55 protein-coding genes are annotated in these 44,113 nt (G+C 60.3%); 38 read left to right on the top strand and 17 right to left on the bottom strand.

Features of this window, described 5'->3' with window-relative positions:
• The coding region (locus tag Q7S58_RS10860; RefSeq protein ID WP_304824916.1) for an MBL fold metallo-hydrolase at positions 1 to 366 on the bottom strand (366 nt) is incomplete at its 3' end.
• 136 nt (positions 367 to 502) lie between these two features.
• On the bottom strand, positions 503 to 715 hold the full coding sequence (locus tag Q7S58_RS10855) for a dodecin family protein (protein ID WP_304824913.1): 213 nt from the start codon (positions 713 to 715) through the stop codon (positions 503 to 505).
• A 182-nt stretch (positions 716 to 897) separates the two neighbouring features.
• Between Q7S58_RS10855 and Q7S58_RS10850 the strand changes: the two genes are divergently transcribed.
• The 3 genes from Q7S58_RS10850 to Q7S58_RS10840 all read left to right on the top strand — a co-directional run bounded on the left by Q7S58_RS10850 (position 898) and on the right by Q7S58_RS10840 (position 2,808).
• On the top strand, positions 898 to 1,974 hold the full coding sequence (locus Q7S58_RS10850; RefSeq protein ID WP_304824910.1) for a hypothetical protein: 1,077 nt from the start codon (positions 898 to 900) through the stop codon (positions 1,972 to 1,974).
• Between the two features lie 293 nt (positions 1,975 to 2,267).
• Positions 2,268 to 2,552, top strand: a complete 285-nt coding sequence (locus tag Q7S58_RS10845) for a type II toxin-antitoxin system Phd/YefM family antitoxin (protein ID WP_304824906.1) — start codon at positions 2,268 to 2,270, stop codon at positions 2,550 to 2,552.
• Positions 2,539 to 2,808, top strand: a complete 270-nt coding sequence (locus tag Q7S58_RS10840) for a Txe/YoeB family addiction module toxin (protein ID WP_304824902.1) — start codon at positions 2,539 to 2,541, stop codon at positions 2,806 to 2,808. Before Q7S58_RS10845 ends, Q7S58_RS10840 begins: the two co-directional genes overlap by 14 nt.
• An 11-nt stretch (positions 2,809 to 2,819) precedes the next feature.
• Here Q7S58_RS10840 and Q7S58_RS10835 read toward each other — a convergent pair whose 3' ends face one another.
• The 3 genes from Q7S58_RS10835 to Q7S58_RS10825 form a co-directional block, all read right to left on the bottom strand.
• Positions 2,820 to 3,623: an alpha/beta fold hydrolase gene (locus tag Q7S58_RS10835; RefSeq protein WP_304824899.1), complete on the bottom strand. Its 804-nt coding sequence runs from the start codon at positions 3,621 to 3,623 to the stop codon at positions 2,820 to 2,822.
• A 106-nt stretch (positions 3,624 to 3,729) separates the two neighbouring features.
• Positions 3,730 to 4,341: a ubiquinol-cytochrome c reductase iron-sulfur subunit gene (locus Q7S58_RS10830; protein ID WP_304824896.1), complete on the bottom strand. Its 612-nt coding sequence runs from the start codon at positions 4,339 to 4,341 to the stop codon at positions 3,730 to 3,732.
• Between the two features lie 162 nt (positions 4,342 to 4,503).
• Complete coding sequence (locus Q7S58_RS10825) at positions 4,504 to 4,962, bottom strand: hypothetical protein (RefSeq protein WP_304824894.1); 459 nt, start codon at positions 4,960 to 4,962, stop codon at positions 4,504 to 4,506.
• A 123-nt stretch (positions 4,963 to 5,085) separates the two neighbouring features.
• Here Q7S58_RS10825 and Q7S58_RS10820 point away from each other — a divergent pair, with 123 nt between their 5' ends.
• From Q7S58_RS10820 to Q7S58_RS10785, 8 genes are all read left to right on the top strand, one after another.
• On the top strand, positions 5,086 to 6,456 hold the full coding sequence (locus Q7S58_RS10820; RefSeq protein ID WP_304824891.1) for a hypothetical protein: 1,371 nt from the start codon (positions 5,086 to 5,088) through the stop codon (positions 6,454 to 6,456).
• Between the two features lie 16 nt (positions 6,457 to 6,472).
• Positions 6,473 to 7,321 carry a radical SAM protein gene (locus Q7S58_RS10815; RefSeq protein WP_304824888.1) on the top strand — a complete coding sequence of 283 codons (849 nt, stop codon included), beginning with the start codon at positions 6,473 to 6,475 and terminating at the stop codon, positions 7,319 to 7,321.
• A gap of 61 nt (positions 7,322 to 7,382) precedes the next feature.
• Positions 7,383 to 8,414 (top strand): tRNA preQ1(34) S-adenosylmethionine ribosyltransferase-isomerase QueA, encoded by a 1,032-nt coding sequence (gene queA / locus Q7S58_RS10810; protein ID WP_304824885.1) that lies wholly within the window; start codon positions 7,383 to 7,385, stop codon positions 8,412 to 8,414.
• Complete coding sequence (tgt, locus tag Q7S58_RS10805; protein ID WP_304824882.1) at positions 8,414 to 9,544, top strand: tRNA guanosine(34) transglycosylase Tgt; 1,131 nt, start codon at positions 8,414 to 8,416, stop codon at positions 9,542 to 9,544. The genes queA and tgt overlap by 1 nt, the downstream gene beginning before the upstream one ends.
• An 86-nt stretch (positions 9,545 to 9,630) precedes the next feature.
• The gene (gene yajC / locus Q7S58_RS10800) at positions 9,631 to 9,975 is read left to right on the top strand and encodes a preprotein translocase subunit YajC (protein WP_304824879.1); all 345 of its coding nucleotides are present in this window, start codon (positions 9,631 to 9,633) and stop codon (positions 9,973 to 9,975) included.
• Positions 9,976 to 10,015: 40 nt separating this feature from the next.
• Positions 10,016 to 11,677 carry a protein translocase subunit SecD gene (gene secD, locus Q7S58_RS10795; RefSeq protein WP_304824876.1) on the top strand — a complete coding sequence of 554 codons (1,662 nt, stop codon included), beginning with the start codon at positions 10,016 to 10,018 and terminating at the stop codon, positions 11,675 to 11,677.
• A gap of 205 nt (positions 11,678 to 11,882) precedes the next feature.
• A complete protein-coding gene (locus tag Q7S58_RS10790) occupies positions 11,883 to 12,077 on the top strand; it encodes a helix-turn-helix domain-containing protein (protein WP_304824872.1) in 195 nt (64 codons plus the stop codon).
• Positions 12,078 to 12,168: 91 nt separating this feature from the next.
• On the top strand, positions 12,169 to 12,786 hold the full coding sequence (locus Q7S58_RS10785; protein ID WP_304824869.1) for a class I SAM-dependent methyltransferase: 618 nt from the start codon (positions 12,169 to 12,171) through the stop codon (positions 12,784 to 12,786).
• 26 nt (positions 12,787 to 12,812) lie between these two features.
• Here Q7S58_RS10785 and Q7S58_RS10780 read toward each other — a convergent pair whose 3' ends face one another.
• Positions 12,813 to 13,454 (bottom strand): hypothetical protein, encoded by a 642-nt coding sequence (locus Q7S58_RS10780; protein ID WP_304824867.1) that lies wholly within the window; start codon positions 13,452 to 13,454, stop codon positions 12,813 to 12,815.
• On the opposite strand from Q7S58_RS10780, the gene Q7S58_RS10775 reads away from it, so the two are divergent.
• The 9 genes from Q7S58_RS10775 (at position 13,453) to Q7S58_RS10735 (ending at position 22,412) form a co-directional block, all read left to right on the top strand.
• Positions 13,453 to 13,857 carry a hypothetical protein gene (locus Q7S58_RS10775; RefSeq protein WP_304824864.1) on the top strand — a complete coding sequence of 135 codons (405 nt, stop codon included), beginning with the start codon at positions 13,453 to 13,455 and terminating at the stop codon, positions 13,855 to 13,857. The two genes, Q7S58_RS10780 and Q7S58_RS10775, sit on opposite strands and share 2 nt — an antisense overlap.
• 211 nt (positions 13,858 to 14,068) lie before the next feature.
• On the top strand, positions 14,069 to 14,842 hold the full coding sequence (locus tag Q7S58_RS10770) for a cytochrome b N-terminal domain-containing protein (protein ID WP_304824862.1): 774 nt from the start codon (positions 14,069 to 14,071) through the stop codon (positions 14,840 to 14,842).
• 18 nt (positions 14,843 to 14,860) lie between these two features.
• Complete coding sequence (locus Q7S58_RS10765; protein ID WP_304824859.1) at positions 14,861 to 15,007, top strand: hypothetical protein; 147 nt, start codon at positions 14,861 to 14,863, stop codon at positions 15,005 to 15,007.
• A gap of 83 nt (positions 15,008 to 15,090) precedes the next feature.
• Entirely contained in the window at positions 15,091 to 15,999 is a 909-nt protein-coding gene (locus Q7S58_RS10760; protein ID WP_304824856.1) for a hypothetical protein, read from the top strand.
• Positions 16,000 to 16,014: 15 nt separating this feature from the next.
• Positions 16,015 to 16,191: a hypothetical protein gene (locus Q7S58_RS10755; RefSeq protein ID WP_304824853.1), complete on the top strand. Its 177-nt coding sequence runs from the start codon at positions 16,015 to 16,017 to the stop codon at positions 16,189 to 16,191.
• A 69-nt stretch (positions 16,192 to 16,260) separates the two neighbouring features.
• Complete coding sequence (locus Q7S58_RS10750) at positions 16,261 to 19,029, top strand: c-type cytochrome (RefSeq protein ID WP_304824850.1); 2,769 nt, start codon at positions 16,261 to 16,263, stop codon at positions 19,027 to 19,029.
• A gap of 78 nt (positions 19,030 to 19,107) precedes the next feature.
• Positions 19,108 to 19,812 (top strand): carboxypeptidase regulatory-like domain-containing protein, encoded by a 705-nt coding sequence (locus Q7S58_RS10745; protein WP_304824846.1) that lies wholly within the window; start codon positions 19,108 to 19,110, stop codon positions 19,810 to 19,812.
• Positions 19,813 to 20,182: 370 nt separating this feature from the next.
• Positions 20,183 to 22,027: a tail fiber domain-containing protein gene (locus Q7S58_RS10740; protein ID WP_304824843.1), complete on the top strand. Its 1,845-nt coding sequence runs from the start codon at positions 20,183 to 20,185 to the stop codon at positions 22,025 to 22,027.
• A 10-nt stretch (positions 22,028 to 22,037) separates the two neighbouring features.
• A complete protein-coding gene (locus Q7S58_RS10735; RefSeq protein ID WP_304824840.1) occupies positions 22,038 to 22,412 on the top strand; it encodes a VOC family protein in 375 nt (124 codons plus the stop codon).
• Between the two features lie 316 nt (positions 22,413 to 22,728).
• On the opposite strand, the gene Q7S58_RS10730 is transcribed toward Q7S58_RS10735, so the two are convergent.
• Positions 22,729 to 23,487, bottom strand: coding sequence for a 1-acyl-sn-glycerol-3-phosphate acyltransferase (locus Q7S58_RS10730; protein WP_304824837.1), 759 nt, complete (start codon positions 23,485 to 23,487; stop codon positions 22,729 to 22,731).
• 197 nt (positions 23,488 to 23,684) lie between these two features.
• On the opposite strand from Q7S58_RS10730, the gene Q7S58_RS10725 reads away from it, so the two are divergent.
• The 3 genes from Q7S58_RS10725 to Q7S58_RS10715 all read left to right on the top strand — a co-directional run bounded on the left by Q7S58_RS10725 (position 23,685) and on the right by Q7S58_RS10715 (position 24,946).
• Positions 23,685 to 23,870 (top strand): hypothetical protein, encoded by a 186-nt coding sequence (locus Q7S58_RS10725; protein WP_304824834.1) that lies wholly within the window; start codon positions 23,685 to 23,687, stop codon positions 23,868 to 23,870.
• Between the two features lie 27 nt (positions 23,871 to 23,897).
• Positions 23,898 to 24,365 carry a 4Fe-4S binding protein gene (locus tag Q7S58_RS10720; RefSeq protein ID WP_304824831.1) on the top strand — a complete coding sequence of 156 codons (468 nt, stop codon included), beginning with the start codon at positions 23,898 to 23,900 and terminating at the stop codon, positions 24,363 to 24,365.
• An 86-nt stretch (positions 24,366 to 24,451) separates the two neighbouring features.
• Positions 24,452 to 24,946, top strand: a complete 495-nt coding sequence (locus tag Q7S58_RS10715) for a hypothetical protein (protein WP_304824828.1) — start codon at positions 24,452 to 24,454, stop codon at positions 24,944 to 24,946.
• On the opposite strand, the gene Q7S58_RS10710 is transcribed toward Q7S58_RS10715, so the two are convergent.
• Positions 24,906 to 25,742, bottom strand: coding sequence for an FTR1 family protein (locus Q7S58_RS10710; protein WP_304824825.1), 837 nt, complete (start codon positions 25,740 to 25,742; stop codon positions 24,906 to 24,908). The genes Q7S58_RS10715 and Q7S58_RS10710 overlap by 41 nt on opposite strands.
• 318 nt (positions 25,743 to 26,060) lie before the next feature.
• Here Q7S58_RS10710 and Q7S58_RS10705 point away from each other — a divergent pair, with 318 nt between their 5' ends.
• The 5 genes from Q7S58_RS10705 (at position 26,061) to Q7S58_RS10685 (ending at position 28,529) form a co-directional block, all read left to right on the top strand.
• Positions 26,061 to 26,387, top strand: coding sequence for a hypothetical protein (locus Q7S58_RS10705; protein WP_304824822.1), 327 nt, complete (start codon positions 26,061 to 26,063; stop codon positions 26,385 to 26,387).
• Between the two features lie 24 nt (positions 26,388 to 26,411).
• Positions 26,412 to 26,687, top strand: coding sequence for a hypothetical protein (locus Q7S58_RS10700; protein ID WP_304824820.1), 276 nt, complete (start codon positions 26,412 to 26,414; stop codon positions 26,685 to 26,687).
• A gap of 54 nt (positions 26,688 to 26,741) precedes the next feature.
• Positions 26,742 to 27,623, top strand: coding sequence for a 3-hydroxybutyryl-CoA dehydrogenase (locus Q7S58_RS10695; protein ID WP_304824817.1), 882 nt, complete (start codon positions 26,742 to 26,744; stop codon positions 27,621 to 27,623).
• Positions 27,624 to 27,675: 52 nt separating this feature from the next.
• Positions 27,676 to 27,909 carry an Lrp/AsnC family transcriptional regulator gene (locus Q7S58_RS10690; RefSeq protein WP_304824815.1) on the top strand — a complete coding sequence of 78 codons (234 nt, stop codon included), beginning with the start codon at positions 27,676 to 27,678 and terminating at the stop codon, positions 27,907 to 27,909.
• A 119-nt stretch (positions 27,910 to 28,028) separates the two neighbouring features.
• Positions 28,029 to 28,529 carry a GreA/GreB family elongation factor gene (locus Q7S58_RS10685; RefSeq protein WP_304824812.1) on the top strand — a complete coding sequence of 167 codons (501 nt, stop codon included), beginning with the start codon at positions 28,029 to 28,031 and terminating at the stop codon, positions 28,527 to 28,529.
• 8 nt (positions 28,530 to 28,537) lie between these two features.
• Here the strand turns inward: Q7S58_RS10685 and Q7S58_RS10680 are convergent, their stop codons facing one another.
• A complete protein-coding gene (locus tag Q7S58_RS10680) occupies positions 28,538 to 30,337 on the bottom strand; it encodes a long-chain fatty acid--CoA ligase (RefSeq protein WP_304824809.1) in 1,800 nt (599 codons plus the stop codon).
• 343 nt (positions 30,338 to 30,680) lie between these two features.
• Here Q7S58_RS10680 and coxB point away from each other — a divergent pair, with 343 nt between their 5' ends.
• The 10 genes from coxB (at position 30,681) to Q7S58_RS10630 (ending at position 37,853) form a co-directional block, all read left to right on the top strand.
• Entirely contained in the window at positions 30,681 to 31,349 is a 669-nt protein-coding gene (gene coxB / locus Q7S58_RS10675) for a cytochrome c oxidase subunit II (RefSeq protein ID WP_304824806.1), read from the top strand.
• A gap of 46 nt (positions 31,350 to 31,395) precedes the next feature.
• Positions 31,396 to 33,150, top strand: coding sequence for a cbb3-type cytochrome c oxidase subunit I (locus tag Q7S58_RS10670; RefSeq protein ID WP_304824803.1), 1,755 nt, complete (start codon positions 31,396 to 31,398; stop codon positions 33,148 to 33,150).
• Between the two features lie 55 nt (positions 33,151 to 33,205).
• Entirely contained in the window at positions 33,206 to 34,189 is a 984-nt protein-coding gene (locus Q7S58_RS10665; RefSeq protein ID WP_304824800.1) for a heme A synthase, read from the top strand.
• On the top strand, positions 34,186 to 35,091 hold the full coding sequence (gene cyoE / locus Q7S58_RS10660) for a heme o synthase (protein ID WP_304824795.1): 906 nt from the start codon (positions 34,186 to 34,188) through the stop codon (positions 35,089 to 35,091). Before Q7S58_RS10665 ends, cyoE begins: the two co-directional genes overlap by 4 nt.
• A 2-nt stretch (positions 35,092 to 35,093) precedes the next feature.
• Positions 35,094 to 35,216: a hypothetical protein gene (locus Q7S58_RS10655; protein ID WP_304824792.1), complete on the top strand. Its 123-nt coding sequence runs from the start codon at positions 35,094 to 35,096 to the stop codon at positions 35,214 to 35,216.
• A gap of 7 nt (positions 35,217 to 35,223) precedes the next feature.
• Positions 35,224 to 35,880: a cytochrome c oxidase subunit 3 gene (locus Q7S58_RS10650; RefSeq protein ID WP_304824789.1), complete on the top strand. Its 657-nt coding sequence runs from the start codon at positions 35,224 to 35,226 to the stop codon at positions 35,878 to 35,880.
• Positions 35,881 to 35,905: 25 nt separating this feature from the next.
• Positions 35,906 to 36,166 (top strand): hypothetical protein, encoded by a 261-nt coding sequence (locus Q7S58_RS10645; RefSeq protein WP_304824786.1) that lies wholly within the window; start codon positions 35,906 to 35,908, stop codon positions 36,164 to 36,166.
• Positions 36,167 to 36,239: 73 nt separating this feature from the next.
• Positions 36,240 to 36,863 (top strand): heme-copper oxidase subunit III, encoded by a 624-nt coding sequence (locus Q7S58_RS10640; RefSeq protein ID WP_304824783.1) that lies wholly within the window; start codon positions 36,240 to 36,242, stop codon positions 36,861 to 36,863.
• A 43-nt stretch (positions 36,864 to 36,906) separates the two neighbouring features.
• Positions 36,907 to 37,311 (top strand): cytochrome C oxidase subunit IV family protein, encoded by a 405-nt coding sequence (locus Q7S58_RS10635; RefSeq protein WP_304824780.1) that lies wholly within the window; start codon positions 36,907 to 36,909, stop codon positions 37,309 to 37,311.
• A gap of 65 nt (positions 37,312 to 37,376) precedes the next feature.
• Positions 37,377 to 37,853 (top strand): DUF420 domain-containing protein, encoded by a 477-nt coding sequence (locus Q7S58_RS10630; protein WP_304824777.1) that lies wholly within the window; start codon positions 37,377 to 37,379, stop codon positions 37,851 to 37,853.
• Positions 37,854 to 37,906: 53 nt separating this feature from the next.
• Here Q7S58_RS10630 and Q7S58_RS10625 read toward each other — a convergent pair whose 3' ends face one another.
• The 8 genes from Q7S58_RS10625 to Q7S58_RS10590 all read right to left on the bottom strand — a co-directional run.
• Positions 37,907 to 38,515: a glutathione S-transferase family protein gene (locus Q7S58_RS10625; RefSeq protein WP_304824774.1), complete on the bottom strand. Its 609-nt coding sequence runs from the start codon at positions 38,513 to 38,515 to the stop codon at positions 37,907 to 37,909.
• 120 nt (positions 38,516 to 38,635) lie between these two features.
• Entirely contained in the window at positions 38,636 to 39,148 is a 513-nt protein-coding gene (locus tag Q7S58_RS10620) for a glutathione binding-like protein (protein WP_370655499.1), read from the bottom strand.
• Between the two features lie 148 nt (positions 39,149 to 39,296).
• Positions 39,297 to 40,763 carry a phenylacetate--CoA ligase family protein gene (locus tag Q7S58_RS10615; protein WP_304824771.1) on the bottom strand — a complete coding sequence of 489 codons (1,467 nt, stop codon included), beginning with the start codon at positions 40,761 to 40,763 and terminating at the stop codon, positions 39,297 to 39,299.
• A gap of 8 nt (positions 40,764 to 40,771) precedes the next feature.
• Complete coding sequence (locus Q7S58_RS10610) at positions 40,772 to 41,200, bottom strand: hypothetical protein (RefSeq protein ID WP_304824768.1); 429 nt, start codon at positions 41,198 to 41,200, stop codon at positions 40,772 to 40,774.
• 46 nt (positions 41,201 to 41,246) lie between these two features.
• Positions 41,247 to 41,717 (bottom strand): nucleoside 2-deoxyribosyltransferase, encoded by a 471-nt coding sequence (locus tag Q7S58_RS10605; protein WP_304824765.1) that lies wholly within the window; start codon positions 41,715 to 41,717, stop codon positions 41,247 to 41,249.
• A gap of 83 nt (positions 41,718 to 41,800) precedes the next feature.
• Positions 41,801 to 42,583 (bottom strand): alpha/beta fold hydrolase, encoded by a 783-nt coding sequence (locus Q7S58_RS10600; protein WP_304824762.1) that lies wholly within the window; start codon positions 42,581 to 42,583, stop codon positions 41,801 to 41,803.
• Positions 42,580 to 43,878: an LLM class flavin-dependent oxidoreductase gene (locus tag Q7S58_RS10595; RefSeq protein ID WP_304824759.1), complete on the bottom strand. Its 1,299-nt coding sequence runs from the start codon at positions 43,876 to 43,878 to the stop codon at positions 42,580 to 42,582. Before Q7S58_RS10595 ends, Q7S58_RS10600 begins: the two co-directional genes overlap by 4 nt.
• A gap of 38 nt (positions 43,879 to 43,916) precedes the next feature.
• On the bottom strand, positions 43,917 to 44,113 hold a 197-nt coding region (locus Q7S58_RS10590), incomplete at its 5' end, for a hypothetical protein (RefSeq protein WP_304824756.1).

The following is a 44,113-nucleotide window of genomic DNA, read 5'->3' as shown; positions in this document are numbered from 1 at the left end:
CGCGCGCGATTCGGGCCGTTCGCCCGGGCTCATCTTGCCGAACTCGATCATGCGGCCGGCGCGTTCTGCTTCGAGGCGATGAATGTGCGTGATGGCGTGGCTGCGGCGGCGAAGTTCGCCTGACGCGCCGAAATGATCGATGTGATGATGGGTCGCGATGATCGCGTCGAGGTCCTCGACCTTGATTCCAACCTCGGCGAGCGATTCTTCGAGCGCCGCGATGCTCTCCGGTGAGTTCATCCCGGTATCGACCAAGGCCCACGCGCCATGGCAATCGATCAGGTAAACGTTGATGATCGTGGGCCGCATCGGAAGCGGCAGAAATAGTTCGTAGATGCCCGGGTTAACCTCGACTACTTTGGCCATTACCTACTCTCAGTGGCTGGTTTCGCATGACTTGACGTCCTTGCGCTCCGCCGCTTGGTCGCGAATTGCGCTCGATACGCGTCGCGAGATGTTGCATCGTGCGCGGAAGCCTCGTTCGATTCCGCGCGGTGAAGACTCACTCGTGTAGCTCATCCTTGACCTGGAAGGTCACTTTTAGTTTAACCTTCCAGCGTACCACCTTGTTCGCCTCGATTGTAGCGGTTACGTCTTCCAGATGCGCCGAGTGGATGCCCTTGATGGTGACGCCGGCGCGCGAGACTGCAAGTTGCACGGCCTCTTCGACCGAGTTGGCCGAGATTCCCGTTAGCTCGATCGTTTTTTCAACCATGGATGGGCGCTCCTTGGAAGCCATCGCCGACGCGCTGATTTGACGTTTCGTCAATCGTGGCGCTAGTTTTGGCCCTGCGTGGTGATTAGCGCACGCTGCGAGCGGAAACAAGTTAGGATCAGTTTTGCGTTGATTCCCGCGCACCGCAACCCATCCTGGGCGCATCGCGAGGAACATACCGATTGGCAGTTAAAATCGAGAGTCCGAGGGGGGAGGCCGCGCTGACTGAGTTCGTGCGGTTTCACGATCGCGTCTATGAGTACCGGAGCGCGCGATGGCCCTCGCAGATAGCCGTGCAGTTGCCGCTGCTGATGGGTGAAGGCCCGTTTGCCGTCGATCGCAAGCTGTGTCCGTTTGCGGTGATCGACAACGGGCGGATGGTCGCGCGCGCGGTCGCTCTTATCGACGGATCCTACCAGCGTCATTGGAAGGAAGCGCTCGGGCATATCGTGATGTTCGAGGCGATGCCCGACGCGCGCGACGGCGTCAGACTGATGATCGACGAGGCCGCGTCGTGGCTGAAATCGCGCGGCGCGGCGGTCGCGAGAACTGGCTACGGCCTGCTCGAATTTCCCTACGTGATCGACGACTACGAGACCCTGCCGCCGGACATCGCGCGGCAGAATCCGCCTTACTATCACGCGCTGCTGAAGGACGCAGGCTTCGAGTCGGAGCGCGGCTGGGTCGATTACAAGATCAAGGTCACGCCTGAATTGATCGCGCGCTACGAGAGCGCGCTGGAAGCATGCCGGCGCGCGGGATTCGAGATCCTCGCGCTGAAGGATGTGCCGGAGTCGCGGCGCCTGAACGACTTCGAGCCGACCTGGAACCAGGCGTTCTCGCGCCACTGGGGGATGACCCCTTTCAGCCGCGGCGAGATGTCATTCCTGTTCGACTACTTCAGTATCAGCGGCGGGCTCGAGACGTCGGTGCTCGCGTACAAGGACGGCGCGCCGGTCGGCGCGCTGATGGTTACACCGCCCAACGTCGAAGGAGTGATCCTCAAACCGGGACGGACGCTCGCCGATCATGAGAAGCTCAATTTTCTGGGTATCGGCGTGCTCGAAGCAGGGCGGGGGCGCGGCGTGAATCTCGCGATGGCAGCGTACTCGTATCTGCGCCTGATCAGGAATGGATCGAAGTACCTTAGCTATACTTTGGTGCTCGACGACAACTGGCCGTCGCGCCGCACCGCGGAAAAGCTCGGCGCGAAAATCTGCGCGAACTACATCACCTATCGCAGGGATTTGAGGGTGTAGCGCGCACCTCCTTTCTGTCATTCAGAGCGGAGGCTGCCGAAGCGAAGAATCCCGGATCCTTTCTTCGCGCCGACTGCACCCTCACCCGCCTCGTCGCTTACGCGCTTCGGCGCGCCTCTCCCGCAACGAAGCGGGCGAGGCAAAGGAAATGATCTGAACTCAGCCATGCGACCATAGCCAGCGCGCAGATCTCTCGACTCCGGCAGCCTGCGCTCGGGATGACGGACGGTCGGACTGGTCGGCTGATGCCGAACGCGGTCGCATGATGTACAGGAATACGGTACAAGTAAGCGATGGCGAAAGAAACATCCTATACCGAGGCGCGCGCGAATTTCGCCTCGCTCTGCGATGACGTCGCGGAGAGCCGCGAGGTCCTGATAATTCATCGCCGCGGCGCTCGCGACGTCGCATTGGTCGCGGCCGATGAGCTCGAATCCCTGCTCGAGACGGCACATCTGCTACGTTCGCCGGTGAACGCCAAACGACTGATAACAGCTTTGAGCCGGGCTCGCGGCAGGCGACTGAAGCCGCAATCGATTGAAAAGCTCCGGCGCGAGTTCGGGCTTGGCAAAGTCTGAGCGGCTCGCGATCTTTCATCCTGAATTTCGCCAGGATTTGCGGTACTGGGTCGAGACGAATCGGAAGGTGGCGCTGAGGATCCTGGATTTGGTGGAAGCGGTGATGCGGGATCCGTTTCAGGGCGTCGGGAAACCCGAGCCGCTGAAATACGTCCTCGCGGGGGCGTGGTCGCGCCGCGTCACCGAGGAGCATCGCCTGGTGTACGCAGTCAGCGCCGGGCGCGTTGATTTCCTACAGGCGCGCTATCACTACTGAAGCGCGCGCGATCAGTTCTTCAGCCAGGTCACGATTCGCTGATGGATTCCGACCGGATCGACTGACTGAAACGCATGCCCCGCGCCGGGAATCAGGTACATCTCGGCGTGCGCGATCTTTCCCTTGATCAATTCCGCATTCTCCGGCGGCACCAGCACGTCCTGATCACCGTGCACGATCATCACCGGGCATTTGATTTGCTCGAGCCGATCGTAAGCGTTGAAGCTCGCGATTCCCGCCATCGCGCGATCGGCGGTCTCCGGCGGTGTCGGCGGCATCATCTTCGCCCCCGCGACCAGCATCGGTTTGATTTCCGGCTGAGCCGCGTTGAACTCGGGCGGCATCAGCGCCGGCAGCATGATGTCGAAGCCCTTCTCCGGATCGGTCGTCATCAGTTTCGACCCGGTCATCAGCATCTCGATCACATCGGGGCCGGCCATCCTGGTGTTGGGACCGCCGGGCATCGTGCAGCCAAGCACGGTTTTGATGACCTGCTCCGGATGCCGCAGCATCAGTTCCTGCGCGATCATGCCGCCCATCGAAACACCGAAGACCTTGGCGCTCGGAATGTCGAGCGCTTCCAGCAGATTGCTCGCATCGTCCGCCATGTCCTCGACCGTGTACGGACCTTCGGGCTTGTCGCTCAAGCCCGTGCCGCGATTGTCGAAGTAGATCGATTTGAAGCCCGCGAAGAATGGCAGCGACGGAAGCCACGCCGCGCCGGGCATCCCGAATCCCATGATCAACAGCAGCGGTTCGCCCTCGCCGTAGGTCGCGTAACTCAGATTGATGTTCCCGGCTTTGATTATCGGCATCGTGATCTCCTGCGATGAGGTTCGATACTCGTCAGATGATAGCAAAAGAAAGCGAGCGCGGCTCTGGTCCGCGCCCGCTTTGACCTCGACCTTTATCGATTATCGATCAGGCAAGCTTCAGGATGCTTTCCGGGTGCTGTTCGTTGGGGTCGGCGCCCGGTTCCATCGTATAAACCACCGCCTTATCGACTACCAGTTGTCCGTCGTCGCCGACGTAAATCTTGAATCGATCCATCGGCCGCGGCGCGGGTCCTTCAAAGTTGAGGCCGCTGATATCATAGCCGGAGCCGTGGCACGGACATTTGAATTTTTCTTCCGCCTTGAGCCATCGCGGCGTGCATCCGAGGTGCGTGCACTTCGCGAAGATGGCATAGAAGCCCGCCTTGGTGCGGATAATCCAGGTGCGGAAATCCTGCTTGAATTTTTCGCTGACTTCGCCGACGACATAGTCATCAGGCAGACCCGCCTTGAACTTCGAGGGCGGCAGAAACAGCACGCGGGGAAACGCGGAGCGCACGGCGGCCAGCAATCCCAGCAGCGAGAAGGCGCCGAAGCCGGCCCATCCGAGCACGCCCAGGAAATCGCGCCGGCTCCACAAGGTGCCGATTTCAGCTTTTTCCTTGCCACGTTTGGCGCGTTCTTTCGCCTGTTCTTCTTCGCGCCACTTCTTTAATTCAATCGGATCGGTCGGAGCTTTCTCTTTCAGTGCAGCAGCCATCTAAGTGCAGGATCCTCCCAGCGGATGCGGAAACATTAGCTGACTCACGATAATTGGACGTAGCTGATTAGGAAAAATTCTATGCCGCAAAGATGCCAGAGTTTCAAGGCGGTTGATAGCGCCAGAAACGTGCGCGGCCGTGGATGCGATCACGGCCCGGGATCAGTGCATCTGCGATTGGCCGGGCGGCGCCGTCGAATAGGCGGAAACCGACGGAACCGACGGCTTGGCGATCGTCGCGGGCTGCGCGGCTTGCGCGGGAATCGGCTTGGTTTTGGTCGGCGTCCAGTCCTGCGGCGACGAACTCGAGACCGTCGAGCCGAGCGAATTGTCGGGGATTATCGGTACTGGCGGAGGCGGCGAGAAATCCGCGCCGCCCACTGGCCGGTAGGCGCCGGAAATGGGACTGTCGGTGGCGACATAATGCATCGGACGCGCGAGCAGCCATTCGGCGGCAAATCCCACCGGGTAAAGGATGTCGGCCATCAACGCGAGCGGCTGAGAGTCTTCGTCGGTATATTCCTTTGGGTTCTGCCGATCGTTGTCGTTATATTGCGCGTGCGAAAAGCTCGGCAAGCCGAGCACGAGCGCGGCGCTGAAACAAATTGCTGCTCGCCACATACGTACAATTTGAGTGATTGGATGCGCTGAAGTCAACCCGCTGGAATCGCATCGCGCGTTCGCGCCACGTTCTTGCCTTGATCGCGCCCCACGCGCAATTCTAAGCGCGTGACATCCAGAGCGATGCGTCTCCTGCGCGCGTGCATGATGATTCCCGCGGCCACGGCGATCCTGTTGTGGTTCGGCGCGTCGATCGCCGCGGCTGCGGCGACGCCCTCGGCGGGCAACATCACCTACGTCGGCACCGACGCGAACATCTACTACTGCGACGCCAAGTGCGCCCAGCCGCGATGCATCACGTGCAAGGGCGCGGGCGCGCATGTCCGACGCGACGACGCAGTCGCGCTGGCCGCGTGGCCGGCTCAGTTGCCGGGCATCCCAGGCGAACCCGGACGTCCCGAGGAGAGCGCGCCGCGCAGCGGCTCGGAGTACGGTTGGCCTACCTTCTCACCCGACGGCAAGATGCTCGCGTACGCGTCGGAGACGCACAAGAAGGACGGCGCCTCGTACGCCGTGTGGGTGTACGACATCGCGAGCCAGGTATCGATGCAAATCTTCGAGAGCCGCAGCGAGCGCTTGATCTACCTGGTCTGGCTTGGCGACGGACAGCATCTTTCGTTTCTGCTTGGAGAACCGCGCGGGATGAGCCTGATGCTCGCGGAGAAAAAGGAATCGGCGCCGGTCAGAATCGTCACGACCGGGCTGCCGCTTTACTTCGCGTGGGGGATGAAACCCGACACGCTCGCGCTGCATCTGCTGGCGCTCAATTCGGAGCGCACCGAGCAGGTCGCGCTGATGAGCCTCACGCCGACCAGCCAGAATATCGACAAGGTGCTATCGAGCGGGCGCACGCCGTTCAAGAATCCATGCTGGTCGCCGGACGGCAAACATATCGCGTACGTCGCGAGCTATCATGCCGAATCGAATATCGTGGTGGCGGATGCGCAGGGAAAGAATCCGCGCTCGATCGTGAGTCTGCCGGTCGGCGAGAACAGCATGATCTGGGCGCCCGATTCGGCGCATCTCGCGTACTCGACCGCGATCACCGCGCAGAATCCCGTCTATCACGGGATCAAGCTGGTCGATATCGCGGACGCGACTTCGAAGTGGATCACCAAGGCCGATGTCGCGGCGTTTTTCTTCTCGCCGGACTCGCAGCACGTGCTGTATATCGGCGTGCCGCCCGAGAAACCGTACTACGCGTGGAATGTAATCGACCTTAAGTCCGGCAAGGAAAAAGCGCTCGGCAATTTCCTCACCACCGTGGACGAATCGACGATGTACCGCTATTTCGATCAACTCGCGGTATCGCATCAGATCTGGTCGCCCGATTCCACGGCGTTCATTTTCGCCGGCGTGCGCTTGCTGGGCGATCCCAACCGCGCGCTCGGCGTGGCGCCGCCGCCGATGGCGTACGTGGTGCCGATCGACGGCAGCGAGCCGCATCAGGTGGCGAGCGCGGTGCTCGGGTTTTTCTCGCCCGCCGCCAACTAGCTACACCTCGATGTAAGTGTCGTCGAAGCGCTATCAGCTCAAGGAAACCACGCGCGCGCTGACTCGGACCGGCGGATTTCTCCGCGGGTTCGCATTCTCGCTCAATCCATACGCCGGATGCGCATTCGGCGACGCCGGCGGATGCCCGTTCTGCTACGTGAGGATGCTCCCGGTCGCACACGGTGAAAAATCGCCGTGGGGCAGTTGGGTAATCGCAAAGTCGAACCTTGCCGAGCGCCTCGAGCGCGAACTCGCCGCGCTCGAGCATTCGGGCCGCCTCGCCGGGACGACCATCTTCATGTCGAGCGCGACCGACCCGTACCAGGGAATCGAGCGGAGCCTCAAGCTCACGCGCGCCGCGCTGGAGGCTTTTGTCCGCCATCCGATGCGCCGGCTGTTGATTCAGACGCGGAGTCCAATAATCGAGCGCGACCTCGATCTGATCACAGCGCTCGGCAATCGCGCGATCGTTTCGATCACGATCGAAACCGACGACGACAATGTGCGCCGCGCGATCTCGCCCACGTCGCCATCGGTCGAGCGGCGGCTTAAGACGGCGCGGATGTTCCGCAAGCACGGCGTGTTCACGCAAATCGCAATCGCGCCGATGATGCCGAATCATCCGGAGCGTTTCGCCTGCCTGATCGACGACGCGGCCGATCGCGTGATCGTCGATACGTACTTCGACGGCGACGGCGCTCGCGGGGCGCGATCGACGGCGCTCGGAATCGGCGAACTGTACGCGCGGCGCGGCTACGAAGGATGGTTCCGGCGCGGCGCCGAGCGCGAACTGCTCGCGGCGATGCGATCGCGACTCGGGGAGCATCGCGTGCTGTTCAGCGGCGCGGGATTCAACGCGGTGTGATGCGCGCGGCCCGCTGCGATGATAGGTTCGATCCCGCACCCAGCAACCGCGCCTGCCAGACATGCGACTGTCCGAACTAGACTACGATTTGCCCGCCGAATTGATCGCCCAAGAACCGCTGGAACGCCGCGACCAGGCGCGGATGCTGGTGCTCGATCGCAAGACCAAATCGATCGAGCATTCGCGCTTTTACAAACTCGCGCGTCATCTGCGCACCGGCGACTTGATCGTCCTCAATGACACGCGGGTGCTGCCCGCGCGCCTCTTTGCGAAGAAGGAATCGGGCGGACGCGTCGAGATGCTGCTGGTCCGGCCGATCGACGCGCCGCGCGAAGGGCCCGCGGGCGCATGGATTGCTCTTGTCCGGACTCATCGCGTGCTCAGGGAAAACACGCGCCTGATTCTCGCCGATGGACACGCGCTCCGGATCGTCGGCTACGCGCGGCCCGGGCGTCCGATCGTCGTCAGCGACGACGGTATCGCGATCGAGCAACTCCTTGAACTCGATGGCGTCCTCGCGCTGCCGCATTACATTCATCGCACGGTCGGCGCGTCGGATCTCGTGGACTATCAGACCGTTTACGCGATGAAGCCTGGCTCGATTGCGGCGCCCACGGCGGGCCTGCACTTCACCGACGACGTATTCAAAGCGCTCGCCGAGGCGGGTATTCGCACGGCGACGGTGACGCTGCATATCGGGCCCGGCACTTTCGCGCCGGTGCGCGCGCCCGAAATCGAAAGTCATACGATGGAAGCGGAGTGGTTCACGATTCCGCCGGCGACGCAGACTGCGATCGAGCACACGCGCCGCGTTGGCGGCCGGATCATCGCGGTCGGCACCAGTGCGACCCGCGCGCTCGAATCGTGGGCGATCACCGGCGAGGCGGATGGCTTCACCGGTCTCTTTATTCATCCGGGCTTTCGCTTCAAGCTGGTGGACGCGATGATCACCAACTTTCACATGCCGCGCACGACCGTGCTGGCGCTGGTGATGGCGCTCGCGGGCCGCGACGCGATCCTCAACGCGTATCGCGAAGCGATTCGTCATCGTTATCGCTTTCTCAGTTACGGCGACGCGATGCTGATCCTGTGATGCAGTCGCCAATCGAATTCAGCGTGATTGCCCGGGATGATGGTGCGCGCGCGGGACGCCTCGTCACCGGTCACGGCGAGGTAGCGACGCCGGCGTTCATGCCGGTCGGCACTCGCGCCGCGGTCAAGGCGATGGCGCCGGATGAACTCTGGGATATGGGTTACCGAATGGTGCTCGCCAACGCGTATCATCTCGCGATCCGGCCGGGTGCGGAGTTGGTGCGCGAGATGGGCGGCGTCGCGAGCTTCATGGGATATCGCGGCGCGGTGCTGACGGACTCGGGCGGCTTCCAGGCGATGAGCCTCGCGCAAATCAATTCGATCACCGACGATGGGATTCGATTCAGGTCTCATCTCGACGGATCGCTGCTGATGCTCACGCCGGAGAGCGCGGTCGAGATTCAGCAGCATCTCGGCGCGGACATCATGATGGCGCTCGACGAATGCACGCCGTATCCCTGTGAGCACGGCCGCGCGCTCAAGTCGCTCGATTTGACGGCGCGATGGGCCGAGCGTAGTCACGCCGCGCGGATCAGCACGACGCAGGCGCTGTTCGGAATCGTGCAAGGGAGCGTGTATCCAGATTTACGCAAGATGAGTGCGGCGCAGATCACGTCGATCGCGTTCGACGGCTATGCGGTGGGCGGGCTCTCGGTCGGTGAGCCGAAGCCGGCGATGCTCGAGATGGCGGCGCTATCGGTCTCGATGCTGCCCGCCGACAAGCCGCGCTACCTGATGGGCGTCGGTACGCCGGCGGATTTGCTCGCGGCGATCGCGATGGGCTTCGACATGTTCGATTGCGTGTTGCCGACGCGCAACGCGCGCAACGGCTCGGCGTTCACCAGCGAGGGCCGCATCTCGATCAAGCAAGCTGTGCATGCGCGCGACGGCCGACCGCTGGATCCGGCCTGCGATTGCCGTCCATGCCGGACTCATTCGCGCGCGTATCTGCGCCATCTATTTATGTCGGGCGAGATACTCGCGGCGCGCGCGCTGACGGAGCATAATCTGCACTTCTATGCGAACTTGATGCGCGGGGCGCAAGCTGCTATCGCGTCGCGGACGTTTGCGGCATACGCGAAGGATGTCGCGGCGGGCTGGCCGGTGAAGGAAGCGGCCGAAGGCGCATAGCGATCGAGTTCGATGTTGAAAAAGATCGTTCATCGCCGCACGATTGCGATGTCGCGATTAGGATGGTGCGATTAGGATGTTGATCGATGCTTTTTGAAGGAACTGCGTATGCGCAAGCTGCAGCGGGCGCGGGGGCGGGCGGCGAGCAGGTAATTTACACCACCGTGGTGCCGCTGGCGCTGCTGTTCGGCATCTTCTATTTCCTGCTGATTCGCCCGCAGACCAAGAAGGCGCAGGAACACTCGAAGATGCTGAAGGATCTCAAGCGCAACGACGAAGTCGTCACCACCGGCGGCGTGATCGGGCGAATCGTCGAACTGGGCGACACGGTGGTGACGCTGGAAGTCGCGCCCAACGTGCGGATTCGAGTCGAGCGAGCGCAAATCGCGAATGTATCCACCTATGGCAAGGGCGGCGGCAAGAAAGAATAAATGATCGGGACGCGCTGCGTTCCATTAATCGGAGTCCCAGTTGGATAGTCAATCGGAAAATATCGGCCCGGTGCTGATCATGGCCGCCTTGATCGCCGTGTTTCTCTATCTCCATTTCACCGGCGGCAGCGGGCTTACGCGGATTTATGTCGCGGCGGCATTGGTCGTGTCAGCGTTGGTGATCCTGTTGCCGAGTCTCAACGTCGATTTGCCGGATTGGTACAAGGCCACGCTTGGGACGGCGAAGATTCAGCTCGGTCTCGACTTGCAAGGCGGGACGCATCTGCTGATGAGCGTCAAGCTCGACGAGGCGGTGAAAACTCAACTGCGGCGGCGCGGCGACGATCTCAAGCGCGAGCTCAAAGCCAACAAGCTCGACGTCGATTCGGTCGGCGTCGATGACAGCGGCCGCATGATCGTTAAGCTCAAGACCAGCGACGAGCGCACGCCGTTTCTCGATCTGGCGCAGAAGTCGTTCTCGGACCTGGTCGTATCGAGCGTGACGGACGCGTCGGGGCCGACCTATTCGCTCGATTTCAAGCCAAGCGAGGCCGCTCTGATCCGCACCAACGCGATGGATCAGGCGCTCGAGACGATCCGCAATCGAATCGATCAGCTTGGCGTGCGTGAAACGACGGTGGCGCGCGAGGGTGACAATGAAATCCTGGTCCAGCTTCCGGGTATCCAGGATCCGGAACGCGCGAAGGAACTGATCGGCAAGACCGCGGTGCTCGAGTTCAAGCTGGTGGACGATTCACACAACGTCGAGGATGCGGTCAAAGATGGTCCGCCGCCCGGCGACGACCTGCTTTACGGCTCAGCCGAGCGCGGCGGCAGAACTCCGTACCTGGTCGAAGCGCCGTTGCTGATGCAGGGCGACGTCGTCACCGATGCGCGCGTGCGCCCGGGCGGACGGCTCGAAGGACCCTACGTCGGCGTCGAACTCGACGCGCGCGGGGCACAGATTTTCGACGCGATGACGGCCGAGAACGTCGGCCGCAAGCTCGCGATCATCCTCGACAAGACCGTGTACTCCGCGCCCGTGATCAAGGAGCGGATTCCCGGCGGCCACGTGCAGATTAACGGCCGCTTCTCGATCAACGAGGCGCACGACCTCGCGATCGTGCTCAAGTCGGGCGCGTTGCCGGCGCCGGTGGAAATCGAGGAGGAGCGCACCGTTGGGCCGTCGCTGGGGCGCGATTCGATTCGCGCAGGTATCATGTCGTTCGTGATCGGCGCGGGCGCCGTGCTGATCTTCATGGCGGTTTACTACGACGGCGCGGGCTTGCTCGCCGACTTCGGACTCTCACTTAACATCCTGCTCCTGATCTGTGTGATGGCGGCGATGGGCGCGACGTTGACGCTGCCTGGAATCGCGGGAATCGTGCTGACGCTCGGGATGTCGGTGGACGCTAACGTGCTGGTGAACGAACGGATGCGCGAGGAGCTGCGCTCCGGTAAGTCGCCGCGCGAGGCGGTCAAGCTCGGCTATCAACGCGCGTGGTCGGCGATTCGCGATTCGAATATCTCGACCTTCGCCGCGGGGCTGATCCTGTTCAATTTCGGCACTGGTCCGGTGAAGGGCTTTGCCGTCACTTTGTGCGTGGGAGTGCTGACCGGGCTTTTTTCATGTATCGTCGTGACGCGGGCGTGGTACGATTACCTGATTTCAATACGAAGATTGAATGCGATCAGCGTTTAGTAAGGAAAATTCCGCCGAACGGTGCGTTTTCTAAGGCCAAACATCCTTGATTTCGGGAAATTCGGCCACCCGCTTGCCCTGCAGAGCCTTGCCGGAGCAAAATTGCGTGTTGGCGAAGACCGTCTCCTTGACATTCACAGTGGGCGCATATTAGAAACTCGCGTCCCGACAATCTCCCGAAGTGAGGCGTCTTGTTGGACTTACGATGGCCGATAAAGACGACATACTGCTCAACTCGCGCGAGGTCGCGTTCCTGCTCGACCTCAGCCCGGACACCGTGAACGAATTTGCCCGCCGCAATATTATTCCGGCCTTCAAGAAAGGGCGGCAGTGGCGATTCCGCAAACGCGACATCACCTTGGTCAAGCGGCAACTGCGCGGTATCAACGCGGCGGCCTGAGCGCGCATCGATTTTGGTCGGATGGCGCAGCCCACTAACCTCGACATCGATAACCCAAGCCCTCCTGCGTCGCTTACCGAAGGAGTGAACTATGGCTGAACCGCATCAGAGCCGCGTCTATTCCGATCTGGCCCGCTTCTACGATTTTTTCTTCGGGCGCGTGTTCGTCGATCGCGAGCATGAAGTTATCGAAAGCCTGAATCTCAGGCCGGGCAACCGCGTGCTCGAGGTTGGAGTCGGCACTGGAATCGCGCTCGACGCCTACCCGCCGTATGCGCATATCGTCGCGATCGATCCGTCGGCCTCGATGCTGAAGCACGCCGCCGAGAAGGTGAAGGAAAATAATATGGGCCACGTCGAGCTTAAGATCGGCGATGCGCTCAATCTGGATTTTCCCGACAACAGCTTCGATTTCGTCACGTCGTTCCATGTGCTCACGGTGGTGCCGGATCCGTACAGGATGATCTCCGAGATGGTGCGCGTGTGTAAGCCCGGCGGGCGGATCGCGATGACGACGCATTTCCAGAGCGCGAATCCGATCGTGGCGCTGGCCAACACGCTGGTTAACCCGATCACCAAGCTGCTCGGATGGTCAACGCGGCTGCGCAAGCAGGACGTGCTGAAGGGTCATCCGATCACGCTCGAGCGCAACGGTAAGGTGAGCCCGTTCTCGGTGCACACCGTGATCATCGCGCGCAAGAATTCGTAGCCGTGTTCCCCCGCCTGATTCCTTCACTACTTGGTGGAATTCTCGACGCTGTCTTTGGGCTTCGGACGATCGAAGTACGTCACCCAGCAAGCATCGAAGTCCGCGAATTCGGGCCCACGAGGCGTACCCATCACGACTTCGTACGAACCTGATTTCGTGAAGATGAGCTGCGGCGGCTTCAAGGCATGGGGGCCGTTCCATCCCCATGAATCGGACAAGGAGCCGCGCGCAGAACTGGTAGGAAGCTTGATCTGCTTCATTCCGGCAAATTCGGGGTCCGGGATTACGGGGGCAATCGTGTCGGGATATTTGCCTCCCGCATTAGGTTCAAATGAAATCATGAACGTGTCTGTTTGATAGTTCATGATGGCGAAATCTAAGCCGCCGTGCGGCTCTGGAAGGTCCACCGTCAAAGTGTCGCCACGATACAAAACTTTGGGCGAGCAGTGCAGGGTGTCGTAGTCCATCGCGGTCGCAGGTTGTATCGCGCAAAAAATGGCTGACGCCACCGAGATCGCAAACGCCAACCTCACCCTGAAGTACGCTGCCATCGCACCGACTGTATCACGCTGCTTTGGGGGGTGCGTTGCACTCGTTTCGGATGTTCGATAGGTCTTAGCGCGCATCGAAAACGGATCCAATCGATCATGGCTGATTCCATCCATCATGGCTGATTCCATCAAAACCGACGCCGAACGCGCGGCCGAGTCCGACGCGAACGACGAACGCGTCGAGCAACTCGCCAAGGAACTGGCCGACCGGCTGCGCGAGATGCCGAATCGGCAGGAACTCACCGATTACGCGGTGAGCCTGCTGAAGGAGAGCAACGAGGACGCCGATCAGGCCGACCTGGTGCGGACCAGCGCCGAGCGCACCGCGAAGAACGATCCGTTCAATCCGATCGCGTTTGCGATACCGCTGTTCGTAATCGGGCTGGTTTTGTGCGCGACCGGAATACTTATCGGGCCGGGTCTCGGCGTGATGGGAATGGCGGCGATAATGGTCGTTTATGGCCTGGCGGTTTCGTTTTTCAGCCGCGCCGGGAGTGGCAAAGCCAAGGCTGGGCAGTAGTTATTCTGGATATGATACTGCTCCTTTCTAATGAGAATTTTTTCGCGCGCGATCAATCAGACTTTTTTGTTGCAGAGGTCGGGCACAATTAGGTAGCCTTACGCCGAAATTTGATCCGGACGCGTGCGTCATCGTATTGAACCGCTCAGGATTTTGCAGATAATCAGATGAGTACGCGCCGGATCGAGGTGGCGCGGGAGCTTGGTAGCGGATGGCTAAGTTGGACTGGAACGAAATCAAACGTCAGATAACCGACTCGGACGCCTGGCAATCGATTTTCAGGCACGGTTACGAGGATACGCCCCGCAACCGCATCCTGATGGTGTCGGGCAACGTATGGCTACATCTGCATCCGTCGAAAGTGCAGAAGCATACGGTGCGATTGCGGTTTACGTGGTGCATGGGCGGCATCACGTTCCTGCTGTTCCTGGTCACCGTGATCACCGGCATCTACCTGATGTTCTACTATCGGCCAACGGCGGAATACGCTTACGCCGACATGAAGTATCTCGAGTTCGACATGCCGTTCGGGATGCTGATGCGCAATATGCATCGCTGGGCCGCGCACGGGATGGTGATCGCGGTCTGGCTGCATATGTTCCGCGTCTTCATGACCGGTTCGTATAAACCGCCGCGCGAATTCAACTGGGTGATCGGCGTGATCCTGCTGGTGCTGACGCTCTTGCTGTCGTTCACGGGATACCTGCTGCCGTGGGACCAACTCTCGATTTGGGCGGTGACGGTCGGCTCGAACATGGCCCGCGCGACGCCGCTGCTCGGGCACGGCGGTCCATTCCATGAGGTGCTGGGTGTGAACCCGGTTTACGATGCGCGCGCGTTTATTTTCGGCGGCGCGGAAATCGGACCGCATACGCTGCTCCGATTCTACATCCTGCACTGCATCTTCTTTCCGTTGCTGGCAAGCCTTTTCATGGCGGTGCATTTCTGGCGTATCCGCCGCGACGGCATGTCGGGACCGCTCTAGGATTGGGTGACGATTTAGATGGGTGATGTGTTTTCATGGTTCCTGCATCAGGGAATTGTGCGCGTTTTATCGGTGCCGATCGGAATGATTGTGCTGCTCTATCTGATGTACGTCCTCGCGGCGCCGCCGCCGTGGACCGACGATGAAGATGCCGCGCCCCGCTAGAGTTAAGCTATGATTGAGCATCTGACTTCGGTGGAAATTCTCGCGGACTCGAATGCCTTGATGGTGACTGCAAGAGATTAATCATGGCGAGCCAGGACGGTAACGGAAGCGGTATCGTGATGCGCGCGGCGGGCGCCCCTGCGGGCGGCGCGGCGCGAGCTCCAACACCAGCGGTCGGTCCATCGAAGCGCAGCGAGGTGCCGATCAAGAAGGCGGGCGGCGGCATCGAAGAAAAGCTGCACACCTGGCCGTTCCTCGTGCGCAGCGAATTCATGATGTCGATCCTGATCGTCATCGTGCTCACGATCTGGTCATTGATGCTCAATGCGCCGCTCGAGCAGCCCTCCAATCCGACGCGCACGCCCAATCCGTCGAAGGCGCCGTGGTACTTCCTCGGACTGCAGGAGATGCTGGTGTTCTTCGACCCGTGGTACGCGGGCGTGGTGTTGCCGAGCTTCATTATCGTCGGCCTGATGCTGATTCCGTATCTCGACATCAATCCGAAAGGGAACGGCTACTACACGCTGCGCGAGCGATGGTTCGAGATCATGACGTTCTTCATGGGATTCCACATCCTGTGGGTGTCGTTCATCATCATCGGCACGTTTTTCCGCGGCCCGGGATGGAACTGGTTCTGGCCGGGGCAGGTCTGGGATCCGCATCTGGTCGAGGCGCTGACCAACGTCGATTTGCCGTACATGGTCGGAATCCGCGATTACATGGCGGCGGCGATCTTCGGGCTCGCGATGATCGGCGGCTACTTCGTGCTGTCGTACATCGCGCTCTACTACTGGATACGAGCTAGGCCGGCCGGCGATCCGCGGTCGGCGTTTCCGGGCGGCGGTCCCGAGATATTGCAGAAGTGGGGACCGGTGCGCTTCGGTATCACCGGCTTTCTGCTGATCGCGATGGTCGGCGTGTTCATCAAGATGGCGCTGCGCCACGCGCTCAACATCAAGTACATCCTGGTTACGCCCTGGATTAACATCTGACGTGGCCGCATCCTGGTGTTTATCTTTGCAAAAATCCTGCAGGCGCTGGGGCTCGCCGACGTTGGCTTCGCGCTCTACATCGGAGTCACGCAGCCGCAGGGGATGGCCAACGAGTACAAGTTCACCGGCATCGGCATCCTGGTTTTTCTGGTCGGCTACATTATCGAAGGCTATTGGGGATCGCGCGGCTAGCCGCATCCAAAGGAATCATATCGGCGGGGCTACAGGCTCCGCGGGCGGAGTTGAGGACAGGTAGAGCAGATGGCGGGCAGACCGGGGCTTGATCCCACCGAGGAAGGAAAATCATACAGCGCGCTGTTCGTGCTGATGGTCGCGCTGTTGCTGGTGACCGCGGTCTGGTCGATCTGGGACGACAACATCTCGCGTCGTCCGTGGAAGGAATACCAGGTCAAGTGGGACCGCCTCGCGTACGACAAGTACATGAAGGATGCGGACGACGAGCAGAAGCGCCTCAACGCGGATCCCGAATATCAGAAAGCGTCCAAGGAGTTGGCCGAGGCGCAAAAGGAATTGCACTCGGGCGCCACCGCCGCCAAGCTCGACGATCTGCACGCGAAGCTCCGCGATCTTAATGTTGTCGCCGACGACAAGGATCAGGCGGTTCGCTTCACCAAGTCGTTCCTCACCGAGCGATGGTACGATTACAACCACGCGCTGCAGGCGAAAGAGGATGCGACTCCATACAAGCAGGAGATCGATCGGCTGAACGCGGACCTCGCCAAGGAGAATCTCGTCTCCGACAAGGCCAAGGCCGACGTGCAAGCGGTCAAGGATGAGATCGAGGCAATCAACTCGAAGACCGAAACGCTGACCGAACAGATGAAAAAGCTGACGGCCAAGCGCGACGACTTTATCGAGAAGGCCGACACCTACATGATCCCGATCGCCGTGCGCGGGGTTGTGCTGTTCCGCTATCCGAAAATTCCGAAAATTCAGCAGACGTCGATCGACGATTTCGATCGCAACGCGTTCGACCAGGCAATCGCGCGAGTAGATCGATGCCAAAGCTGTCACATGGGCATCGACAAGAAAGGCTTCGAGACTGCGCCGCAGCCATTTCGCACGCATACTAACTTCGATCAGATCATGCTGAAGCATCCGCCCGACAAGCTCGGATGCACACCTTGTCACGATGGCCAGGGCCCGGCGGTGAGTTCGGTGCGCCTCGCGCACGGCGAAGATCACGATTGGGATTCGCCGATGCTGAAGGGCGACAAGATGGAGTCGCGGTGTATCAAGTGCCACCTCGATGTCGGCTCGCTGCACGACGCGGACGGCAAGCCAATCGCGATCAACTGGGTCGAAGGCGAGCGGATGTTCCAGCAGATGGGATGCGCGGGATGCCATCTGGTCGCGGGCTACGAGGACATGCCGAAGATCGGGCCTTACCTGAAGCTCGCGTCGGCCAAGCTCGATCCGTCGTGGACTGTCCGCTGGATCACCGATCCGCACGTGTTCCGGCCGCACACGCGGATGCCGAATTTCATGTTCTCGCGCGAAGAGGCGACCGCGGTCGCCGCCTACCTGATGGATAGCTCGTCGAAGCAGTCGAAGGGTTGGACGGCGGCGCACGTCGCGCCGCCGACGCTCGCTGCCGACGTGAAAAATCCGGGATTGATCGAAGAAGGCAAAGGTCTCTTCGAGTCAGTTGGATGCAAGGGCTGTCACTCGATCGAGCCGGACCAGTACGGCACCCCGGTCGGCGATGCGGCGAACTTCAAGCCGGATCAAACGCGCACGACCAAGGACTTCGCCCCTGATCTCAGCAAGATCGCCGAGAAAACTTCGGCCTCGTGGGTCTATTTCTGGCTGCGTAATCCGCGCGACTTCGCACCGCATACTGCGATGCCCTCGCTACGCTTGACCGATCATGAAGCTGCGGCGCTGACTGCGTTCGTGATGACGCATGGCGAGAAGAAAGAAGATCCCGGCGTCGAGACTGCGCTCAAGGCGCCCGATCAGGTCAAGAAGGGCGAAGCGCTGGTGCGCAAGTATGGATGCTTTGGCTGCCACGAAATCGAAGGGATGGACAAGGAATCGCGCATCGGCGTCGAACTGACGACGTTCGGATCGAAGCATCTCGACGAATTGTTCTTCGGCAACGAGACCGAGATTCCCGAGACTTGGGATGCGTGGACGTTCCACAAGCTGCAGTCACCGCGCATCTATGCGACCAAGGACGTCGAGCAGTTGATGCCGAATTTCGACTTCGACGATGTTGACATCAAGAACCTGCGCGTCTTCCTGGCGGGACTTACCTCAGGCACGGTGCAGGAGCGCTACCGGATGCCCGGCTCGCAGCATCAGACCCAAATCGTCGCGGGCCGCCGGTCGGTCAATTACTACAATTGCGTCGGATGCCATATCGTCGAGAATCGCGGCGGCTACGTGCGGCGTTTCTACACCGAGGATCAGATCAATTTCGCGCCGCCGATTCTGAACGGCGAAGGCGCCAAGGTGCAGCCGCAATGGCTGTTCACGTTCCTGCAAGGTCCGACCTCTATTAGGCCGTGGCTGAAGATTCGGATGCCGACCTTTCATCTGTCGAATCCGGAAGACGATACGATCGTGAATTATTTCACCGGGCTGTCGGACGTGGACGTGCCGTACATGTTTATCAATACGAACCTGATCGCGCCGGTCGAACTGCAGGCGGGCGCCAAGCTGATGTCGAAGGATTACTTCAACTGCTTTAGCTGCCATCAGCAGGGCGACAAGAAGCCCGAAGGTCCCGAGTCAGGATGGGCGCCCGACCTCGCGCTGGCTCATCAGCGGCTTAATCCTGAGTGGATTCTGGCATGGATAGCGAATCCGCCGTCGATCCAGCCGGGCACCAAGATGCCGTCGTTCTATCCGGGCGGTCCCGACGACATCCTGGGCGGCAAGCAGGACGAACAAATCAAAGCAATTCGGGACTATATTTTCTGGTTCGGGAGCCATCCGGGGCAGCCGATACCGGGGCAGGTGGCGACCAATCCGGTCAAAGTGAGTAAAGTGAGTAAGAAGTAGGTCTTTATCGTCTAATTATTGGTGTGGTAACCAATTGCCTGACAAACTGATCCATCTGAGGTGAATCGAGGAATGAACATGAAAAAGGTTGGGATTTTACTGGCGGCATGCGGGAGCCTTGCGCTTTCCGCAAGCGTTGGCGCTATCCCTGTGTACGCGGCTGGCGGCACGGTAAGCGGCACCGTCAAATACGACGGTACGGCGCCGGCGCCCAAGAAGGTCGAAGTGACCAAGGACAAGGAAGTCTGCGCGCTTCATCCGCACGTCGAGGAAGATCTGGTCGTCGATAGCTCCGGCGGGATCGCGAACGCAGTGGTGATCGTCAAGGGCGCCAAGGGCGACGCCAAGCCGACCGAGGTGACCTTCGATCAGAAAGGATGCGACTACGTGCCGCACGTGCTGGCGTTTCCGGCCGGCAGCACCATCAAGATCATGAACTCAGACGGCATCCTGCACAACATCCACACCTATTCGACCGCGAATCCTTCCTTCAACATGGCGCAGCCCAAGTTCAAGAAGGTGATCAGCCAGAAGATCGATAAGCCCGAAGCGATCAAGGTAACTTGCGACGCTCATGGCTGGATGCATGGATGGTGGATCGCGACCGATACGCCGTACTACGCGGTGACCGATGACAAGGGCAACTTCACGATCAAGGATGTGCCCGCGGGCAACTACACGGTCGAAGTATGGCAGGAGAAGCTTGGCACGGCCGATCAGAAGGTCGATGTAAAGGATGGCGCCGCGGCCAACGCGAACTTTTCGCTGAAGCCCAAAAGCTGATAGCGATCTGATCGCGCCGAGCTTTAGATCGAATTAGCCGCGAGGGCTGAATCGGCGCCGTGGACCCCGGCTGATAGTACGATTCCGCTTTAGGTGAAGCGAAAGCTTCGTCGAGGGCGTGGAAGGGGTGTTTGTCGCGGGCGGGGTGCGCGGGGCCGGAGCTTCTTTCTCCGGCCCCGTCTTCTTTTCCGAATCGCCGATAAGGTTGGTTCTCAAAAGAACGCTGCGGGCTTCCTCTTTTGCGGTTGCGCCGCGATGAACCCCTGCGTCATCATCCGGCAGGAGAGTTCCCGCATAACGTCTGTACGGTCGCAGTGTGGGCTGCAACTCTCGATTGCACGGTTGCAACAACCTTCGCGACGGTGGGTCCATGAAAAAGACGGCAACAAATCTTCTCCTTTCGATCACGGCGATTCTAATCTTCGCACTGTCGAGCGTGACTACCGCGTCGGCCCAAACCAACACCAGCCTCGGGACTGGAGCGCTGACAGGCAACACCGGCTCTTACAATACCGGGCTTGGGTACCTGACTCTAACCAGCAGCAACTTGGGTTGGGAGAATACGGCGATTGGCGCGCAGGCTCTTCTGAACAACACGAGTGGCAGCTACAACACTGCGACAGGAGTTAACGCTCTCTATAGCAACACCACTGGCAGCAATAATACCGCCGATGGCGACAGGGCGCTCTTTTCCAACAACGGCAACTACAATACCGCAACCGGATATTACTCCTTGGAGCTCAACACCTCGGGTTATCAAAATACCGCGACGGGTGCGCAAGCTCTGTCGAGCAACACCACCGGCTGGTACAACACCGCTAGCGGGGTGAATGCTCTCTTCAGCAACTCGACCGGTTTCTTTAATACCGCCGACGGGCATAAAGCGCTCTTCTCCAACACTAGCGGCTTGTACAATACCGCGGCTGGAGCGAATGCCTTATCGAGCAACACAACGGGCTACGCCAACAGCGCTATCGGCGCGTATTCTCTCTCACATAATGGAACAGGTTACGACAATACCGCTACGGGCGCGGACGCGCTCCTCGCCAATACCACGGGTCACCACAATACCGCGAGTGGGTTCTCGGCCCTCGAGAGCAATACAACCGGCTACGGCAATACCGCCAATGGCGTGGACTCCCTCTCCAGCAACCTCACGGGCTTTCATGACGTTGCGGTCGGCGATTCTGCCCTGCGCAGTAACACTAGTGGGTACTTGAACACCGCGGTCGGTGTAAGCGCCCTGTCTAAGAACACAACAGGCCTCTACAATACCGCCACCGGCGCGCAGGCACTGCGCTTCAACACGACCGGCTCCAGCAACACTGCGACCGGGGAGAATGCGCTCTACTTCGACAGCACGGGCTCTGAAAATACTGCCGCCGGGTGGTCCGCGCTCGTAAACAACACCACCGGGCGCAACAATACGGCAGGCGGTTCGAAGGCTCTAATCAGCAATACCACCGGCATCCAGAACACCGCGAGTGGAGCGCAAGCTCTGTACAGCAACAGCACTGGCAACTACAACACGGCGGACGGCCTTCAAGCCCTGTACAAGAACACGACCGGCCAATACAACGCCGCTCTCGGCTACCAGGCTGGATTCAATCTCACTACCGGCAACAACAACATCGATATCGGCAATCTCGGTGTCGCGGCCGACGCGGGCACTATCCGCATCGGCACGCCGGGCAAACAAACCGCGACTTACATAGCAGGCATCACCGGCAGCGGCGTGACGGGGAGCGACGTCGTAGTCAATGGCAGCGGGCGGCTAGGAGTTGTAGTCTCATCGGCCCGATACAAGAACGATATCTCTGACATGGGAACCTCGACCAACCGCCTGATGAAGTTGCGGCCAGTGACATTCATCTATAAGAACGACGAGCAGAAGACGAAGCAGTATGGCTTGGTCGCGGAGGAGGTCGAGCGAGTTTATCCAGAGTTGATAGTTCGCAACGACGACGGCAAAGTCGAGTCGGTGCGCTACTCGATGCTCACGTCGATGCTGCTGAACGAACTACAGAAGCAAACCAAAGAGAACGAACGACAGACTGAACAGTTGCAGCAGCAGACGCGAGACCTGCGCGATGAGATCGTCAAAAATGAACTGCAAGCCGCCGAACTCGAACGGCTCGAGCAAAGATTGTCGAAGTTGGAGCTAGCGGGAGCAAGCAGCCGGGAGCCGCTTCAAGTGGGCTCAGCTTCGCGATAGAGTAGGGTACATGCTGAAGCGCCTCGACACGCTGGAGATTGCCACGACCGATCTTGCCGACGCGGCATCGACGTACGCGAAGAACTTCTCGTTCGCGGTGACGAAGTCCGGCGACGGAAGTACCGCGATCGTCAAGGTCGGCGACGCTGAAATCAAGCTGACGGCGGGCGATTCAGTCAAAGCTGCAATCGATGCTGCGGGCGAGGGGATGATCGGATTGTGGCTCGAGGCGGAAGACGTCGAGCAGGTCGCATCCAGGCTAAGGAGTGCGGGAATGGAGCCCGGCGACATCCGAAAGGAGCCGGGCCGTCGCGTCCTCGCGATCGATCCAAAGCTTGCGAGCCAGGTCCCGCTCTTTATCTTCGATCGCAAGAGCGCCGATTGAGTCAGGTGAGCTCAAAGATTCACCAAGGGCACAGCAATTGCTCCCTTTGAGTCAGGTACTGAACGATGGAGCAGTTCAATGTCCAAATCGAAGCAGATTCTTCCGGTATTGCTGATGTGCGGCGCTCTTTCTATGGCGGCAGGATGTGCGTCCCAGCAAGCCGAGCGCACCACTGACAATGTAACTACTACCACCGCCCGACCCGTTGGCTCAGTGTTGGGGGCAGTTGGCGACGTGATAATGTTCCCGTTCCACCTAGTCGGCGCGCTCTTCTCTTAGTCGGCAAGCAGCGGAGCAACTGATGGCTCAGCCGATGCTAGACATCGGTGGTGAAGGTTGCGCGCACCTGTTGTTCGAGGCGCTGGGTCAATTCGGTGCGATCGGCGCTGCGCATCCCTTCGGTCGGAATGGGCTTGCCGATCGCGATACGCATCGCGCCTCCCGGGACGACTATCTTCGCTCCGCGCGGGAAGAACCCGCCCGATCCGCTGATCGAGATCGGCACCACCGGCAGCTTGGTCAGGATCGCGAGCCACGCGGCGCCGTCGTTGAACTCGTGCACGCGATTGTCGCTGAAGCGATGCCCCTCCGCGAACACGCACACGGTGAATCCGCGCTTGATGATCGCGACTGCCTTGCGAATCTGCTTGCCGCCCGATTCGCGATCGATAATCACGTGTCCGCCGTGTTCCATCGCATAGCCGACGGCTGGAATCCGGCGCAACTCTTTCTTGGCGACGAAGCGCGGTTCTCCGGGCAGGTACGCGGCGAGCGCGAAGATATCGAAGAAGCTCTGGTGGTTCGCGACGCCGATGAAGGATTTGAGTCCCGCGATATTCTCGAGACCCTCCATCTGAACATCTATCCCGCAGGTATTGATGATGGCGCGGCCCCAGATGCGGCTCACGACTGTGACTGCGTGATACTTCTCGAGCATCGCGAGGGTCGCGGCAATCGGCCCGCACACTGCGGTATAGATCACCGAGAGCAGGGTGGCGGCGACGCCCCACGCGATGCTTAACATGCCGCGCGGCGCGGCTGCCGGTATCGGCGAGGTCTCGGCGTGATTCGGCATGGTTAGCTACTTTGAACAAAGGCGCCCGCGCGCTGCAAGCGACGATCGGCATACGGCCCGCGCTGGATAAGCGAAACGCCTCGTGCGCGCGGCGCAAAGTTGACCCCATCTAATGGCTCTGTTAAATCGATCACTAGTCCGAGCCGGCGCCCGCGCCGCGATCGGAGCGCGAAAAATTCGCGACCTCGAGGTTTCAAATGGAGCATATCACCGGCTTACAGCAATTTCTCGAAATTCTGACGGTGCCCGACAACGTCCCAATCATCGGGATGATGTTGCTGGTCATGTTTTTCACCTACATCGCTTTGAAGCAGGGCCGCCGCAACGATCAACTGATCGAGCACGGGCATCGCGAGCGCATCATCGAAGAAATGAGGAAGTAGGCGAAGCCGCCTGCGCGCAAGGAATCAATGCCATTCACCATCGTCGCCGAGAACTGCACCGGATGCAGCGCGTGTGAAAAGCGATGCCCGACCGGCGCAATTTCCGGCATCTCGAAGAAGGTCTATTACATCGAAGCCGCCTCGTGCATCGATTGCGGCGCATGCGGCGTGATCTGTCCCGACGACGCGATCATGAACAACCTGGGCGAGATGACTCACGTGCTGAAGCGCGCCGAGCGTCCCGTCGCGGTGGTGCATCCCGATAATTGCAATGGATGCGGCGTATGCGTGGACGTATGTCCGTTCGATTGCATCTCGCCGTCGCCTGACAATACCACCGTTTACCTGGGCAAGGTGCAGGTCAACGAAAAGACTTGCGTCGGATGCCTGCTGTGCGAAGAGGTTTGCGGATGGGACGGAATTTACATCATGCCGTCCGGCCAGAAAGAGCTGTTCCTGAACTCGATCGGCTACGGCGAGGAAACTGCGGCCTGAGCGCGGCGGACTCGGCGGACGCTGACACGGATTGCGCGCCGGGCGCGGATAGAGAGCCACGATCGTCGTCTCCGGCGGACGCGGGATTGCCGAGAGGCCCCGGTGAATTCCTCCCACTACTACTGATTATTTCGATCGTCATTACGATCGCGGTCGTTCCGCTGGCGGCCCGGGCGGGCGATCCCGCGACGTTTTCGGAATACGATTCCGAAGACGCCTGCCACGAAATAAAAGCCGCGCTGAACGCATTGGCGGCGGCCGAGCATCGGCAGGCCCTGGCGCTCGATCTCGCCTCTGAGGGCGCATCGAGTGCGATCGTCGCTGCGCGCCTGTCGGATTTGCTCGATCGCAGCCAGGATTTGCGCGTGGTGCTGAAGCGCGCGCGCCATAGCAAGGTCGCGCGCGAAACGATGGTCGATCAGTGCACCCGGATGGGATTTCGCGCGCTGGTGATTTCAGAGAAGCTCACCTCGGACGTGGAAGCCGTGCTGTTCGGCGGTGACGACGACGACGATTCCGCGCTCGCCGCGCTTCCGCAGCTCAAGTCAGGCGGCCACTCACCGCCGCCGGCGGTTCGCTGAGTTCCGGTGACGCAGCGCCGCGCGGAAGCAGGACTGCCGCGCCCGCCAGTATGATCAGGAGCGCCTGTGCCGCGAGCGTCTGGACCGTCGGAAACAGGCCCAGCATCGCTACCGTCGGTGCGTAATCGACGAAGGTGGCCGGCACGACCGAGGCTTCCTGCAGGCTCGCGACGCCCTGGCCTACGAAAATCACCGCCATCGCGTAGAGCAGGATCGACGTGGCCTTGAAGATGATGCCGAGCGGGATGCGATCGGCGGCCCGCCTGACGATCACGAAGGCTCCGGCGAGAGCGATTGCGGCGGCGATCATGCCGGCGGTGATCGCGTGTTGCTCGGCCAGTTCAGTCGCGCCGTTGCGCAATGCCTGAAAGAAAACGATCGTCTCCGCGCCCTCGCGCATCACGGCGAGAAATCCGGTCAGCGCCAGCGCGACGCCCGGAATGGCGCTGCGATCTGCGCTCGCAAGTTTGTGGCTGATAAATTTGCGCCAGCGGTTGAATTGGCTCTTCGAGGTGAGCCACGAGCTTACGTAAAAGAGGGTCGCCGCGGCGAGAATCTGGAAGACGCCTTCGAGCGTATCGGTCGCGTCGTCGCTGATGAGGTGATTGACCGCCCACGCGAGCATGATGCTCGCGATGACAGCGAGGGCGGCGCCGAAATAAATGCTGTTCGCACGATCGCGTCGGGTGCCGCGCGTGCCCGCGGCGAGCGCGACGATCACGAGGATCGCTTCCATGCCTTCGCGAAAGAGGATGCCGATCGAATAAAGGAAATAGGCGGCGACAGTCTGAGTCACTGTAGGTACTCGATTGGTCTCGATTCTGAGAATGATTCTCAATTACGAATTTAGTGCCGCAATCGCCAAATGTCAATCGGGATATTCTCGCGGGATATTCTTGCGCGATCATTTCGCCCTCGGCGCGAGCAGCCCGCTCGATCCGTTGCCGCGCTTGCGGGCTCCAATAACGGGTAGTAACGTCAAACCCGGAAGCGAGCCCGTCGATCAGTCGGCGCATGGCCGCTTCAATGCTTTTATGGGTCGCCACACCGCCAGAATCCCCGGCTTCGGACGTTCGCGATGAAGTGCCAGTATTGCCGGAAAAGCGCGAGATTTTTGAAACGTGTGTGCGTGCCGTGCGCCAAAGCCGCGGCGATCATCGAGCGCGCGGGCGGTGAGGTCGGGCTCGCGGGGCTGGTCGATATTTTTATCGCGGAAGGACTCTCGCGCGGGCAGGTCGATGTGGTCCTCGACGCGCAAATCGGCGAGGAGCCGACGTGGCGCGATCGGCTGACGTCGAATATGACCAACACCCTGATGCGCAATCTCGGGATGCCGGGGCGGCAATCGCCCGAAGATGTGATGCGCGTGCGGACCGCGATGCGCGCGGGCGGCGGCGCGGGCACGTGGCAGGCGGGCGAAGAGCCGCCCGAGGGTCATTGACGCCAGCGCCGCGGGGATTTGCCGATGGAAAAAGACCGCAGCGACTTCGCCGTGATGAATCGCATGATCGACCATATCCGCCTGCTGATCGCGGTCGATGACGATACGATTCCGGTCAAGAAGAAACTCGAAACGCAGGCGATACTCAAGGATTTTCAATCGCTTTTGGCGGAGCCGCCGGAAAGCCAGGAGCGCGGGCGAATCAGGGGGTACCACGAAATCCTGGTGCGCGATCTCGGCGAGGAAGCCGACGTGGCGGCGCTGTTGAGTTCGCTCAGGAATTATATTCCGTATATTTGACGCTAACAGATCGTCCAGGGGTTGGGCGCGCGGCGAAGGGAATCGGAGCTTCAGATGAATGTCAGGCAAATCGGCGTGATTGGGGCGGGTCAGATGGGCGCGGGAATCGCGCAGGTGGCGGCGCAGGCGGAAATCGCGGTCGTGATGCACGATCTGACGCCGGAAATGTGCGCGCGCGGCGTCGATTCGATCACGCGCAACCTGGATCGCATGATCGAGCGCGGACGCTTCAAGCCCGAGGAGCGCGATCGCGTGCTGCGGCGGATCGAGACGACCACCAATCTCGAAGATTTGGCCAAGGTCGATTTCGTGATCGAAGCCGTGCTCGAGAACGAGGACGCCAAGATCGATCTGTTCAAGCGGCTCGACAAGCTATGTCCGCCAGAGACGATCTTCGCGTCGAATACGTCGTCGATTTCGATCACGCGGATGGGTGCGCGCACCAGCCGCGCCGATCGCGTGATCGGGATGCATTTCATGAATCCGGTGCCGGCGATGAAGCTGGTCGAAATCATCCGCGGGCTCGCGACGTCGGAAGCGACCTTCCAGGAAACGCGGCGGCTCGCGGAACAACTCGGCAAGACCACGATGACGGCGCAGGACTTTCCGGGCTTCATCGTCAATCGCGTGCTGCTGCCGATGATCAACGAAGCGATTTACACGCTGTACGAAGGCGTCGGCGGTGTGACGGATATCGACACCGCGATGAAGCTCGGCACCAATCAGCCGATGGGACCGCTCGAGCTGGCGGATCTGATCGGGCTCGATACGTGCCTCGCGATCATGGAAGTGATGCATCGGGTGCTGGGCGACGACAAGTACCGGCCGTGTCCACTGCTCAAAAAATACGTCGATGGCGGCTATCTCGGACGCAAGTCGGGCCGCGGCTTTTACGTGTACGATGACAAGGGCACCCTGATTCCACCACCTCATTGAGAACGGGCGCATCTCAGGAGGCGTCGCCAACGCGCGCCGGGAGGGAGAGCTTATGTCCGTCAAGGCATTCATCCTCGTGGATACGTCGCCGGGAAAAGCAAAGGAAGTCGCGACCAAGATTCGCCAGGTGGCGGGCGTATCGGTAGCGCATGCGGTGACTGGGCCGCACGACATAATCGCGATCGCGGAAGCGGCGGACGTCACTTCGCTCGGCGAACTAGTGGTGCAGAAAATCCAGAGCGTCGCGGGAGTGAACCGCACTCTGACGTCGATCGTCGCGGATTGAGGCGGCACTCAAGACCGACAGAGTCGTCGCGCCGCGCCGGCGCCGCGCAAGACCTACGTGCGAGATGTACACCCGGATATTGCATACTGGATGTTAGAGCTTAGCGGGAAGATGTTTAGATGGCTGAACTACCGGTAATCAAGCGCCTTAAGAAGGACCTCGAGACGCTCAGGCGCGAGCTCACGGTCGATTTGCCGAAGGAACTCGAACGCGCGCGCGCGCACGGCGATCTGTCGGAGAACGCGGAGTGGGCGATGGCCAAGCAGCGCCAGGAGTTTCTCCGCGCACGGGTCGGCAACCTCGAGGTGCGAATCGCCGAGCTCACGATGATCGATCTGGATTCGATTCCGCGCGACACGGTTGGACTCGGCAGCAAGGTTCAACTCGAGGACCTCGACGAGGGCGGCACCGCCGAATTCGAGATCGTGGTGCCGGAGGAAGTGGACGGCGCGCAGAATCGCATATCGCTATCGTCGCCGCTGGGGCGCGCGCTGATCGGCAAGGCGGAGGGCGACGATATCGAGGTGCAGACGCCCAAGGGCAAGCGCGCCTACAGCGTGATGAAGCTCGCGACGATTCACACGCTGATGGGATCCGAAAACGGCGGCCCGAAAGAGTAGGGCGCTATTCAGTCGCGGAACATCGAGTCGATCTGATCCTGGTAGTGCGCCTGCACCATCTTGCGGCGCACTTTCAGCGACGGCGTGAGCTCGCCGTTCTCCTGCGAGAACGCATTCGGCACGATCGCGAATGCCGACACCGCCTCGACGTCGGAAAGCTGCTTGTTCAGCTCACGAATGCGCGTCTGCAGGAGAGTTCGGAGCGCCGCTGATTTCGCGATCTCGCCGGCCTCCTTTGGATCGAGATTGTTCTCCTTCAGAAAATCCGCGAGGTTCTCGTAGTCCGGCACGATCAGCGCCGCGAGATGCTTTTTGCGATCGCCGAACACGCACGATTGCGCGATGAATTTATCGCCGGCGAGCTTGCTCTCGACGTACGCGGGCGAGATGTTCTTGCCGCCCGACAGCACGATAATTTCTTTCTTGCGGTCGGTGATCGAGATGTAGCCCTCGGCGTCGATCTTCGCGATGTCGCCAGTATGGAGCCATCCGTCGGCGTCGATTGCTTCCTTGGTTTCGGCCTCGCGATTGAAGTAGCCCTTCATGATGTTGGGACCGCGCATCAGCAATTCGCCGTCGGGCGCAGTCGTCACCTCGATATGCTTGAGCGGCAGGCCGACGCTGCCAATCCGCGTGCGGCCCTCATGCAGGTTGCAGGAGACGACTGGCGACGCTTCGGTAAGGCCGTAACCCTCGACGATCGGAACTTCAGCCGCGGCGAGAAACCGATTGATCTCGGCCGGCAACGGGGCGCCGCCCGCGATCAGGTAGCGCAGACGGCTGCCGAAGATCGCGCGAATCTTCGCGAACACGATTCGCCGGAAGAGCGCCATTGCGAGCGCGAGATGCGCCGGCACCGACTTTCCGCGCAGGCGATACTCCGCAGCTTGCCCGCCGACTGCGAGCGCCGTGCGGAACATCTTTTGCCGAAATGGCGGCGAAGCTTCCACCGTGCGCATGACGCGGCTGTGAATCGCCTCGAGCAAGCGCGGTACCGTGAGCAAGACCGTCGGTTCGATCTCGAGCAGATTCGAGGCGATTTGCCCGAAGCCTTCCGCGAAAGCGATCGTGCCGCCACCCATCATGACGGTGTAATAGCCCGCGGTGCGCTCGAACGAATGCGCGATCGGCAGATGCGAGAGCGTTACGTCGGTTTCGTTGAGCGACAGCGCCGCGAGTGCATCTTCACCGTTGGCGAGAATGTTGCCATGGGAAAGCATTACGCCTTTCGACATCCCGGTCGTGCCTGAGGTGTAGATGATGGTCGCGAGATCGTCGCGGCTGCCCTCGACGATGCCGGCGCTATCGCCGGCACTGATCGACTCGAGCGTCATGACGATGGGAGCGCCGTTGGTCGCGACCACAGATTCGGCGCCGGGATGCATCGCGATGATCGCGCTGATGTTCGGCAGCGAGCTTTGCAAGCCGAGAATCTTCCTGATCAGGTCGGGACCGTTGGCGGCGATGATCTTCGCGCCTGAATCATTGATGACGTGGGCGGTCTCCTCGAGGCCGCCGGTCGTGTAGAGCGGCACCACGACGGCGCCCAAGCCGAGCACGGCCTGATCGACGATGATCCATTCGGGGCAATTCTCAGAAAGGATGGCGACGCGATCGCCGGGCTTGACGCCGAGCCGCGCGAGACCTGCTCGCAGCTTGCTGGCTGCGTCGGAAATCTCGTTCCAGGAATGGTCCACCCATGCTTTGTTACGTTTGTCCTTGAGAAAAGCCCGCGGACCATATTGTCGCGCGCGCGTCTCGAAAGCCTGGGGCAGGGTTGCCAGACGGCTGATGATCAGGTCATCCATAAGAAGCGGCGACCTCCTGTTGCAAAAGCGTGTTGTAGCCGAAACTTGCGCATGCGCCAATCCGCGCTGCGATCGGCCTCGGCTGGACGGCATAGAGTCCTGCAAAACACTTGAATTTGCTGGCAAAATATGAGCGTCATGTCTGGCGATGAATTAAGCACAGATTGTCGGTGGCGGAGTAGATTTTTCATTTCACTTATCATTGATAATCATGTCGCCGATGCGCATAATCACGCCGAATCCATGGATTGCGTAGCGTCACAACGCGCTGCACGCCGGCACCTCGGCCCGGCGACTGCATCTCCAATTTTTACGAGCGTGCTCCGAAACGGTGAGGCTTTCGATGCTTGAGTATTTGTGGTTTCCGCACGACATCTCAACCTTCGGTCCCAGGGTCGATTTCTTGTTTCTGCTGATCTTCTGGATCGTGATGATCGTCTGGATCGCGGTCATGGTCACGATGGTGATCTTCATGATTCGCTATCGCACCAAGCCTGGACGGAAGGCCGAATATATCGAGGGCAATTCGCGGCTCGAGTTAGTCTGGACGACCGTCACCGCGGCCATTCTCGTCATGCTCGCGTTTATGAGCCGTTCGACTTGGGCCGACATCAAGGAGCATGCGCCGCCGGGCGACGTTTTCTATGCAGTCAATGCCAAGCAGTTCAACTGGGAAATGACCTATCCCGGGCCTGACGGAAAACTCGGCACCAAGGACGACCTCACGCTCGAAAATGAGATGCACGTGCCGGTCCATAAGGTCGTGCGGCTTGATCTCACCTCGAAGGACGTCATCCACAGCTTCTTCGTGCCCAACATGCGGCTCAAGCAGGATGCGGTGCCGGGCCGCGTGATTCCGGTGTGGTTCGAGGCGACGGAGACCGGGCAATACGAAATTCCATGCGCGGAACTATGCGGCTTCGGGCATTCGGGCATGAAGGGCAATCTGACCGTCCAGTCGGAAGAAGATTTCAACAAGTGGCTCCAGGACCAATACGCACAGAGCAAGTAGCGAGCGGGATTCGCGCAGCGATGCTGCGTGAAGGAGACAGGCCAAGATGAGCAGTACGGCAGCGGTTGCGGCGCATGGAGCGCACGCCGAGCATCATGAGCTCGGCTTCATGCGCACTTACGTGTTCTCGACCGATCACAAGATGATCGCAAGACAGTTCCTTTTCATGGCGTTGATCATGATGGCGATCGGCGGCCTGATGGCGATGCTGATGCGCTGGGAATTGGCTTTCCCTGAAACGGCAGTCCCCGGCTTCCACTGGATGCCCGAGCCGTACATGTACGACGGCGCGATTCCGCCGAATACCTACAACTCGATGTTCACGATGCATGCCACGATCATGATCTTCTTCGTGGTGATGCCGATTCTGGTCGGCTGCTTCGGCAATTTCCTGATCCCGCTGATGATCGGCGCGCGCGACATGGCATACCCGATTCTCAACATGCTGTCGTTCTGGATCGGCGCAGTCGCCGGCGTGATCATGACCGCATCGTTCTTCGTACCGGGCGGACCTGCCGCGGCAGGCTGGACCTCATATGCCCCCTTGAGTGCGGTGCCAATCTATACCGGGGTCGATTGGGGCCAGGACCTGTGGTGCATCAGCATCATCATCCTGGGCGTGTCGTCGCTGATGGGCGCGATCAATTACATCACGACGATCATCAACATGCGCACCAAGGGCATGACGTTCTTCCGGCTGCCGCTGGTTATCTGGTCACTGTTCATCACCGCGATTCTGCTGCTGCTGGCGCTGCCGGTGCTGACCACGGCGCTCGCGCTGTTGCTGTTCGATCGGCTGGGCGGCACGCATTTCTTCCTGCCGTCGGGCGGCGGCGAACCGCTGCTCTGGCAGCATCTGTTCTGGTTCTTCGGGCATCCCGAAGTGTACATCATGATTCTTCCCGGAATGGGGATCGCGTCGGACATCATCGCGGTGTTCTCGCGCAAGCCGATCTTCGGCTATCGCGCGATGGCGTACGCGATGATCGCGATCGCAGGGCTATCGTGGATCGTGTGGGGCCATCACATGTTCCAGTCGGGGATGGATCCTGCGCTCGGCACCAGCTTCATGCTGACGACGATGGTGATCGGGGTGCCGTCGGCGATCAAAACGTTCAACTGGCTTGGCACGCTCTACAAGGGAAACATCCACTACACTGCACCGATGATGAATGCGTTGGCGTTCGTCTCGATGTTCGTAATCGGCGGCCTGTCGGGAATCTGGATGGCCTGCACGCCGGTCGATATGTACATCCACGATACCTACTTCATCGTCGCGCATATCCACTACGTGCTGTTCGGTGGAAGCCTGTTCGCGGTTTTTGGCGCGGTCGAGTACTGGTTCCCGAAGATGTTCGGCCGCATGATGAACGAAACGATGGGCAAGATTCATTTCTGGATCACGTTCGTCGCGTTCAACTGCACGTTCTTCCCGATGCATATCCTCGGGATGGGCGGGCATATGCGGCGCATCTACAATCCGCTGCAGTATGATTTCCTGAAGCCATTGCAGGGCATGAACATCTTCATTTCGATCAGCGCCTTCGTGCTCGGCGCGGCGCAATTCATCTTCCTCGCCAATATCATCTGGAGCCTGCTGAAGGGCGAAAAAGCGACCGAGAATCCGTGGCAGGCCAACACTCTCGAGTGGACCACGCCGATTCATCCAGGACATGGCAACTGGCCGGGACCGGTGCCGGTCGTGTATCGCGGGCCATACGAATACAGCTCGCCTGAAGTCGCGGAGGATTACCTGCCGCAGTCGCGCCTGATCGAGCACGCAACGGCCGCGGCGGATTAGGTATTTGCCTGCTCGCAAGTAGTAATTGCGCGAAAGTAGCATTTGCAAAGTAGTAATGGACAATTACTCAGTAGCTAATCAGAAGGGGCGCGCGCTGCATCGATTCGCGGTGTTGACGGCATGCGCCACGTTTTTTCTGATTTTTGTCGGCGGCCTGGTCACCTCGACCGGCTCCGCCCTCGCCGTTCCCGATTGGCCGCTCGCGTTCGGCAAGCTGATTCCCGCGTGGGAAGGCGGCATCCGCTTCGAGTTCGGTCATCGCGTCGCGGCCGGCGCCGTGGTGATCCTTACATTGATCCTGATGACATGGGCGTGGCGCGCGGAGCCGCGCGCCTGGGTGCGGAAGCTGATCTTCACGGCCTTCGGATTGATCATCGTGCAGGCGATTCTCGGCGGAATCACGGTGCTGCTCGAATTGCCGCTCGCAATCGCAGTGACGCACGCCGCAACCGCGCAAGCGCTCTTCTGCCTGATGGTATCGATCGCAATTTTCACCAATCCGGCGTGGGAGACGACGCCGCATGTGAGCGACGGATCCGCGCGCATCCCGACGCCGACGCTGGCGGCGATTACGACTGCCGTCATCTATTTGCAGATTCTGATCGGCGCATTGATGCGGCATATGAGCGCGGGCCTGGTGATCCCGGATTTTCCGCTTTCCTTCGGTCAAATCGTGCCGCCTATCTTCGATGAGTACATCGCGGTGAATTTTGCGCATCGATGCGGCGCGATCATTGTCACTGCGATGATCGTCTGGACTGTCGCGCGCGTGCTTCGGTCGCATCGCGATATCGGCGCGCTAAGGCGTCCCGCGCTTGGCCTGTTTCTTTTGCTGGTGATGCAGGTGTGTCTCGGCGCGATCACCATCTGGAGCAATCGCTCGGTGCTGCCGACCACCAGCCATGTCGCGATTGGCGCAGGCGTGCTGGCGACCAGCCTCGCGTTGACGCTGCGCGCTGACAAAATCTTCGGACTGCAGGAACGCGCCGCCGTCGAGTCTCCCGCGCGGCGACTCGCCAGTCGTCGAGCGACCGCATGAATTCCAAGGTTGCCATCGCTGCATCGGAATTGACGCTGCCGCGCGGCGGCGTCACAGAATATTTCGAGCTGACCAAGGCGCGCGTCGTCCTGATGGTGCTCGTCACGACGCTTGCCGGCTTCTATCTCGGCGGGCGCTCGGGCTTCGATCCGATGCTCGCGTTGAATCTGATGCTTGGCACCGCGCTTTGCGCGGGCGGCACGCTTGCGCTGAATCAATTCGTCGAGCGCGACACCGATGCGCTGATGGAACGCACGCGGCATCGCCCGTTGCCGGAAGGAAGGATGCGCCCGGCCGAAGCGCTGGCATTTGGCTCGATAGCTACTGCGGCGGGATTCATATACTTGCTTTTGACTACTAACTTGCTATGCGCACTAGTCACCGCAGCAATCACAGTAGTTTACCTGGGTGCATATACTCCGCTTAAGCGGTTCACCTGGATGTGCAACGTCGTCGGCGCGATTCCGGGCGCCCTGCCGCCGGTCGCGGGCTGGGCCGCCGCGCGCGGGAACGTCGCGGCCGAACCGCTAGTGCTCTTCGGGATCATGTTCTTGTGGCAACTGCCGCACACTTTCGCCGTCGCGCGGATGTACCGCGCCGACTATGCGCGCGCGGGGATTCATCTGCTGCCGCGTGATTCGGCGCACGGCGGCAATCCGTCGAATGCGGTCGTCATCGGCGCAAGCCTCGCGCTGATCGCAGTCGGAATGATGCCGACGCTGCTCGGCTTCGCTGGATTGCCTTATCTCGTAATCGGCACTGCGCTCAGCGTCGGAATGCTGGTGTTCGGCTACATGATGGTCGCTCATCCCGACCGACCGCAGGCTGCGCGCCGCTTGTTGCTGGCATCCCTAATTTATTTGCCGGTAGTTTTGCTCGTGTTGGTGCTCGACCGCGTATGAACATGACTGCCGGCGTTACGCGCGACGAAAGACGCGACGAGAATCGCAAGACGCTGAAGGTTTTGATCGGCGTGATGATCACGCTGGTCGTGATTTCACTGATTACGATCCTGGTGAAGCATTAGTACCGCTATGGCTCCTGGCGCGAAATCTTCGAGTTCGAAAGTCCGGCCCTTCGTCGCACCGGTGCGCCGCGCCGCGTCGACCGACTCTAGCTCCGGCGATCGCACCGAGCGCCCGTTTATCAGCAACGGGATGCTCGCGATCCTGATGGTGATCGCGTCGGAGATGATGCTGTTCAGCGGGCTCATCGGTTCGTTCCTGATTTTCAGATTACAGTCCGCGTTCTGGCCGCCACCAGCGCTACCGCGCCTGCCGATAGGCGTCACGTGGGTGAACACCTTTATTCTGATGACGAGCGCCGTCACGATGTTCCTTGCGGTGCGGATGGTTCATCAGAATCGCCAGCGCATGATGCGCCGGTACCTCGCCGCCACGTTGATTCTCGGTGCGACATTCCTCGCGGTGCAGGGCAGTGAATGGGTGCGGCTGGTTGCGCACGGCCTGAAACTCTCGAGTGGCTCTTACGGCGCGACCTTCTACTTGCTGATCGGATGCCACGGCGCTCATGTGACGGCTGGCATGATCTGGCTCGCGTGCGTGGTGCTGGCGGCAATTTCCGGGCGCTACAATGCGCGCAACGCCGGCGGCGTCGAGTTGTGCGCGGTTTATTGGTACTTCGTGTGCGCGATCTGGCCGGTTCTATTTGTGCTCGTATATTTGATGTAGTGATGCGTCGAGAGGAGATCGCAGGATGAAAAATCCGAACTTCAGGAGTCTCGCGGCGATGTTGGCAGGCGCGATCGTTGCCGCGGCGCCGCAGATCGCCAATGCGTGTGCGATGTGCGGTCTCTCGCCCAACGATCCTGCCGGTCACGCCTACAACTCGAGCGTGCTCTTCATGCTCGCGTCGCCATACGTTTCATTCGCTGCGGTCGGCGGGATTACCTACCTGGTTTACCGGCGGGCGCGGCGCAGCGAAGAGCGGAGTCGTCCGGAAGCCGGCCAGCGCTGATCGAAGTGACTATTTACCGGTAGTCTTGATATATACGCACTGACTATAGCCATATGATTGCAAGAGGATAGAGATGAGCGAGGTTGCTGCAATAGAAACCCACGGCCGCGAAACCCTTCAGATCGACCAGTTTGAGCCGTCCCTTACCCCCGATAATTCCGGCAAGCTCGGAATGTGGATCTTTTTGGCCGCCGACGCGATGACCTTCGGCGCCGCGATCGCCGCCTACGGCGCGCTGCGGATCGGCAATCCGAACTGGCCTTCGCCCGCCGAGTACTTGGGCATAACGACCACTGCTGTCATGACGTTCATCCTTATTTGCTCGAGCGTCACGATGGTCGAGGCGCTGTCAGGCATCCAGCACGGCAACATGTCGAAGTTCAAGAATTTCATGGCGCTGACGGTGCTGGGCGGCGTGATCTTCCTCGGCATGCAGGCCTTCGAGTGGCATCACCTGCTCGGCGAGAAAGGGATGTCGATCAAGCGCGACTTGTTCGATGCGACCTTCTTCATCCTGACCGGTTTCCACGGCTGCCACGTGTTCGGCGGGGTAGTGTACAACAGCGTGCTCCTTATTCGCGGAGCCACCGGCAAGCTCACGCCAGCCAAATCGGGCTTGGTCGAAATCGCAGGACTCTACTGGCACTTCGTCGATTTAGTCTGGATCCTGATTTTCACGTTCATCTATCTGATTTGAGCAATCACATTCGAAAGATTTGAGTGGGGACAAGCTTTAAGCCATGACGACGCAAGCTGCAGTTTCATCCAACCTGGTTCACACCGAGGACCATGAGACCAATTACATCGCGGTCTTTATCTACCTCTCGATTCTTACCGGGATCGAGCTGGTAGTGTATGCGATGAGCCTGCCGCAGGTACTGCGGGTCGGCCTGTTGATCGCGCTCGCGTGGGCGAAGGCCGTCATCGTCGCGATGTATTTTATGCATCTCGCGATGGAGCGGCGCGGGCTGTGGATCATCGCAATAACCCCGGTAGTGCTGCTCGTCTTTCTCTGCTTCATGCTGCTGCCCGATCTGACGACGCGCATGTGGACGCGCTTCGATCACAAGATTAAAGCGCCGGTCAGCGGAGAGGCCGTCGCGCCGCCTGCCGAGCAGCTTCCTCCCGGCGCCAACGGCTCGTAGGCGCAATCGATCGGGCAAGTTCACGTTGGTTATCGCGAAGAACGGCGGGCTCCGATTCGAGGTGAGTGCCGATTAATTCGTATCACGCGCTCGCTCCGCTGAACGCCATCCTCAACGGATGCGCGACGACGTTGCTGCTCGCGGGCTACGTGTTCATCCGGCAAAAGCGCGTCGCGGCGCATCGCGCCTGCATGATCAGCGCGATGATCTTCTCAACCGCGTTTCTCGCGTCATATCTGCTTTATCATTACGAAGTCGGCAACGTCCGCTTCAGCGGCGTGGGATGGATTCGCGCGGTGTACTTCGCGATTCTCATCCCGCACGTGATTCTCGCCGGTGTAATCGTCCCGCTTGCAATCACGACGGTGTACTTCGCGCTGCGTAGCCGCTTCCAGAGTCATCGCCGAATCGCGCGATGGACCTGGCCGCTCTGGATGTACGTCTCGGTGACCGGCGTCGTGATTTATTTCATGCTCTATCGAATCTATACGCCGATCTATTCGCCGGCTGCGCCTGCGGTCGCGGAAGCCGCCGCTCGATAAAAAAAGGGCGATTGATCCGGACGCCCCTCGAAATGATCTCCGAAATTTGACTGCTATGCTTTGGCGCTCGGGCGACTCGATACCGCCTGATGCCATCGCGCGAGATTCTTCTGGTTCTCCGCGATCTTGATTCCGGTCGTGCGGCCGAAATCGATCCCGACCATCGCGGTGATGTCGGCGATCGTATAGCGATCGCCCGCGATGAACTGCCGATTTGCCAGTTCCGTGTCGAGCCATTCAAGCCGCTTCAGCGCGGCGTTGCGGCAAACCTCGCCATACTCCTTGACCTGCGGGATGCGGCCCTTGAAAAAATCGCTGGTATTGCGGAACGCACCTGCGGTCATGCTGAGCACCTCGAGTTCCATCCGGCGATTCCACATCTCGACCATCGCCTTGTCCTTCGCATCGACGCCGAGCAGCCGCGGCTCTGGCTTGATCTCCTCGAAGTAGCGGCAGATTGCGACTGACTCGGCGATATGGGTGCCGTCGTCGAGTTCGAGCACCGGCAGTCCGCCCATCGGATTTATCTTGAGGAACTCGGGCTTGCGATTGTCGGCGGTCGCGAGATTGACCTGTTCGAGGGGAACGGTGATGCCTTTTTCCGCGAGGAAAATTCGCACGCGGCGTGGATTGGGAGCCTGGGTGAAATCGTAAATTTTCATAGTAGTTGCAATTTAAAACTGTGAGCTGGCGACGTCAACCGTCGCGATTTGTCGAAAGACAACGCCGTGCCCTCGCGGGTGTTCGATCGAGAGAGCAAGGCGCGTTGCTGCGCGGGAGACTTAAGCTTTGGCGCTCGGACGGCTCGAGACCGACTGATGCCATCGGTTGAGATTCTTGAGCGCGGGATCGACCTTAAGGCCGGCCATCTGCGTGCCAAAATCGATCGCGACCAGCGCGGTGATATCCGCAATCGTGTAGCGGTTGCCCGCGATGAACGGTTTGCTGCCGATTTGCGCGTCCAGCCATTTCAGTTGCTGCGTGGCCGCTTCGAGTTGATTCGCTCCGAATTCCGCAAACTGCTGCAGCCGGCCCTTGAACAGCGGATTCGTATGCTGGAATGCGCGCGTGACGGGGCCGAACAGGTTCAACTCCATCCGGCGATTCCACATTTCAATCTCGGCCTGTTCGCGCAGATCCTTGCCCATCAGATTCGGCTCGGGATGCAGCCCCTCGAAGTAGCGGCAAATCGCGACCGACTCCGCGAGGTGCGAGCCGTCGTCGAGTTCGAGCACCGGCAGACCGCCGGCGGGGTTCTTGGCGAGAAATTCGGGCGTGCGATTTTTTCCCTCCAGAATGTTGATCTGTTCGTTGGGAATTTTGATTGCTTTTCCGCGAGGAAGATTCGAAGGCGCCGCGGATTCGGGGCAAGAACGAAATCGTAGATTTTCATAGTAGTTGCAATTTAAAACCGAGCCTCGGAATCAGTCAAGCTGGAAAATGTCAGAGCGCGCGCCGCCGATCGATCACGCGGCGCGCCTTGAATTCGGTCGGCGGCAGGGTGCCCGGCGCCACGACGCTGACTCGCGGGCGCAGTTCGCACTGGCGGATCACGGCCGCCTCGAGTTCGGCCGACAAGCGCGCTTGCAGCGATTCATCCGCCGCGTCGCGCAACTCGACCACGATCGTGAAACTGTCCATCACGCCTTCAGTCTCAAGCACGATCTGAAATTCGTTGCCGAAGTGATCGAAGCCGCGGACGATCTCCTCGACCACGCTCGGAAACAGTTTGAGGCCGCGGATATTCAGCATGTCGTCGGCGCGTCCGTTGAAGCCGCCGATCGCGCGCGCGAACGTGCGGCCGCAGACGCATTTGCCATAATCGAACGTCGCGAAATCGCCCACCAGGAAACGAAGTTGGGGCGAGCCTTCGGAGTTGAGATTGGTTACGACGGTCAGACCGCGTCCGCCGGGCGCCACCGGCTCGAAAGTATCGGGGTCGACCAGTTCCCAGATTTGTAAATCCTCCTGCACGTGCGTCGAGACGGGGTCGCGCGCGAGACCTTCGCGGCAGGTGAAAGCCCATCCCGCCGGAATCGCTTCCGTGCATCCATAAACGTCGTGGAGTTCGGCGTTCCAGGCCTGCTCGATCCGAGCGCGCGTCGAGGAAACTCCCGAGGCCGGCTCGCCGCCGCAAATCACTTTTGCGATCGAGCTGGCGACCGGATCGAATCCCGCTTGCCGCATCGAGTTTGCCAGATGCAACGAATACGACGGCGTCGCGACCAGCAGGGTAGGGCGGTACAGATCGATCATCTGGATTCGGCGTTCGGTTGGTACGCCGCCGGGAATCACGGTGACATTCATCAGATTGAGCGCGTGATGCAGCGACCAGAAGAATACGTGCGGATTGTAGTTGGTGCAGGTGAGCGCGCTGTCGCCGGCCCGCACGCCCATCGCATAGAGCGCGCGGGCGCTGGTCCTGGCCCACAGCTCGCGATCGAAACTGGTGTAGCGAAACGATCGCGGTGTCGCGGTGGTGCCCGAAGTCGAGAACACCATCCATCCGTGACCGCGCCAGCGGCGATCGTCGATCGGCGTGTAAGTGCCCCACGGGCGATGCGCGGTGACGTCACGCGCCATCTCGTCTTTGGTAGTGACGGGAAATTTGGCGAGGTCGTCGGCACTTGCGATGTCCTTGGGTCGGAGGCGCGCGGCCTTGAATTTCGCGCGATAGAAGGGACTGTGCTCGTAGAGATAGGGAATCATCGCGGCGAGCTTTTCATTCTGAATGTCGCCGATGCGGTCGTGCGACGCGCATTCGAAATCGGGCGCCCAGTAACGCTTGCTCGCGGGCGCTTCCATGTTGAGCGTAAATTTGGCGAGGACCGCGAGCCATCGCTCGCGCGCGGAGAGTTTCGTCGCGCGCGGAATCGATTTCTGCGCTCGCTTGATCTTTCGGCTCGGCATCCGCGCAATCAATTCTGAAATCGATCCTTATGAAAGGCGACGTAGAGCGCGGTGCCGACCGAGCCGGTCAGCGCAATCGCCAGGTACTGCACGATAAACTGGACGCTCGGGCGAGCGTCAGTGTGCAGAAACCAGAACAGCACGAGATTGTAAGGAACGTAGAACGCGTAGATCACCGAAAGCGGAATCACCCACGGGCGCATCCGCCACAGGCCGAACGCGTACGCGAGTAAAATCAGTCCGAACAGCGGTCCCGCGACGGCGTTGATGCCCACGCCTTGCAGCTTGTAGCCAAACACCACCAATCCGCCGACTGCGGGATTATTTTTGTACTGGATCGCCTTGGTGAAGTTCGACACCGCGAGCACCACGAACAGCACCGCCATCACCGTGAGGAACCATCCGCGCACCGCGGTATTCGACGTGATCTTGTCCATGCGCGAGACGCTAATCGGACATTGGCATACCCGCAAGAGCGTTTTGTCAGTGCGTTTTTGTTTCGAAGACTCGCGAGATCGCGCCGACGATTTCGCGCGCGAGCGGCCTGATTTTTTCGCGCGTCGCGGGAAACGCGATCACCACGCGACACGTGCGCCGCAGCATCGCGTTGAGGCCGTCATCTTCGGAGCCGCGCAAATCGGTCCTTACTCCAATGATTGGTTTATCGCGCGCGTGCGCGTAGCCGCATTCCCACGCCGTGCCGGAATCCGAATCGCTGCCGTCGAGCATCGCAATTACAGCGTCAGCGTGATCGATCTGCTCGATACAGTCGCGCACGATCGCGTCGAAATCCATCTTGCCATCAACGATGTACTTTCCAGCGCGCAGTTGCGGCAGAATCACTTCGCATCGCGGGAGCGCGGCGCCGATTTCGCGCGTGAGTTCGCGATTGAAGCGACGCTCCGCAATCGTGAACAGCGGACCCGCCAGATAGATTTTCAATAGCGCGCGCATCTGTGTTTATGCCGTACGCGAAACGGCCGCGATGCGCTCAAGTCACCGCGGCCGTTTTCGACTCATTCAGTTATTCGATCGATTCAGCCCTTCAAGAATTTCTTCACCGCCGCGACGAACGGCGCCTGCTGCTCGTACATGATCATATGGCCGGCGTCTTTGATCATCTCGACCCTGCTGTTCTTGATGCGGCTCGTAAATTCCTTCGCGTACACCGCCGGGATCAGCTTGTCGTCGTCGCCCCAGAGCAAGAGCGTCGGGGCCTTGATCCGATACGCGCGCTTCTTGAGTCCGCGATCGGGAATCGGCCACAGGAACTTGCTCGCCGTCGCGAGACGTTTGACCCGCTCGACGTACATCGTTTCGAGCGCCTTGAAGTCGCTCGGAATGGCGGTCATCATCTGCGCGGCCGGCGATTTGGGATCGTGGAACAACAGCCCCGCGATCTCATCGAGTTGCGCAGCGAAGAAATCAGGGATCGGCGTCTCGTCGATCCAGAAACCGGCCGGACAGACCAGCACCAGCTTCTTGGCGCGATGCACGTCGAACGCCGCTACTTCCGCCGCGAGCATCCCGCCCATCGAATGGCCCATGATGTTGGCCTCGGGGATGCCCAGCTCGTCCATCAGCTCGTGAAAAAAGAGCACCGCGTCGGCGACGTCATCGATATATTCGTTGCCGGTCGATTCGCCGTAGCCGGGGAACTGCGGCGCGTAAACCTTGAAGTCCTTGCCGAGCTCCTCGAGGAACGGCTCGACCGGGTTTAGACCCCCGGCGCCGTGGATGAACAGGAGCGGCGCGCCACTCCCGTACACCTGCATCTCGAGCGAGAATTTTCCGTTTAGCAATTTCTGCGTGGTGTTCATTTCGCGCTTCGTGCCTCTGCCGATACTGCCGGCGTGCGCGCTGCGCCGTTGACTTCACCCTTCTGAAAATGAACCGGCGCAGGTACCGCGATTTCATTTTGCGGCATCCGCTTGGGCGACCACTTGTCCTCGAAGTCGGTCCATAAGTCGCGCAGGTAGGGCATGACCTCGGTTGCGAACAGGCTGGTGTTCTTGCGCACCAGTTCCGGCGGCATCGAGCCGAGCTGCATCAGCAGCATCAGATGTCCGCAGTTGAGCGACTTCATCGCCTCGCGCAGGCGCTCGCGAACGGTCTTCGGCGAGCCCGCGATGATGTAGCCCTGCTCGACAAAGTCGCGCCACTTGAGGCCCTCGCGCCGAATCGCGGCCTGCTCGCCGACCTGGCCGAGAATGCCCGCCTTGATGGTCTTGACCGTGCGATAGCCGGGCGCGTCGGCGAAGCCGTTATAGACGTGCAGGCATCGGTTGTAGAAGTAATCCATGTGCGGAGAGTAATCCTTCTCCGCCTGCTCGTCGGTTTCGGAGACGGCGACCGTTTGCGCAAATCCGAGGCTGAACGGATTGAGTTCCTTGCCCTTTTTGGCCATCACTTCCCAATAGCCATCGGAAACCTTCTTGCCTGCGATGTAACCGAAAAACGACAGGAAGCTGTACTGGTAATCGTGATCGGCGCAGAAGTCGTAGGTCTCGACCGAGCCGCCGCCCGGAACCCAGATCGGTGGACGCGGCTGCTGGACCGGCTTGGGCCACAGGTTCACGTAACGCAACTTGGTGTACTTGCCGTTGAAAGAGAACATCTCCGGCTCGGTCCATGACTTCACGATCAAGTCGTGCGCCTCGTAGTACTTCTCGCGCAGCGTGGCGGGAACCTCGCCGTAGCAGAAGTTGGTGTCCATCGAGGTGCCGACCGGGAAGCCCGCGACCAGGCGTCCGCCGCTGATCACGTCGAGCATCGCGAATTCCTCCGCGACGCGAATCGGCGGATTGTACAGCGCGATCGAGTTGCCGAGCACCACCAGGTTGGCATTGCGGGTGCGCCGCGTGAGCGCGGCTGCCATGAGGTTGGGCGAGGGCATCATGCCGTACGCATTCTGATGATGCTCATTGACCCCAAGGCCGTCGTAGCCCATCTGGTCCGCATACTCGAGCTGATCGAGGTAGTCGTTGTAGAGGCGATGTCCGACTTTTGGATCGTACAAATTGCGAGGGATATCGACCCACACGCTATGATACTTATCCTTGAAGTCGTCCGGCAGAAACCGGTAGGGCATCAAATGGAACCACGTGAATTTCATAACCTTTCTCCTTTGCGGTCGTGGCACTCCCGTCGCTCTTACGCCGGGGTGGGGACGCTGGCCTCCTGCGAATCCTGGATTTTGCTAGTCCTTGCGCGGGAAGTGCGAACCGCGCTCGCTGCCTTTTTTCGGATTGGCGCGCCGGCGTGGGAATTGCCATTGCGGCGCGAACCGAGCTGCGATGCCGCCAGGTGAAGTTCGAGCGCCTCATCGAGAAAGTGCTCGGGATTCAGCC

It is taken from the genome of Candidatus Binatus sp., from assembly GCF_030646925.1.
Classification (GTDB): domain Bacteria; phylum Desulfobacterota; class Binatia; order Binatales; family Binataceae; genus Binatus.
Note: the sequence above shows the minus strand (reverse complement) of the source record. Positions and strands in the feature narration are given on the sequence as shown.

Coding starts and splice junctions, on each gene's coding strand:
- Q7S58_RS10830 (WP_304824896.1), bottom strand. CDS start 4,341: ATGGCTGCTGCACTGAAAGAGAAAGCTCCGACCGATCCGATTGAATTA.
- Q7S58_RS10780 (WP_304824867.1), bottom strand. CDS start 13,454: ATGATGGATGGAATCAGCCATGATCGATTGGATCCGTTTTCGATGCGC.
- Q7S58_RS10720 (WP_304824831.1), top strand. CDS start 23,898: ATGCCATTCACCATCGTCGCCGAGAACTGCACCGGATGCAGCGCGTGT.
- Q7S58_RS10765 (WP_304824859.1), top strand. CDS start 14,861: ATGGGTGATGTGTTTTCATGGTTCCTGCATCAGGGAATTGTGCGCGTT.
- Q7S58_RS10700 (WP_304824820.1), top strand. CDS start 26,412: ATGGAAAAAGACCGCAGCGACTTCGCCGTGATGAATCGCATGATCGAC.
- Q7S58_RS10650 (WP_304824789.1), top strand. CDS start 35,224: ATGGCTCCTGGCGCGAAATCTTCGAGTTCGAAAGTCCGGCCCTTCGTC.
- Q7S58_RS10615 (WP_304824771.1), bottom strand. CDS start 40,763: ATGCCGAGCCGAAAGATCAAGCGAGCGCAGAAATCGATTCCGCGCGCG.
- Q7S58_RS10820 (WP_304824891.1), top strand. CDS start 5,086: ATGCGTCTCCTGCGCGCGTGCATGATGATTCCCGCGGCCACGGCGATC.
- Q7S58_RS10600 (WP_304824762.1), bottom strand. CDS start 42,583: ATGAACACCACGCAGAAATTGCTAAACGGAAAATTCTCGCTCGAGATG.
- queA (WP_304824885.1), top strand. CDS start 7,383: ATGCGACTGTCCGAACTAGACTACGATTTGCCCGCCGAATTGATCGCC.
- Q7S58_RS10855 (WP_304824913.1), bottom strand. CDS start 715: ATGGTTGAAAAAACGATCGAGCTAACGGGAATCTCGGCCAACTCGGTC.
- Q7S58_RS10690 (WP_304824815.1), top strand. CDS start 27,676: ATGTCCGTCAAGGCATTCATCCTCGTGGATACGTCGCCGGGAAAAGCA.
- Q7S58_RS10770 (WP_304824862.1), top strand. CDS start 14,069: ATGGCTAAGTTGGACTGGAACGAAATCAAACGTCAGATAACCGACTCG.
- yajC (WP_304824879.1), top strand. CDS start 9,631: ATGCTTTTTGAAGGAACTGCGTATGCGCAAGCTGCAGCGGGCGCGGGG.
- tgt (WP_304824882.1), top strand. CDS start 8,414: ATGCAGTCGCCAATCGAATTCAGCGTGATTGCCCGGGATGATGGTGCG.
- Q7S58_RS10785 (WP_304824869.1), top strand. CDS start 12,169: ATGGCTGAACCGCATCAGAGCCGCGTCTATTCCGATCTGGCCCGCTTC.
- Q7S58_RS10640 (WP_304824783.1), top strand. CDS start 36,240: ATGAGCGAGGTTGCTGCAATAGAAACCCACGGCCGCGAAACCCTTCAG.
- Q7S58_RS10740 (WP_304824843.1), top strand. CDS start 20,183: ATGAAAAAGACGGCAACAAATCTTCTCCTTTCGATCACGGCGATTCTA.
- Q7S58_RS10645 (WP_304824786.1), top strand. CDS start 35,906: ATGAAAAATCCGAACTTCAGGAGTCTCGCGGCGATGTTGGCAGGCGCG.
- Q7S58_RS10775 (WP_304824864.1), top strand. CDS start 13,453: ATGGCTGATTCCATCAAAACCGACGCCGAACGCGCGGCCGAGTCCGAC.
- Q7S58_RS10685 (WP_304824812.1), top strand. CDS start 28,029: ATGGCTGAACTACCGGTAATCAAGCGCCTTAAGAAGGACCTCGAGACG.
- Q7S58_RS10845 (WP_304824906.1), top strand. CDS start 2,268: ATGGCGAAAGAAACATCCTATACCGAGGCGCGCGCGAATTTCGCCTCG.
- Q7S58_RS10745 (WP_304824846.1), top strand. CDS start 19,108: ATGAAAAAGGTTGGGATTTTACTGGCGGCATGCGGGAGCCTTGCGCTT.
- Q7S58_RS10760 (WP_304824856.1), top strand. CDS start 15,091: ATGGCGAGCCAGGACGGTAACGGAAGCGGTATCGTGATGCGCGCGGCG.
- Q7S58_RS10680 (WP_304824809.1), bottom strand. CDS start 30,337: ATGGATGACCTGATCATCAGCCGTCTGGCAACCCTGCCCCAGGCTTTC.
- Q7S58_RS10605 (WP_304824765.1), bottom strand. CDS start 41,717: ATGCGCGCGCTATTGAAAATCTATCTGGCGGGTCCGCTGTTCACGATT.
- Q7S58_RS10670 (WP_304824803.1), top strand. CDS start 31,396: ATGAGCAGTACGGCAGCGGTTGCGGCGCATGGAGCGCACGCCGAGCAT.
- Q7S58_RS10655 (WP_304824792.1), top strand. CDS start 35,094: ATGACTGCCGGCGTTACGCGCGACGAAAGACGCGACGAGAATCGCAAG.
- Q7S58_RS10625 (WP_304824774.1), bottom strand. CDS start 38,515: ATGAAAATTTACGATTTCACCCAGGCTCCCAATCCACGCCGCGTGCGA.
- Q7S58_RS10730 (WP_304824837.1), bottom strand. CDS start 23,487: ATGCCGAATCACGCCGAGACCTCGCCGATACCGGCAGCCGCGCCGCGC.
- Q7S58_RS10595 (WP_304824759.1), bottom strand. CDS start 43,878: ATGAAATTCACGTGGTTCCATTTGATGCCCTACCGGTTTCTGCCGGAC.
- Q7S58_RS10750 (WP_304824850.1), top strand. CDS start 16,261: ATGGCGGGCAGACCGGGGCTTGATCCCACCGAGGAAGGAAAATCATAC.
- Q7S58_RS10695 (WP_304824817.1), top strand. CDS start 26,742: ATGAATGTCAGGCAAATCGGCGTGATTGGGGCGGGTCAGATGGGCGCG.
- Q7S58_RS10735 (WP_304824840.1), top strand. CDS start 22,038: ATGCTGAAGCGCCTCGACACGCTGGAGATTGCCACGACCGATCTTGCC.
- Q7S58_RS10790 (WP_304824872.1), top strand. CDS start 11,883: ATGGCCGATAAAGACGACATACTGCTCAACTCGCGCGAGGTCGCGTTC.
- Q7S58_RS10665 (WP_304824800.1), top strand. CDS start 33,206: ATGGACAATTACTCAGTAGCTAATCAGAAGGGGCGCGCGCTGCATCGA.
- cyoE (WP_304824795.1), top strand. CDS start 34,186: ATGAATTCCAAGGTTGCCATCGCTGCATCGGAATTGACGCTGCCGCGC.
- Q7S58_RS10835 (WP_304824899.1), bottom strand. CDS start 3,623: ATGCCGATAATCAAAGCCGGGAACATCAATCTGAGTTACGCGACCTAC.
- Q7S58_RS10725 (WP_304824834.1), top strand. CDS start 23,685: ATGGAGCATATCACCGGCTTACAGCAATTTCTCGAAATTCTGACGGTG.
- Q7S58_RS10635 (WP_304824780.1), top strand. CDS start 36,907: ATGACGACGCAAGCTGCAGTTTCATCCAACCTGGTTCACACCGAGGAC.
- coxB (WP_304824806.1), top strand. CDS start 30,681: ATGCTTGAGTATTTGTGGTTTCCGCACGACATCTCAACCTTCGGTCCC.
- Q7S58_RS10610 (WP_304824768.1), bottom strand. CDS start 41,200: ATGGACAAGATCACGTCGAATACCGCGGTGCGCGGATGGTTCCTCACG.
- Q7S58_RS10825 (WP_304824894.1), bottom strand. CDS start 4,962: ATGTGGCGAGCAGCAATTTGTTTCAGCGCCGCGCTCGTGCTCGGCTTG.